Source organism: Autumnicola musiva (assembly GCF_031846585.1).
Taxonomy (GTDB): Bacteria; Bacteroidota; Bacteroidia; order Flavobacteriales; family Flavobacteriaceae; genus Autumnicola; species Autumnicola musiva.
The window spans coordinates 1-44,557 of record NZ_JAVRHK010000022.1; the positions used below are offsets into that span (position 1 = coordinate 1).

42 protein-coding genes and 1 pseudogene are annotated in these 44,557 nt (G+C 38.0%); 26 read left to right on the forward strand and 17 right to left on the reverse strand.

Annotated features, from left to right (window positions below):
* Together ccoS and RM539_RS17830 are read right to left on the reverse strand one after the other, a co-directional pair.
* Nucleotides 1–105, reverse strand: a 105-nt coding sequence (gene ccoS, locus RM539_RS17825) for a cbb3-type cytochrome oxidase assembly protein CcoS (RefSeq protein ID WP_311504819.1), incomplete at its 3' end; no start/stop codon positions are given.
* Nucleotides 106–194: 89 nt separating this feature from the next.
* On the reverse strand, nt 195–2,579 hold the full coding sequence (locus RM539_RS17830; RefSeq protein ID WP_311504780.1) for a heavy metal translocating P-type ATPase: 2,385 nt from the start codon (nt 2,577–2,579) through the stop codon (nt 195–197).
* Between the two features lie 262 nt (nt 2,580–2,841).
* Here RM539_RS17830 and RM539_RS17835 point away from each other — a divergent pair, with 262 nt between their 5' ends.
* From RM539_RS17835 to RM539_RS17860, 6 genes and pseudogenes are all read left to right on the forward strand, one after another.
* Complete coding sequence (locus tag RM539_RS17835; protein ID WP_311504781.1) at nt 2,842–3,432, forward strand: YceI family protein; 591 nt, start codon at nt 2,842–2,844, stop codon at nt 3,430–3,432.
* Nucleotides 3,433–3,459: 27 nt separating this feature from the next.
* A complete protein-coding gene (locus RM539_RS17840) occupies nt 3,460–4,767 on the forward strand; it encodes a hypothetical protein (RefSeq protein WP_311504782.1) in 1,308 nt (435 codons plus the stop codon).
* A gap of 143 nt (nt 4,768–4,910) precedes the next feature.
* Nucleotides 4,911–5,489 (forward strand): YceI family protein, encoded by a 579-nt coding sequence (locus RM539_RS17845; RefSeq protein ID WP_311504783.1) that lies wholly within the window; start codon nt 4,911–4,913, stop codon nt 5,487–5,489.
* The gene (locus tag RM539_RS17850; RefSeq protein ID WP_311504784.1) at nt 5,490–6,770 is read left to right on the forward strand and encodes an acetyl-CoA hydrolase/transferase family protein; all 1,281 of its coding nucleotides are present in this window, start codon (nt 5,490–5,492) and stop codon (nt 6,768–6,770) included.
* Between the two features lie 90 nt (nt 6,771–6,860).
* Nucleotides 6,861–7,161, forward strand: a pseudogene (trxA, locus tag RM539_RS17855) (thioredoxin).
* A gap of 153 nt (nt 7,162–7,314) precedes the next feature.
* Nucleotides 7,315–7,503 (forward strand): globin family protein, encoded by a 189-nt coding sequence (locus RM539_RS17860; protein WP_311504785.1) that lies wholly within the window; start codon nt 7,315–7,317, stop codon nt 7,501–7,503.
* Between the two features lie 32 nt (nt 7,504–7,535).
* Here RM539_RS17860 and RM539_RS17865 read toward each other — a convergent pair whose 3' ends face one another.
* From RM539_RS17865 to hemN, 5 genes are all read right to left on the reverse strand, one after another.
* On the reverse strand, nt 7,536–8,330 hold the full coding sequence (locus RM539_RS17865) for a universal stress protein (protein ID WP_311504786.1): 795 nt from the start codon (nt 8,328–8,330) through the stop codon (nt 7,536–7,538).
* Nucleotides 8,331–8,414: 84 nt separating this feature from the next.
* A complete protein-coding gene (locus tag RM539_RS17870) occupies nt 8,415–9,461 on the reverse strand; it encodes a response regulator (RefSeq protein WP_311504787.1) in 1,047 nt (348 codons plus the stop codon).
* Nucleotides 9,462–9,495: 34 nt separating this feature from the next.
* Entirely contained in the window at nt 9,496–10,746 is a 1,251-nt protein-coding gene (locus RM539_RS17875) for a PAS domain-containing sensor histidine kinase (protein ID WP_311504788.1), read from the reverse strand.
* A 98-nt stretch (nt 10,747–10,844) separates the two neighbouring features.
* Nucleotides 10,845–11,060: a hypothetical protein gene (locus RM539_RS17880; RefSeq protein ID WP_311504789.1), complete on the reverse strand. Its 216-nt coding sequence runs from the start codon at nt 11,058–11,060 to the stop codon at nt 10,845–10,847.
* A 144-nt stretch (nt 11,061–11,204) separates the two neighbouring features.
* Nucleotides 11,205–12,569 (reverse strand): oxygen-independent coproporphyrinogen III oxidase, encoded by a 1,365-nt coding sequence (gene hemN / locus RM539_RS17885; RefSeq protein WP_311504790.1) that lies wholly within the window; start codon nt 12,567–12,569, stop codon nt 11,205–11,207.
* Nucleotides 12,570–12,822: 253 nt separating this feature from the next.
* On the opposite strand from hemN, the gene RM539_RS17890 reads away from it, so the two are divergent.
* The 14 genes from RM539_RS17890 (at nt 12,823) to RM539_RS17955 (ending at nt 27,511) form a co-directional block, all read left to right on the forward strand.
* Nucleotides 12,823–13,326 carry a c-type cytochrome gene (locus tag RM539_RS17890; protein WP_311504791.1) on the forward strand — a complete coding sequence of 168 codons (504 nt, stop codon included), beginning with the start codon at nt 12,823–12,825 and terminating at the stop codon, nt 13,324–13,326.
* A gap of 19 nt (nt 13,327–13,345) precedes the next feature.
* Nucleotides 13,346–15,307 carry a Sec-dependent nitrous-oxide reductase gene (gene nosZ / locus RM539_RS17895; RefSeq protein WP_311504792.1) on the forward strand — a complete coding sequence of 654 codons (1,962 nt, stop codon included), beginning with the start codon at nt 13,346–13,348 and terminating at the stop codon, nt 15,305–15,307.
* Between the two features lie 151 nt (nt 15,308–15,458).
* Nucleotides 15,459–16,082, forward strand: a complete 624-nt coding sequence (locus RM539_RS17900) for a hypothetical protein (protein WP_311504793.1) — start codon at nt 15,459–15,461, stop codon at nt 16,080–16,082.
* On the forward strand, nt 16,079–16,507 hold the full coding sequence (locus tag RM539_RS17905) for a nitrous oxide reductase accessory protein NosL (RefSeq protein ID WP_311504794.1): 429 nt from the start codon (nt 16,079–16,081) through the stop codon (nt 16,505–16,507). The genes RM539_RS17900 and RM539_RS17905 overlap by 4 nt, the downstream gene beginning before the upstream one ends.
* Before the next feature lie 226 nt (nt 16,508–16,733).
* On the forward strand, nt 16,734–17,972 hold the full coding sequence (locus tag RM539_RS17910; RefSeq protein ID WP_432264641.1) for a nitrous oxide reductase family maturation protein NosD: 1,239 nt from the start codon (nt 16,734–16,736) through the stop codon (nt 17,970–17,972).
* Nucleotides 17,959–18,669 (forward strand): ABC transporter ATP-binding protein, encoded by a 711-nt coding sequence (locus RM539_RS17915; protein WP_311504795.1) that lies wholly within the window; start codon nt 17,959–17,961, stop codon nt 18,667–18,669. The genes RM539_RS17910 and RM539_RS17915 overlap by 14 nt, the downstream gene beginning before the upstream one ends.
* The gene (locus RM539_RS17920) at nt 18,662–19,444 is read left to right on the forward strand and encodes an ABC transporter permease (protein ID WP_311504796.1); all 783 of its coding nucleotides are present in this window, start codon (nt 18,662–18,664) and stop codon (nt 19,442–19,444) included. Before RM539_RS17915 ends, RM539_RS17920 begins: the two co-directional genes overlap by 8 nt.
* Nucleotides 19,445–19,534: 90 nt before the next feature.
* Nucleotides 19,535–21,343: a hypothetical protein gene (locus RM539_RS17925; protein ID WP_311504797.1), complete on the forward strand. Its 1,809-nt coding sequence runs from the start codon at nt 19,535–19,537 to the stop codon at nt 21,341–21,343.
* Nucleotides 21,344–21,365: 22 nt separating this feature from the next.
* On the forward strand, nt 21,366–21,977 hold the full coding sequence (locus RM539_RS17930) for a thioredoxin family protein (RefSeq protein WP_311504798.1): 612 nt from the start codon (nt 21,366–21,368) through the stop codon (nt 21,975–21,977).
* Between the two features lie 77 nt (nt 21,978–22,054).
* Nucleotides 22,055–22,483 (forward strand): RrF2 family transcriptional regulator, encoded by a 429-nt coding sequence (locus RM539_RS17935; protein ID WP_311504799.1) that lies wholly within the window; start codon nt 22,055–22,057, stop codon nt 22,481–22,483.
* A gap of 9 nt (nt 22,484–22,492) precedes the next feature.
* The gene (locus RM539_RS17940) at nt 22,493–22,963 is read left to right on the forward strand and encodes a hemerythrin domain-containing protein (RefSeq protein WP_311504800.1); all 471 of its coding nucleotides are present in this window, start codon (nt 22,493–22,495) and stop codon (nt 22,961–22,963) included.
* Nucleotides 22,964–23,083: 120 nt separating this feature from the next.
* Nucleotides 23,084–23,806, forward strand: coding sequence for an iron-sulfur cluster repair di-iron protein (ric, locus tag RM539_RS17945; protein ID WP_311504801.1), 723 nt, complete (start codon nt 23,084–23,086; stop codon nt 23,804–23,806).
* Between the two features lie 118 nt (nt 23,807–23,924).
* Nucleotides 23,925–26,192 (forward strand): nitric-oxide reductase large subunit, encoded by a 2,268-nt coding sequence (locus tag RM539_RS17950; protein ID WP_311504802.1) that lies wholly within the window; start codon nt 23,925–23,927, stop codon nt 26,190–26,192.
* 95 nt (nt 26,193–26,287) lie between these two features.
* Nucleotides 26,288–27,511 (forward strand): hypothetical protein, encoded by a 1,224-nt coding sequence (locus RM539_RS17955; RefSeq protein ID WP_311504803.1) that lies wholly within the window; start codon nt 26,288–26,290, stop codon nt 27,509–27,511.
* 1,137 nt (nt 27,512–28,648) lie between these two features.
* Here the strand turns inward: RM539_RS17955 and RM539_RS17960 are convergent.
* Together RM539_RS17960 and RM539_RS17965 are read right to left on the reverse strand one after the other, a co-directional pair.
* On the reverse strand, nt 28,649–29,098 hold the full coding sequence (locus tag RM539_RS17960; RefSeq protein WP_311504804.1) for a JAB domain-containing protein: 450 nt from the start codon (nt 29,096–29,098) through the stop codon (nt 28,649–28,651).
* A gap of 75 nt (nt 29,099–29,173) precedes the next feature.
* Nucleotides 29,174–29,530: a single-stranded DNA-binding protein gene (locus RM539_RS17965; RefSeq protein WP_311504805.1), complete on the reverse strand. Its 357-nt coding sequence runs from the start codon at nt 29,528–29,530 to the stop codon at nt 29,174–29,176.
* A gap of 828 nt (nt 29,531–30,358) precedes the next feature.
* Here RM539_RS17965 and RM539_RS17970 point away from each other — a divergent pair.
* Both RM539_RS17970 and RM539_RS17975 read left to right on the forward strand, forming a co-directional pair.
* Nucleotides 30,359–30,643 carry a hypothetical protein gene (locus RM539_RS17970; RefSeq protein ID WP_311504806.1) on the forward strand — a complete coding sequence of 95 codons (285 nt, stop codon included), beginning with the start codon at nt 30,359–30,361 and terminating at the stop codon, nt 30,641–30,643.
* 279 nt (nt 30,644–30,922) lie between these two features.
* A complete protein-coding gene (locus RM539_RS17975; RefSeq protein WP_311504807.1) occupies nt 30,923–31,228 on the forward strand; it encodes a hypothetical protein in 306 nt (101 codons plus the stop codon).
* Nucleotides 31,229–31,297: 69 nt separating this feature from the next.
* Here the strand turns inward: RM539_RS17975 and RM539_RS20155 are convergent, their stop codons facing one another.
* A complete protein-coding gene (locus RM539_RS20155) occupies nt 31,298–31,552 on the reverse strand; it encodes a transporter substrate-binding domain-containing protein (RefSeq protein WP_432264642.1) in 255 nt (84 codons plus the stop codon).
* A gap of 463 nt (nt 31,553–32,015) precedes the next feature.
* On the opposite strand from RM539_RS20155, the gene RM539_RS17980 reads away from it, so the two are divergent.
* A complete protein-coding gene (locus RM539_RS17980) occupies nt 32,016–33,527 on the forward strand; it encodes an ATP-binding protein (protein ID WP_311504808.1) in 1,512 nt (503 codons plus the stop codon).
* 61 nt (nt 33,528–33,588) lie between these two features.
* Complete coding sequence (locus RM539_RS17985) at nt 33,589–33,810, forward strand: hypothetical protein (protein ID WP_311504809.1); 222 nt, start codon at nt 33,589–33,591, stop codon at nt 33,808–33,810.
* A gap of 14 nt (nt 33,811–33,824) precedes the next feature.
* Here the strand turns inward: RM539_RS17985 and RM539_RS17990 are convergent, their stop codons facing one another.
* Entirely contained in the window at nt 33,825–34,034 is a 210-nt protein-coding gene (locus RM539_RS17990) for a hypothetical protein (RefSeq protein WP_311504810.1), read from the reverse strand.
* 380 nt (nt 34,035–34,414) lie between these two features.
* Here RM539_RS17990 and RM539_RS17995 point away from each other — a divergent pair, with 380 nt between their 5' ends.
* A complete protein-coding gene (locus tag RM539_RS17995; RefSeq protein ID WP_311504811.1) occupies nt 34,415–35,308 on the forward strand; it encodes an IS1595 family transposase in 894 nt (297 codons plus the stop codon).
* An 18-nt stretch (nt 35,309–35,326) separates the two neighbouring features.
* Here RM539_RS17995 and RM539_RS18000 read toward each other — a convergent pair whose 3' ends face one another.
* A complete protein-coding gene (locus RM539_RS18000; RefSeq protein WP_311504812.1) occupies nt 35,327–35,611 on the reverse strand; it encodes a hypothetical protein in 285 nt (94 codons plus the stop codon).
* 444 nt (nt 35,612–36,055) lie between these two features.
* Nucleotides 36,056–36,718, reverse strand: coding sequence for a DUF6904 family protein (locus RM539_RS18005; RefSeq protein WP_311504813.1), 663 nt, complete (start codon nt 36,716–36,718; stop codon nt 36,056–36,058).
* A gap of 98 nt (nt 36,719–36,816) precedes the next feature.
* Here RM539_RS18005 and RM539_RS18010 point away from each other — a divergent pair, with 98 nt between their 5' ends.
* Nucleotides 36,817–37,104: a hypothetical protein gene (locus RM539_RS18010; RefSeq protein WP_311504814.1), complete on the forward strand. Its 288-nt coding sequence runs from the start codon at nt 36,817–36,819 to the stop codon at nt 37,102–37,104.
* A 93-nt stretch (nt 37,105–37,197) separates the two neighbouring features.
* Here RM539_RS18010 and RM539_RS18015 read toward each other — a convergent pair whose 3' ends face one another.
* The 4 genes from RM539_RS18015 to RM539_RS18030 form a co-directional block, all read right to left on the reverse strand.
* Complete coding sequence (locus RM539_RS18015; RefSeq protein WP_311504815.1) at nt 37,198–40,356, reverse strand: type I restriction endonuclease subunit R; 3,159 nt, start codon at nt 40,354–40,356, stop codon at nt 37,198–37,200.
* A gap of 11 nt (nt 40,357–40,367) precedes the next feature.
* Nucleotides 40,368–41,372, reverse strand: coding sequence for a PDDEXK nuclease domain-containing protein (locus RM539_RS18020; RefSeq protein ID WP_311504816.1), 1,005 nt, complete (start codon nt 41,370–41,372; stop codon nt 40,368–40,370).
* 155 nt (nt 41,373–41,527) lie between these two features.
* Nucleotides 41,528–43,903 carry an AAA family ATPase gene (locus RM539_RS18025; protein ID WP_311504817.1) on the reverse strand — a complete coding sequence of 792 codons (2,376 nt, stop codon included), beginning with the start codon at nt 43,901–43,903 and terminating at the stop codon, nt 41,528–41,530.
* Nucleotides 43,900–44,557, reverse strand: a 658-nt coding sequence (locus RM539_RS18030; RefSeq protein ID WP_311504818.1) for a restriction endonuclease subunit S, incomplete at its 5' end; no start/stop codon positions are given. The genes RM539_RS18025 and RM539_RS18030, both read right to left, overlap by 4 nt.

The window sequence follows — 44,557 nt, forward strand, 5'->3', positions numbered from 1 at the left end:
ATAAACATCGTCATATTGTCCATTTTTAACCGAAAGAATAAACGCGACAAAAAAAATAATGGCTACCACCACACTTATCCCCAGTAACATGTATATAATGTTCATAGTTTTTTGAATCTGGATGTAAAAGTATAATTGGAGTAAAGTCTAAAAAATGACGGTGATCAGGTTTTAGGTTTTTAGTTGCTTCTTGTTTAGTTCTTCAAACGTCTTCCCAACATATAGGTGCAAAAACTAGTAAAAAGAACAATGCTTATTGAGCTTAGGGGCATCAGAATTGCCGCCACGACCGGCATAAGATTTCCAGTAACCGCGAAACCAAGACCTATAAGATTGTAGAACAATGAAAAGAAAAAACTCCATCGAATAATTGATACTCCTTTTGCCGAAATCCTGAAGAAGGCCCCAATCTTTGAAAATACCGAAGCATCCAGAATTCCGTCGCAGGCCGGAGAAAACACATTGGTATTTTCTGAAATTACTATCCCAACATCGCTCTGGGCAAGTGCACCTGCATCATTCAACCCATCGCCAACCATCATCACTTTTTTTCCTTTTTCCTGAAGCTTTCTGATAAATTCGAGTTTATCTTTCGGCTTTTGATTAAAATACATTGCCGTGTCTTGTGGTAACAGCTGTTTCAATTTGTCCTTTTCCCCTTCATTATCCCCGGAAAGGATGATCAATTCTTTGTTTTGTGATAATTCTGAAAAAACCTTTTCAATTTTGTCCCGATAGGAATTATGAAAAGTAAAGCAACCTTTATATTGCTCGTTCGCACTTATATGAACGGAAGTTTTTTCTATGGTCTGTACCACATTTTCTTTACCTACGAAATTGGCCGAACCAATTTTCAAGAAATTGCCTTGATGTGAACTTTCAATTCCTTTACCTGCATGCTCCTGAAAGACTTCAGGAATTTTGATATCATTTTTATCCAGAATATTATAAAGTGCCCTGCTTAACGGATGATTGGATGCCATGAGACTTCCGCCAAGCATTTGCCTTTCTTCATCAGTAAGTTCTAGCCCGTTATAGCAAATAGTGTGTTGATTATTGGTAGTAATCGTACCGGTTTTGTCAAAAACCACCGTATCGATCTTCGCCATTTGTTCAATTATAGAAGCCTCCTTTAGGTACAATTTATTCTTTCCGAAGATTCTTAGCAGGTTTCCTAATGTAAAGGGAGCCGCAAGGGCAATCGCGCAGGGACAGGCGATGATAAGAACCGCCGTAAAGACATTCCAGGCCACGGATGATTCATAGAACATCCAGAAAACGGCAGCTATCACAGCCACACTTATAACGCCCAAAGTAAAACGTTTGCTTATTTGATTGGTCAGCGTTTTAAAAAGGGCGGCTTTGTCTTTTTGAAAGACTTCATCGCTCCATAATTCGGTTAAATAGCTTTGCTGAACTTCTTTTAAAGCCTCTACTTCAATGATACCGCCCTGCTGCCTACCGCCCGCATAGAGTTTTTCGCCACTTGTCTTCCTAACGGCTTCGGCTTCACCAGTTACAAAACTGTAATCGATGCGTGCCTCTCCTTTAATAAGAATGGCGTCCATAGGGATGAGTTCTTCATTTCTAAGGATGACTCTATCTCCTTTTTTGATTTTATAAACCTGGACCTGTTCTTCGGAAGTGATCCCGTTTTCAGTTTTTATTTTAGTGACGGCAATGGGGAAATATGATTTATAATCTCTTTCGAAAGAAAGAAACGCGTAGGTTTTCTGCTGAAAAAACTTTCCTAATAGTAGGAAAAAAATGAGTCCGCTAAGGCTGTCAAAAAATCCTGTTCCTGTATTCAGAGTAATTTCCGCAGTACTTCTTAAAAACAGTACAATAATCCCAAGTGCAATAGGTACATCTATATTGAGAATTTTAGATCGTAATCCTTTAAATGCAGAAATAAAATAATCACTCGCGGAATAAAATACCACCGGCAACGAAAAGCTGAACATGAGCCAGCGGAAAAAATATTTGAACTGGTCCAGCCAGAATTCATTTACTTCAAAATATTCAGGAAAGGATAAAAACATGATATTCCCAAAAGCGAAGCCTGCAACGCCGAGCTTATATATAAGGTTTCTATCTACTTTTGCTTTTTTATCATCGTAATTTTCCAGGGAAATATAAGGTTCATAGCCAATCCTGGCGAGCAAAACCACCAGATCTTTTAAAGATAAATTTGTTGCGGAGAAGCTGATGCGCACCTTCTTTTTTGGAAAATCTACCTGTGAACTTCTAATCCCCTTTTTCAGTTTATCCAGGTTTTCCAGTATCCAGATACAGGAACTGCAGTGAATGGACGGGATAAAAAATGAAACCACCTTTAGATTCTCCTCGTTAAACTCCAGTAGCTTTTCCGCTATTTCTTCATTATCCAGAAAATCATATTTGCTTTCACTGATCTTTGGTGAAATTCCGGGATTACTTTGGAGTTCGTAATAATAGGAAAGGTCGTTGTTTTCAAAAATTTCAAAAACGGTCTTGCAGCCTGAACAGCAAAATGACTTCTCCTTATATTCTATTATACCGTCCAGACAGTCATCTCCGCAATGAAAGCAATTCGTCATTATTTCTTACAAATTAGGGCTACAAAACTGAGGAATTGAGACTTACAAAAATATGACCGTGGTCAGGTATTATTAAAATTCTTCACTCCTAAGAGATGGGTTAATAAATATTTATAAGCCATTGGGTATGGGATTAGGAGGCAGCTTAACTATAACGTTTTCGGATACTTCAGCACATGGAAAATAATCCAATACCTGATTTTCATCATTATTTCCCTGCCATTTCTACCGCAACTTTGTATCAAATTAAAAACAACAAATCATGAATACCTTTAAAAATTTCGGACTGTTAATAGGAAGCTTCCTAATAATGATCATTTCTGTACAGTCATCTTTTGCGCAAACCTTCAGTGTAAAAAAAGCAGGATCCAACATGAAAATAGAAGGAACTTCTAATATCCACGACTGGGAGATAGAAGCAGAAGATTTTCAGGGAACGCTTTCTGCAGAATTTAAAGATGGCCAGCTCACAAAGATCAATTCTCTTGAATTCGCTGTTGTAGCGGAAAGTTTAAAAAGCGGAAAAGGAGCTATGGATAAAAATACTTACAAAGCTCTTGATACCGATAAGCACAAAAAAATCACATACAGTCTTACTAAAGTAAATAACATTGATTGTACTTCCAGCACAAAATGCATTATTACCACCAGCGGTTATTTAACTATAGCAGGAACGAAAAACCCGGTGAACATAACTTTTAACGCCCAGGCAAATGACAGTAAAATTGTGCTTTCTGGAAATGAAAGCATTAAAATGTCCCAATATAAAATAGACGCACCCACCGCAATGTTTGGTACAATAACTACCGGTGACGAGGTGAAAATCAACTTTCAAATAACTTTTTCCAAATAACAATTTCAACCTTAAAAATTAATCAAGATGAAAAATTCTTTCAAATACTTAAGCATTGCCCTAATTGCTTTCTTCGGAATACAAATGCAGGCCCAGGAGAATTCTTTATGGAATCGCGACTTCCCTAATTTCAGAAATCCTGATCAAAGTGGCATCAACGATTTTGAACCAAATAAAGATACCATCACAGATTTTAATGGTATTAATGTAAGAGTTGGAGGCGCTTTTGCCTTGCAATTCCAGGCCATAGACCATGAGAATTCAGGAAACGCCGCAACCCCCGTGCTACAGGAAATTGGAGATAACTTTAACCTTGCCACCGCAAACCTCGATTTTGATGTGATGTTGTATGATGGAGTGAGGTTACACCTTCGAACATATCTTTCTTCCCAACACCACAACGAAACTTATGTAAAAGGTGGTTACTTACAAATAGACAAACTGGACTTTATTCAGAAAGGCTTTTTAAGTGAAGTTATGGACAACGTGAGAATCAAGATTGGGCATATGGAAAATAACTACGGGGATGCCCACTTCAGAAGAACAGACAACGCAATGGCACTTTACAACCCGTTTGTTGGAAACTATTTGCTGGATGCATTTACAACTGAAGTTGGTGCCGAAGTTTACTACTTCAAAAATGGATGGCTGGGAATGGTAGGAGCTACCAACGGTAAATTAAACCAGGCGGTAACCAATCCTGAAATTACCAGCCCTTCTTTACTTGCAAAAGTAGGTTACGATAATTATTTATCTGAAGACCTCAGGTTCCGTTTAACAGGTTCTGTTTACCATACCAACCAAACCGGTAGCGCATACTTATACACCGGTGACCGCGCAGGCTCACGTTACTACAACCTCTTCCAGGGTTCTTATGTAAACGATTTGGGAGAAGTAGTTGCTGTAGGTGACGGTTTTAGAGCAGGAAGGGTTAACCCCGGAATTAAAAATGAAATGACCTCCATTATGATTAATCCCTTCATTAAATACGGCGGCCTGGAGTTCTTTGGAATATTTGAAACCATTTCAGGTAAAAATGCCAACGAAACTGAGGAAAGAAACTGGAACCAATATGCCGGAGAACTTATCTACCGCTTTGGAAATACTGAAAACCTTTATGTAAGCGGCCGTTATAACTATGTAGATGGAGAATTGGCAGAAGGACAGGATGTTAACATTAGCCGTTATAATCTTGGTGCCGGCTGGTTTATGACCAAAAACATCCTTGCAAAACTTGAATATGTTAACCAGGAGTATAATGACTATCCTGTGAGCGACATTCACAACGAAGGAAAATTTAATGGAGTTGTGTTTGAAGCAGTAATCAGCTTCTAAGATTACAATTTGAATTAGCCAGGTGGGGGAACAAATAGTTTCCCCCACTTTTTCAATCTCTCCCCGCCTATATGTTCATAATAAGCAAAAAATCATCTTCGTCATCAGCATTATTTATAAAATGACTTCTGAATTCTACAGCTATGAAAAGGCAGTTTCTATTTCTCGTTTTTATTTTCGCTACCTCAGCCAGCTTTTCACAACAGGTTTTCGAGCAACAAAACATCAGGATCCTTCCTGAAAGCAGCCTGAATATTACCGGAGATACCAACATAAGCAAATTCAATTGTGAATTTAATGCTTCTCTTCTTGAAGGGAAAAAGACCGTACAGCTTTCTAAATCCGGGAAAAACATCCATTTCAAAGATGCCGTCCTTGTTCTAAAAAATGAAGGGTTTTATTGTGGCAACCGGGCCATAAAAAAGGATTTCCACGCTTTAATGCAAACTGAAAAATATCCGTCTATAAAACTGGAACTGAAAAAGGCAATTATGAAGGATAATGGCGATGCCCTTGCCCAGGTAGTGATCCATATGGCCGGAAAAACAAAAACATATGAAGTGCCTGTGGAAATAATTAGTTGCCCAACCCCCAATTTTAAAGGATTACTGGAATTGAACATTAACGATTTTGGACTGGAACCTCCCAGGAAGCTTTTTGGATTGATTGTGATAAAAGAAGAAATTGAAATCAATTTTAACCTTGTGATCAAACCTATTTAAGTGAAAAACGAACCTCATATAGTTTCCGCTTCAGAAGCAGTTGCAGTGGTGAAAAGCGGCCAACGGATATTCATCCAGGGTGCCGCTATGACACCTAATATTCTAATAAATGCGTTATGCGAAAGATATACGGAGCTGCAGGATGTTGAAATTTTACATATCCATACCGAAGGCGAAGCAAAATATACGGAAGCTCCATATCACCAGGCTTTTAGATGCAATAGCTGCTTTGTAGGCAGTAATGTACGGCAGGCGGTAAATACCGGTTACGGGGATTACATCCCAATTTTCCTGAGTGAGGCCCACCTGCTTTTCAGAAAGAACATCCTTCCCCTGGACATTGCTTTTATCCAGGTATCGCCGCCCGACAGGCATGGCTATTGTTCGCTGGGTGTATCTGTAGATATTACCTTACCGGCCATACAAACCGCGAAAAAAGTAATTGCCCAGGTAAACCCGCTGGTTCCCAGAACACATGGGGACGGGATTATTCACGTAAGCAAAATAGATGCAGCAGTAGAAGTAAACACTCCCATGCACTCACCGGTTCCTTCAGCCCCAACCGAGATAGAGCTGAAAATTGGAAAAAATGTGGCCGCGCTGGTGGAAGATGGTGCCACGCTGCAAATGGGGATCGGCGGAATTCCTAACGTGGTGCTGGCAAACCTCAGCAATCATAAACGCCTTGGAATCCATACGGAAATGTTTTCTGACGGAATTTTGGCCCTGGTTAAAAACGGAGTGATTACCGGAGAAGACAAAATGGTAAAAACCGGCAAATTGGTGACCTGCTTTGCCGTGGGTTCTCCTGAACTGTACAACTTTATTGATGATAACCCGCTTATTCATTTTAAAGAAGCCGCTTACACCAATGATACGGCGATTATAAGGAGAAATCCAAAAGTAACCGCAATAAATTCGGCCATAGAAATAGACCTTACGGGGCAGGTTTGTGCCGATACCATTGGAAAATACCAATATTCGGGAGTTGGCGGCCAGATGGATTTTATTCGCGGTGCTTCCCTTTCGGAAGGGGGAAAAGCAATTATTGCCATGCCCTCGGTTACCACGAAAGGGGCTTCCAAGATAGTTGTAAACCTTAAAGAAGGTGCCGGCGTAACCACTACCCGCGCCCATGTACATTATATTGCCACAGAATATGGAATTGTGGATCTATATGGGAAAAACCTAAGGCAGCGGGCAAAAGCACTCATATCAATTGCACATCCCAGGCACAGGGAGCAGTTAGAAAAAGATGCTTTTGAATGCTTTAGATTATAAATTTTTGTAACTTAAGTAGAAGTGCTTTAAAACGCCGGAATAGTATAAAACTGTTCCGGCTTTTTTTCAGAAAATTTAAAAAATCAGGTTATGAAAAGTAGTTTTAGCGAGATAATAAAAGATGAAAAAACGGTATTGATAGATTTCTCTGCAGAATGGTGCGGGCCATGCAAAACCCTGGGGCCTATTTTACAGGATGTAAAAGCAAGCCTTGGGAACAGGGTGAAAATTATAAAAAGTAGATGTAGATAAAAATGAAGCACTCGCGGGGAAATATCAGGTAAGAGGTGTCCCAACCATGATATTGTTCAAAAACGGGCAACAACCCTGGCGGCAATCGGGTGTAGTGCCAAAAGATGAAATCGTGCGTATTATCCAGTCGAATTCCTGAGCAAAAAAAACTAACCCTCAAATTGGCAATTATCGAGAAATAGGTTACTTTTTCAATAACAACATTAGCGATTGGGATGCCCATATCTCCAAGCTGACTGATTTTTAGGAAAGTAATCTTTTTTTTGCAGGAAATTTCGAAGGAAATCCCGCAATGGCCCATGTGAAAGTCGATGCGGAGAACAATTATAAAATCACAAAATATCATTTTGGAATATGGCTGAATCTTTGGTTCCAGACCATAGATGAACTATTGGAAGGGGAAATGGCCCAGCGCCTAAAAAATAATGCCCGTAAAATGTCCACACATCTTTTTCTAAGAATTTACCAGAGTAGAAAATAGACTTATACAGTTTTGATTTGCGCTTGTATATATTAATTATGATAAACAAAAATGGGAAGCTGAAGATCGATACTTGCCGATAATCCGTATGTGGAATGTAAGAAACGATCACAAATACTGAGGTTCTTACCAATTATAAAGATGAGATTATAATCTTTTTGAATGGATCCAAACGAATTTTCATTAAACTCTTCCAGCGTTTGTTGGTTCAAACATTCAAATTCTGTACTTAAAGACGAATTTTCCTCCTTTACTAAAACTGCGCTGCTTCTACCTTCTTTCAGCTTTAAAATTGTAAATCTACTATTATAAAAAAATGGGTTTCTGGAGATAATATTTGGAATCTCTTCTTCAGGTTGAATAGCATGATCAATAGGAAAAATGACGTTTTTTGGAAAATAGTACTTGCAATTTGCCGGTATCGCCAGGATATTGCATCTTATTTTTCTAACCACATCATATGCGTGGTCACCCAAAATGGGATGATGATGAACCTTATGACTAATGGCTCCAATGAAGATCAGGTCGATCTTCTTTTCAACCACAGCCATTCTAACCGCACTTATTAGGTTTTCAGAAGAAAGAATGATGTTAAAATTATGCTGCGGATTCTGTTTATACATTTCCAGTTCCCGCGCACTTTTTTCTAATTTTTGAAGAATAGTGGTTAATTTTTTATCCAGAACCTTACTCGCAGATGGGTCAAAATCGAAATCCTGAATGTTTAAAAAAAAGAATTTTGCTGCAGAATGCTCAAGAAAATCTACAGCATATCTTGCGGCGTTATTCGAAACTTCGGAGAAATCGGTCAAAATCAATACATTCATTAGCTCATTCTTATAATAGCGAAATTACATGAATAGGCTATTGCTAAAAATGACGAAAATCAGTTCCTTGAAATTTTAAAAAGATCAGCTTATTTTTTTCAGGGCTTCAGAATCCATGATCTTGATATTTCGCCCTTCAATTTCAATAAGGCCTTCCTTTTTAAAATCAGACAAGGTTCTAATAAGACTTTCCGGAGCCATACCGGCAACACCTGCAAGATCTGAGCGGGAGATACGAATGCTTTTTAAAGGATGTTTTTCAATTCTTTCGGCAAAAAGAAGAATAGTATTTGCTGTTTTTCTGCGAACAGAACCATAGGCCATATCCATTAATTGCTGTTTTAATTCGGAAAGATTTTTATTGAGCACTTCTACCAGTTGTATGGGAATACGCGGATTATTAGCGAGGATCTTATGAATTTCTTCACGTGAAACAGTATAAAGCTGAGTGTTTTCCATGGCAGTAGCATAATCTTCATAGGCTGTCTGGGGATAATTTACAGGATTTCCGAAGAAATCATCCTGTTTGTATAGCTCGGTAATTAATTCCTTTCCATTATTATCCATGCGATGCGCCTTTACCACTCCGCGATGAACCAGATAGAAAAAGTTGGATTGCCTTCCTTTCTCGTAAATAGTCTCTCCTTTCCTGAATTCCTGCAACTGGTAATTCTGAAAAAGTTCCCGAAGTTCATCAAGGTTTTGAAGATCGTTAGTAGCTGGTTTTTCTACGATGTTTTTTTTCTGAAAAGACTGAAGAATAGCAACCTTCGCCAACCGGCTTTCAATAGCGCTCAGCAAATCTTCTTCTTCAAAAGGTTTGGTTAAATAATCATCGGCACCAAGATCCATGCCTCTGCGAATATCTTTATGTTCTGTTTTAGCCGAAAGAAAGATAAAGGGAATATTTGCGGTTTCAGGGTTTTTGCTTAAAGCTTTCAAAACCCCATACCCGTCGGTTTCAGGCATCATAATATCACAGATAATAATATCGGGATGTATTTCTCCTGCTCTTTGGATTCCGTGGCTACCGTTGGAAGCTGTTTGCACTTCATATTCAGAGAGCTCCAGTAACTCGGCTGTATTTTCTCTTACGGTTACATCATCTTCGATCAGCAAAATTTTTTTCATAGATGGGAATCTGAAATGAGATTTCTGTTTGATATCAAATCAGAGTTACAGGGACCTCAATTCTGAACCTGGTTCCTTTATTTTCTTTACTTTCAAAGGTAATACTTCCTCCAAGATTTTCTAAGTGGGTTTTTGCTATATTCAATCCTATACCCGTTCCCTGGTCCAGCAAGGCATTCTCTGCCCTGAAATAGCGTTCAAAAATATGTTTTTGGTCCTTCTCCGGAATTCCCCTTCCCTGGTCTTCCACTTCAAATATCATATATTCCCCTTCAAAACCTAATTCAAATTTTATAAGACTATTCTCGGGAGAATATTTAATGGCATTTCCCAAGAGATTGGAAAGAATTAGTTCAAGAATCTTTTCATCCTGATGTAGAGTCACATCTTCAATTTCTTTGGGATACATGATTTCCTGACCGTTCTTCAGCGTAATATTGGCATTATATACAACCTCATTAATTAAACGTTTGAGACTAAAATTGGTGTACTTGTATTGCCCCTTTCCAGAATCCAGCCGTTCGATGGAAAGAAAATCGTTTAATATATTGTTTAGATAGTGAACCTTATTGCGAATGGTCACCAGATGTTTTTCCCGCTTATCCTGCTGTTCTTCTTTTTTATATTTTTCAATTAACGTAGCTGAAGTCAAAATTCCACTAAGAGGGGTTTTAAATTCGTGAGAAACCAAGGATAAAAATTTTGTTTTCAGCTCATTGAGTTCTTTTTCTTTTTGCAACGCATCTTTAATTTTCCGCTCCGCCGCTTTTCTTTTGGCAATTTCATCCTCAAGGTCCAGATTTAGACGCTTCAACTCCCTTATACTTTCTTGAAGTTCACGGGTCCTGATTTCAATTTTATCTTCCAGCCGGGTATTAAGTTCCCTTATTTGCCGCTGTGTTTCCTTTCTAACACTTATATCGATAATCAGGGACATAACAAATCTCTCCTCTTTCATCTCGAAAGGATTTAGACCTGCCTCCACCGGAAACAATGAACCGTCTTTCTTTACACCGTAAAGATCACGGCCGTGGCCCATTTGACGTTTTTCGCTCTTTTCAATAAACTGGTCTACGTGGCTGTGATGGATTTTATGATAATCCCTTGGGATAAGAACATCCAGATCTTTTCCGGTAAGTTCACCTTTTTCATACCCAAACATAACGGCAGCTGCACTGTTGGAAGCTACGACAACCTGACTGGAGTTTACCACAATAATTCCTTCAGAAGCCGCTTCAAAAAGTATGTTTAAAATGTCTTTATTTTGTTGAAAATGTTCCTTCAATCTGCTATTCGTTTTCAATTTAAATATGCCTGCTTGAGTGGATTAAAGTTAAAAACATTTTTAAAAATAACCATTAGAGTAGGAACAAATTGAAGTATTTATTCTACAGAATGATCTTCGTAGAAATCATCAAAAGTCTTGGTGGTAGTATAACTATCAGTAAGGATGCGATAAACAGTATAAATAAGCAATCCCTGGCCAACAACTACGAGATAAAAAATGACCGGAAATGGAAAGTTGAAATATGAAAATACCGTCACTAAAACCAGAATCAGTGTTGTAATGTAAAGCCAGATAATAGGTTTGATCTTCATTTTTTATTTTTAATATAAATAATTTCAAACTCAGAATATCTTAAGGAAAGATTAAAAATCTTGTTTTTGGAAACAGTGAGGAATAGAAGAGGTTTTAGTTATTTCTGAATATAAATTTAAATATGAAGGAGACTTATATACCTTCTAAATTGTCATTGAAAATAATTGAGTTTCAGGTTTACTTCTTTGTAAGCGCATGTCAAATGCCATGCATATATTTCGTACAAAAGGTTTTCCTTTTTCGGTAATCTTAAGAAAATTTGTGTCCATTTCAACGAGTCCATCATTCTGCATTTCTTTTAACCGGATGAGCGTATCCGGTAATCCTTGAAAAAATTGATTTCCGGTGTACCAGGAAGTTTTCAATTTGCACATCAGGTTCAGAATATGTTTACGGATGATAAGATCTTCATCATTTAAAATATGCCCTCTATAAACTGGCAAGTTATTATTTGCTACCGAATTTTGGTATTCTTCCACACCTTTCACATTTTGGGCAAAACCATACCAGCTATCACTAATGGCCGAAACTCCCAACCCTATCATTGCCTGAGTTTTTGAGGAGGTGTAGCCCATAAAGTTACGGTGCAATGTCCTGTTCTCGATAGCTTCAAAAAGACTATCGGTTTTTAGGGCAAAATGATCCATTCCAATTTCTACATAACCGGCATCCAGCAACATTTGCTTTCCTGTTTCATATTGTTCCCTTTTTTGTTCGGCGGTGGGAAGATCTTCGTCTTTAAAGCCCCGCTGGCCATTACCTTTGACCCAGGGCACATGGGCGTAACTGTAAAAAGCAATACGATCTGGCATCAATGCTTTGGTTCTTTCTACAGTACGAATAATATGTTCTTTTGTTTGAAACGGAAGGCCAAAAATGATATCGTGCCCCACAGAATTGAACCCGGTTTCCCGGGCCGCTTCGGTCACTTTCTTTACATTTTCAAATGGCTGCACACGATGTATGGCTTTCTGTACCTTTTCATTATAATCCTGAACTCCATAGCTCACCCTGGAAAACCCAAAGGAGGAAAAAAGACGGAGGTGTTCAGAACTAGTATTATTGGGGTGGCCTTCAAAACTTAATTCGGCATCTGCGGCTTTTCTTGAATTTTCAAATATACCATTCAGCAGTAATTCTAAATTTCTAGCTGAAAAAAAGGTAGGTGTCCCCCCTCCTAAATGAAGTTCCTTTATAAATGGTTTTTCTGAAAAAAGTTTGCAATACATTTTCCATTCATTTAAAACAGATTCTAAATAAGGAATTTCTACGGAATGATTCTTAGTAACCCTTTTATTACAGCCACAAAAGGTACAAAGACTCTCACAAAAAGGTAGGTGAATATAGATACTAATACCTTCGGAATGGTTGCTTTCCCGGAAGCTTTTTTGAAGACCCTTTTGCCATTTTTTAAGCGTAAATCTGCTTTCGTCCCAATATGGCACCGTAGGATAACTGGTATAACGGGGGCCGGGCACATTATATTTAGAAATTAAATTCGATTCCATCATTATAAATTAAAAAATCAAAATTAATGGCTCGGATAGTTTTAAAATATGATGCTGATCAGTTTAATTCAATTTTTAATTAACGTGAATTATTGAATATAAATGAAATTATAATCGCCATTAATAAAGGCAGATTATCCATCTTCAAATAAACACAAGCTAAAAAAGGACAATTTTATCCGTAATATGATTTTTGTCATATTTTACGAAGCCCTTTACCTCTAATTTTGATTAACATTTAATCTCTATCATTATGAAATATTTATTAAAAAGCCTCTTTTTATTAGGATTGGCGCTACTTGTAAGTTGCGGCGGAAAAGAGGATAAAAAAGAAAAAGAAGAAATCCAATTGGGAAATTATGAAAAGAAAGTAGTGGTGAAACCAGATGCCAATCCGCCCGAAGCCGATCTTATTGATATGTCAAACAAAGGAATAGGCCCGGTGAAGAATCTGGAACTTTCCGATAATATAGACCAGGCAATGGCAGATAAGGGAAAGGCGGTTTTTGATTCTAAATGTATGGCATGCCACAAACCTCATAAGAAATTTATTGGCCCGGCACCAGCGGGGGTCTTAGACAGGAGATCACCAGAGTGGGTGATGAACATGATTTTAAATCCTAATGAAATGATCATGAAAGATCCAATTGCCAAGCAGTTGCTCATTGAACACAATGGTTCTCCAATGGCAAATCAAGGATTAACGGAAGAAGAAGCAAGACAGATTCTGGAATATTTCCGAACACTGGAAAAATAGCACAATAACACGAATTATCATGAAAAATTCAATAAAAGTTATAACATCTCTACTGCTGGCAACTGGTTTATTTAGTTGTAACGACAACGAGCAAAAAGAAGGAGATCGCGGGGCTCTGGCTTCCAATGCGGCCGAAAAAGTCTATGTGGCTCCCGGGGAGCATGATGAATTTTACGCTTTCCTTTCAGGCGGGTACAGCGGTAACCTCACTGTATATGGCTTGCCTTCTGGTAGGATGTTCAAGGAAATAGCTGTTTTCTCCCAATTTCCCACCAGTGGATATGGTTATTCTGAAGAAACAAAACCGATGCTCAATACTTCCCATGGTTTTATTCCCTGGGATGATTTGCACCATCCGGATATCTCCCAAACGAATGGAAAACTGGATGGGAGATGGATTTTCGTAAACGGGAACAATACCCCGCGGATTGCCAAAATTGACCTTAAAACATTTGAAACCACCGAGATAATCGAGGTGCCAAATTCTGCAGGGAACCATAGCTCATCCTTTGTCACCGAAAATACCGAATATGTAGTGGCGGGAACAAGATTTTCCGTGCCCATCCCTCAGGAAGACATTGCAATTAATGAATACAAAGGAAAATTTAAAGGTACTTTATCCTTTATAAGCGTAGATCCTGAAGAAGGCCACATGGATATTAAATTCCAGTTAATAATGCCCGGTTTTGATTATGACCTATCCCATCCGGGCCGCGGAAAATCACACGGCTGGTTCTTCTTCACTACATATAATACTGAAGAAGCAAACACATTATTGGAAGTGAATGCTTCCCAGAACGATAAGGATTTTATCGCCGCGGTAAACTGGAAAAAGATAGAAGAATATGTAAACAATGGCGGCGGCAAAATCATGCCTGCCAACTATGCGCACAATATGTATGACGATAAAAGCCATACTGCCACTTCTACTATGAAAAAAGAGGTACTGGTGGTAGATCCCCGGGAGGTATCGGAAGCTGTATTTTTCCTTCCAACTCCAAAATCGCCCCATGGGGTAGATGTGAATCCTAGTGGGGACTATATTATAGGAAATGGAAAACTTTCTGCCGACTTGACCGTACATTCGTTTGACAGGATGATCGATGCGATTGAAAACAAAGAGTATAGTGGCGAGGCCTATGGGATACCCATCCTGAATTTTGAGGATATTCTCGCCGGCACGGTCAAGCAAGCCGGGTTGGGTCCACTTCACACAGAATTTGATGATAAAGGAAACGCTTATACCACCTTCTTTATTTCTTCTGAACTGGTGAAATGGAATGTCGAAACCCGTGAAGTAATAGACCGCCAACCCAACTATTATTCCGTAGGGCATGTAATGGTGCCCGGTGGGAACTCCAGGGAACCATTTGGAAAATATGCCATAGCCCTGAACAAAATCACAAAAGATCGTTATTTGCCAACAGGGCCTGAATTGGAACATTCAGCACAATTATTTGATATTTCAGGCGAGAAAATGGAGCTTTTACTGGATTTCCCAACCCATGGTGAACCCCACTACGCCGCCGGTATTCCTGCGGAAATCCTCGAAGAAAATTCCCAAAAAATCTATAAGTTGGCAGAGAACGAGAATGAATACGCAACCCTTACCAATGGCGATGCCAGGGTAGAGCGTAACGGCAACGAGGTGCATGTTTATATGACCACGATCCGCAGCCACTTTACCCCAGATAATATCGAAGGGATTAAAGTAGGTGATAAAGTCTATTTCCACATAACTAATCACGAGCAGGATTTTGATGTGCCTCATGGATTTGCCATGATTGGGGCTAACAATGCCGAATTGCTTATTATGCCCGGCCAAACTAAAACTTTGGTTTGGGAGCCTAAACAAGTAGGTGTATGGCCATTTTATTGTACAGATTTCTGTTCAGCATTGCACCAGGAAATGCAGGGGTATGTACGAGTATCACCAAAAAACTCCAACATCGAAGTTAGTTGGTCGCTTGGAGAAGATTAATGTTTAATTAGTTAGAAATCCACAGGGAAATCCCAAGCTTTTCCTGTGGTCCTTAAAGGCGGGGGTCTTATTGATTATCCCCGTCTTATTTTAAGAAAAAATTCTTTTCAATTACAACCAACGTCCTACTGTTCAGAAAAAAATTTAACACATGAAAAAAGCAGGCATCATAATGATCATTGGTTCTTTACTGTTGTTGGGCCTTTTTAAATTTCCCCTTTGGAATATCATGTTGGGCGCACCGCAGTATCCCGATCCTATGGGAATGGATATTTATATCACAGGAATCAGGGGTGTAGAGGAATTTGACATTCAAAATATCGATGGACTCAATCATTATATTGGGATGCAAAAGATTCCAAAACCGGAAGCCATGTGGGAATTTGAAGTATTCCCGCTGGTAATAGGAGGAATGGCCGCTTTAGGAGTAGTCTTAGGAATTTTAGGATTCTTTGAAAAAATAAATTATAAATGGTTTTTGAACTGGCTTATTTTAATATCTGTTCTCGGGGTGCTGGGTATGTACGATTTCAACGCCTGGCTTGCCGATTATGGCACCAATCTGGATCCTAACGCGATCATGAAAATGACCGCGCCGGATGGTTCTCCCATGACCTATAAACCGCCACTCTTCGGTAACCAGAAAATGCTAAATTTTGACGTGGCTTCTTTTCCCGCTCTGGGGGCATACCTAATGTTTGCAGGAATGGCACTTACCCTGCTGGCATTTTTCCTGGGAAAAGATGAATGGACAAAAAAACACAATTACTCATGAAAACCTCAATTTTTTCAGTAATCATCGGGCTCATTTTTATTTCCTGCGAAGTGAATCCGCAACCTATTGACTACGGAAACGAAGCCTGCGAATATTGCAAAATGACCATCGTGGACAAACAGCATGCAAGTCAGTTGGTAAACACTAATGGCAAAGTTTACAATTTTGACGCGATAGAATGTATGATAAACTATTCCGAAGATAATAAAGGAACGGTTTACCAGCTTTATCTAATCAATGATTTTCAAAAACCGGGGACTTTAATAGATGCCAAAACCGCAAGCTTTTTAATTAGTCCTGAAGTATCAAGCCCCATGGGTGCCAGCCTTTCCGGGTTTGCTTCAAAAGAGGCAGCGAAAAAAGCCAAAAACCAGTATTCGGGTGAAGTTTATAACTGGACTTCAATTACAAATAAAATAAGATAACAATGTACAGTGTAGAAAAACCTATAGAACAACAATCTTGTTTTTCCCTATCCAAAGGGAATCAAGAGAATTTCTGCCGTCTCTCCCTTCAGGGCGGGGAAAAGGGCAGAATTTGCCGAATTTTAATAACGGGTGAATAATTTAATTAAAAGTTAGTAAAAGCTGTCCGTCGTCATAGGACTGAAATATAGCGGCTTGTAATTTGCACCATATTTTGAAACACTTCTTGTACATATTAACCTTTTTGCTGAAGCTTTCCTCTACTACAGTTTCCGCGCAAAAGCTGGAAGTCTGCGCTTCCTGTGAATTTATTTCCATCACGGAAGCCGTGGAAAAAGCCAAAGATTTCGATAGCATCCTTGTTAGAAACGGGATTTATAAAGAATATAATATTGGGATTGCCAAACCCCTCACGATTATTGGTGAGCATAATGCGGTAATAGACGGGGAAAACAAAGGCGAGATCATTAGCATTCAAGCCAATAATGTTACAATAGTCGGTCTTACACTTATAAACGTTGGAACAAGTTACACCACCGATTTTGCCGCCGTACGCGTAGTGAAAAGCGAAAATTTCGTGCTTCGCAACCTAAAATTGCAACGACTTTTTTTCGGGATATATCTTGAAAAAGCCAAAAATGGCAAAGTATTGGACAATACCATTATTGGCGATGCGGTGGATGAATTTAGCTCGGGGAACGGTATTCAGCTCTGGCATTGCAGGAATGTGGAAGTCCGTGGGAATAAAGTTCAGAATGTGAGGGACGGGATCTATCTGGAATTTTCAGATGAAATCAGCATTCGCAATAATATAAGTTCCGAAAACCTCCGCTATGGCCTGCACTTCATGTTTTCAAATAACGACACCTATGTAAACAACCTTTTTGAAAACAATGGTGCGGGCGTGGCGGTGATGTTCTCCAGGTTTATTAAAATGCAAGGCAACACTTTCAGAAAAAACTGGGGCACCGCTTCATTCGGTTTATTACTGAAAGAAATAAACGATTCTGAAATTCTGAACAACAATTTTGAAGAAAACACGGTGGGCATCAATGTTGAAGGTTCCAACCGTGTGAATTATTTCCATAACGATTTTAAAAATAACGGTTGGGCCCTAAAAGTGCGTGGTGCCTGTTACAATAATATTTTCAAGAAGAACAATTTCCTGTACAATTCGTTTGATGTATCCTATAACAGCAAGCTCAACGACAATAAATTCAACCGAAATTACTGGAGCAATTATACAGGTTACGATTTAGATAAAAATGGCATTGGGGATGTTCCTTACCGTCCGGTAAAACTATTCTCCTATATCGTGAACCGCACCCCCGAAGTTATCATCCTTTTACGTAGCTTGTTTATTGATATCATCGATTTTTCTGAAAAGGTCTCGCCTATTTTCACCCCGGATAACCTAATAGATGAACACCCGTTACTAAAACCCATAAATCATGGTAGAAATTAAGTATTTACATAAGAAATTTGGCACCAACCAGGTGCTGAAGGGTATTGACCTGCATATCGAAAAGGGCGGAATATTTGCCGTTTTAGGGCCAAATGGTTCCGGGAAAACCACCCTGATAAAAAGTGTATTGGGGATGGTACTCCCCGATTCCGGAAACATAAAAATTGGCGGTAATGCGGTGAGGAACCGTTGGAAATATCGAAATGAGATCAATTACCTCCCGCAAATTGCCAATTTCCCCGGAAATTTAAGGGTAAAGGAACTCATTAATATGATCAAGGATTTGCGTTCCGAAAAAAATGCCGAAGACGAACATTTAATCGAGCTGTTCCGTTTAGGGCCATTCATGGACAAAAAATTGAGCAAGCTTTCCGGGGGCACCAGGCAAAAGGTAAACCTGGTGCTTACCTTTATGTTCGATAGTCCGTTAATTATTCTGGACGAGCCTACCACAGGATTGGACCCTATCTCGCACCTGCGATTAAAAGAACTTATTAAAGCCGAAAAAGTAAAGGGAAAAACAATTCTTATCACTTCCCACATTATGGGTTTTGTGGAAGAAATCGCCGACGAGATCGTCTTCCTACTTGAAGGAAAAATCTATTTTAAAGGCAGTATTGCAGAGTTGAAGGCCAAAACCAATGAGCCCGACTTTGAACATGCCATCGCTTCCATTTTAACCATCAATCATGTTTAAAATTTTAAAATATAGTTTTTTTGACCTCATGCGCAGCCGCTGGAGTTACGTCTATTTTCTATTCTACTTGCTACTGGGTACCGTACTTTTATTTCTAAATAATGACCTTTCCAAAGCGGTAATTACTTTAATGAATGTAATTATCGTGCTGGTGCCGTTAATCGGGACCATTTTTGGCGTAATGTATTATTATAATTCCCGGGAATTTACCGAACTCCTCCTCGCCCAACCGGTGAAACGGAGTTCTATTTTTTTGGGGCAGTATTTTGGAGTGGCCTTTTCGCTGGCCATGAGTTTGGTGATTGGCCTTGGATTGCCTTTTGTGTTCTATGGAATTTTTAATAGCACCGCGATTTGGGACTTTTCGTTATTATTGATTACCGGGGCATTCCTCACGTTGATTTTTACCGCGCTGGCATTCGTAATCGCGTTGGCCAATGAAAATAAGATCAAAGGTTTTGGTTATGCTATTTTGCTCTGGTTGTTTATGGCAGTAATTTATGATGGCCTATTCTTAGTGTCCTTGATTTATTTTGAAGATTATCCCCTAGATAAATTTTCCCTGGCAGCCATTATGCTGAACCCCGTGGACCTTTCCCGGGTACTTATTTTATTAAAATTGGATATTTCGGCCTTGTTAGGATATACCGGGGCGGTTTTTCAGAAATTCTTCGGAACAAATTCCGGATTTATAATTTCTGCGCTTATGTTGGTACTGTGGGTGGTGATCCCAACGGGAATTATTTACAGGATGTCCATCAGGAAAGATTTTTAATGTTCAATCATCAGAAATCATGCAATATATGACCAGCGTCATATTATAAGCAGGAAAGGTTGAACACCTTTACCAATAAAATTATTTATAATGCAAATATCATCACCACATCATTTTCACATACCAGTTATGGGTCTGGCATATTCCATAGATTCCCCCATAAAGGTCGCCTGTTACGGTATAAATTCGGCTATTTCCATCATAGAAGACAATTTACTGGAAACGATGCGGAAACATTACTCCCAGAAAAATGGCGAAATTTATGTTCCCATAGGTATCAAAGAAAAAGATTATCGAGTTAAGCGCATCACCCAATACCTGAACCTAATGCAAAGCCTGGTAAATATTGAATTTGAGAAAATTAAAGCTTCAACTTTTAGGCTGGGTTCAGATCTTATGAAGTATTTTGAAATGCTTCCGGACAACGGAGAGCTCAAAAGGATATTTCAAAAGTTTCTGCTCACAGAAAATCCTTCAGAAAGAGAAAAGCTGGAAAACCTTCTTAAAGAAAAAATGAGGCCTGGTGCCATAGAAGTCAATATAATGACCAAGGTAGACAAGGATAATTTAGGCAAAGATGATCTCCCCATCCCAAATGCTTCAGATGCACTTACGGCTTTGAGGGCTTATGCTACCAGTGATTTAAAGAACTCTGCCCTTATTTTCTCTGCAGGCATGAATCCAAGGTTGTTCAATTATATGGAAGATTTCAGGGAATTTGACGCGATAGCCTGGGGGCATTTTCATAAAAAGGTGGTGATAAAAGTAAGCGATTATCGGTCTGCACTTATTCAGGGCAAATATTTGGCAAAAAAAGGGATTTGGGTAAGTGAATTCAGGATTGAATCCGGACTAAACTGTGGCGGTCACGTATTTGCCACACAGGGATTACTTATGGGCCCTATTTTAAATGAATTTAAAGAAAGAAAGGAAGAACTCCGGGAAAGCCTGTTCAGCTTATATAATCCTGCGATAATTTCAAAAGGGAAACAAGGCTTTTCCAGGCCTCACCCAATTAAAATTACCGTACAGGGCGGGATTGGTACCGCTGAGGAAGATAATTTTTTACACGATTATTATAAAGTGGATAGTACGGGCTGGGGAACGCCTTTTTTGCTCTGTCCCGAAGCAACTACGGTAGATAAGCGAACTCTTAAGCTGCTGCTAAATTCCAAGGAAAAAGATGTAATACGGAGCCAGTCTTCCCCTCTTGGTGTTGGTTTTAATTATTTAAAAGGCACCAGCGCAGAAACCGAAAGACTACAACGGATTGAGAAAGGTACTCCCGGAAGTCCCTGTACCGAAAAATTTTTGGTTTCCAATACTGAATTCACCAAAAAGCCAATCTGCACCGCTTCCCGTAAATATCAAAAATTAAAGCTAAAGCAGTTGGAAGAAAGTAATTTGTCTGAAACAGAATACCAGCAGCAAAAAGAAGATTTGCTTAGTAAAGAATGTCTTTGTGTAGGGCTTAGTAACGCCGCCCCATTGAATTATGAAGTACCATTCCTAAAAAAACAACAAGCGGTTACTGTATGTCCCGGTCCCAATATTGTGAATTTCTCAAAAATTTCCACCTTACGTGAAATGACCGATCATATTTACGGCCGTTGCAACCTTATGCAGCAAAAAAACAGGCCACACATGTTTATTAGGGAATTGGAACTTTATATAGATTTTCTTGAACACCAAATTTCCCGCACTCAAAATCTTGATAAACGAATGCTTAAAACCTGGGAAGGTTTTTGCAACAACCTTTTAGACGGGATAGAATATTACCGGAAAATGTTGAAAAAAAAGGTGTTGGGAAGAAATTCAATATCATTTGAAAAAGCTTTAAAAGTTGCCGAAAAAACAGTTTGTAGTATGAAAACCGCTTTATTTAAAACCAGTTTATAAGTATCATTTCAGTTTTATAAAAATGGAAGAATTAATAAAAATAGCTGTTGCCAAAGCAATGAGTTACACCGAATATAATCTGCTTTTTAAGCAATTGGCAGCCGAAGGAAGGACAACGGGAGAGCCCGGTCCGGAGAAAATAAACTACACCAAACTGAATTTAAGCAGGAGCAAGCGCCTGGACAAAACCATCAAGCTTTCAGAAGGACAAAAGGAATGTTTTCAAAGTATAAATAAAAAGCAAACCTGGCTGGTCGTTACCGAGCCTTGGTGTGGTGATGCCGCCCAAAGTCTTCCATTCTTTAATAAAATTTCGGAATGTTCAAAAAATATTGAATTAAAAATTATTTTGCGCGATGAAAACCCGGAACTGATGGACGCTTTTTTGACCAAGGGTTCACGTTCTATCCCAAAATTCATCATTCTTGATGAGAACCTGCAGGTAATCAATCATTGGGGCCCACGCTCCAAAGCAGCCACAAAAGTACTGAATGACTATATTCAGGAACATGGCCAGATGGACGAGCAGCTTAAGACGGAACTCCAGTTGTGGTATAACAAAAATAAAGGAGAAGCCATTTTAAACGAAATACAGGAGTTAGTCCTCTGTGAAAAGAATTCAGCAACTATATAGAAACATTCTTGGATTTTCTGTTTTTATTTAAAGGGTAAAATTATCCTAAATTTAATTTTATCTTATAAAAAAATAAAATGTTTTCAAAAGCCTGTGAATACGGAATTCGTGCGACTTTATATATTGCCCGGCAATCCCAAATTGGAATGCGTCCTAACCTTAGTGAAATTGCAGGGGCTGTTAATTCCCCGGAAGCTTTTACCGCCAAAATTATGCAAAAACTTGCCAAGAACAACGTGGTAGAGTCCAGGAAAGGTCCTTCCGGCGGTTTCTTTATCGACCCTTCCAGTAAGACAAAACTTATTGCGATTGTAGAAGCCATTGACGGAGATGTTATTTATAATGGCTGCGGACTGGGTTTGGCAGAATGTTCCGAAGCCCATCCCTGCCCTCTCCATGACGAGTTTGTATCCATACGCGGCGAATTAAAAGAAATGCTTAAAAATACTACAATTCATGGTCTGGCTGGAAAATTAGAATCAGAACACACATTTTTGAAGTTCTAAATTGAAATTATGGGAAGTAAAAAACCGCTAAGACGCCACGAGGCTTTGAAACCGCTTAGCCGCCAGCATCATTTTGGATTACTGTTCTCCTGGAAACTTCGCAAAGGCTTTGCAGAAAGTATTTCTATTGATCGGCTTAAGGCTTTTGCCGATTGGTTTTTCATACATGAAACCCAACCTCATTTTAAAATTGAAGAAGAATATATTTTTCCAATTTTAGGCACCGGGCATGCATTAATAATCCGTGCTTTAAAAGAACACCGCCGAATTGAACGCCTTTTTCGAGATATTGAAAACCCAAAAAATTCCCTCAGTCTCCTGGAAGAAGAGCTGGAGGCCCATATACGTTTTGAAGAAAGGCTATTGTTTACTGAAATTCAAAAAGCAGCCACTAAAGAAGAACTCCGGGAAATTGAGAAAATACATTTTGGAACAGGATCAAAGGAAGATTATCCCGATCCATTCTGGGGGAAAAATTAAGTATAAAATTTAAACCTATTTCGGACAAATTTATCCTTTTATGATAAAGATCATATTTTATAATCCTGATCTTGTTGAAATTTGAAATAATAATCCAAATTAAACTTAAAAAATTCTACTATGGAACTATTAAAGGATAGGACCGTTGCCAGCCTGGTAACCGAAAATATTAAAACCGCGCATGTTTTTAAAAAATATGGTATCGATTTTTGCTGTGGGGGAGGAATCACTGTAGAAAAGGCCTGTGAAAAGGTAAATATTAATTTTGAAGACCTAGAAAGGGACCTGCTGAATGTGGAGCATACCAACAGCCGTGCAACCAACTATAACAGCTGGGAACTCGATTTTCTTATCGATCATATCATTAATGTTCACCATGCTTATGTAGAGGAAAATATCCCGCTGCTTATTCAGTATGCCGCACGCGTCAATAAAGTACATGGCCACCACTATACAGAACTTGGGGAGATACAGCAGTTGTTTTCCTTAGTTGCCACTGAACTTAGCGGGCATTTGCGCAAAGAAGAATTGATCCTGTTCCCTTTTATCAAGCAACTTGTAAAAGCAAAACGAGAAGGAAACCCTCTGCCGCAGGCACATTTTGGAACTGTGGATAATCCTATTAAAATGATGGAGGCCGAACACGAAGAAGCCGGTGAAATCCTCAGGAAAATTGCCATCCTCAGCAACAATTATACCCCGCCTGAAGGTGCGTGTAATACCTACCGGGCTTTTTATGCAAAACTGGAAGAATTCGAACAGGATTTACACCAGCACGTTCACCTGGAAAATAACATTTTGTTTCCCAAGGCATTACACCTGGAAAAGGAACTGAAACAATAATATTCTTTTGGTGCAGCTTTTTAGACTTCTTTATATTTTTTGACTTTTGACTTTTGGCTGCAACTAATCAAAGAGGCAAAGTTGTAGTAGGTTTTGCCTCTTTTTAAAACCTGACAATATGAACAAAGAGAGAAAACTCTGGATCGCTTTTATAACGGTAGTTACTGTTTCTTTTGCTGTCCTCGGATACTACGGATTTGAAATTTACCAGCAGGCACCGCCCCTGCCTGAAAAAGTAGTTACCACAGATGGAACAGTAGTTTTTGAGGGCCAGGATATTAAAGATGGCCAGAATGTGTGGCAAAGCATAGGAGGCCAGGAAGTAGGTTCTATTTGGGGCCATGGTGCTTATACTGCACCCGATTGGACTGCGGACTGGCTGCACCGCGAAGCTTTGTTTTTCCTGAACCACTGGGCTCAGGAGGAGTACAACAAACCCTATGAAGAGCTGAGCAGTGAAAATCAGGCGGGCCTGGAAAGGCGGCTGCAAATTGAACTTCGGGAAAACACCTATAGCGAAGAAACCGGGAATATTACTATTAGCCCGCTTAGGGCCCAGGCCGCTCAATACCTGAGTGAGTACTATAAAGGCCTTTTCATGGCAAACCCGGAACTGGATGAGCTGCGTTCCAATTATGCCATTCCCAAGAATGCCATTAAAGATGAAGGCCGTATGCAGCAGATGTCCGCTTTCTTTTTCTGGGCGACATGGGCCACGGTTACCGAAAGGCCCAACAGCGATGTTTCCTATACCCATAACTGGCCTTCGGAAGAATTGGTAGGCAATAAAGCCACCGGGGATTTATTAATCTGGACCGGTTTCAGTATCATCCTGCTGTTGTTCGGGATAGGAGTAATGGTTTTCTACCACGCGAGAATGAAGGAAGAAGAAGAGCCCGAATTACCGGTGGAAGATCCGCTTATGCGGCAGACCATCACCCCTTCTATGCTGGCGGTAAAAAAATATATGTGGGTGGTGAGTCTTCTTATTTTAATACAGGTAACTTTTGGTGTGGTGACCGCTCATTATGGCGTGGAAGGTGACGCTTTCTACGGGTTCAATTTAGCAGATATTTTACCCTATTCCATCTCCAGAACCTGGCACGTGCAGCTGGGAATACTTTGGATCGCAACGGCCTGGCTGGCTACAGGATTATATATTGCGCCTGCGGTTTCGGGTAAAGACCCAAAATTCCAGAGACTGGGAGTAAATTTCCTCTTTATCTGCCTGTTAATTATTGTATTGGGTTCCATGGTTGGGCAATGGATGGGAATTATGCAAAAATTAGGCCTGACAGAGAATTTCTGGTTCGGTCATCAGGGATATGAATATGTAGATTTGGGCCGGTTTTGGCAAATCTTCCTGCTGGTTGGCCTTTTTGTATGGTTGGCTTTAATGGTGCGCCCGCTTATGCCGGTAATTAGAAGCAAAACTTCTGAAAAGAACCTGTTGATCATGTTCTTGGTTTCTTCCGCGGCAATCGCCCTTTTCTACGGAGCAGGATTAATGTGGGGGCGACAGACCAATCTTGCCATAGCCGAATACTGGCGCTGGTGGGTGGTTCACCTTTGGGTGGAAGGCTTCTTTGAAGTGTTTGCAACAGTGGTTTCCGCATTCCTGTTTGTTAGATTGGGATTATTACGAACCAAAACGGCCACTTTAAGTGTGCTGCTGGCTACTATAATTTTCCTTTCGGGAGGGATATTGGGAACTTTCCATCACCTCTATTTTAGCGGGACCCCAACTGCTATCATGGCTTTGGGAGCAACCTTTAGCGCCCTGGAAGTGGTGCCGCTGGTGCTAATTGGGTATGAAGTATATGAGAATTATAAATTAAGCCGTGTAACCGAATGGATCAAGGATTATAAATGGCCAATATACTGCCTTATTGCCGTTGCCTTCTGGAACTTTCTGGGGGCAGGTATTTTTGGGTTTATCATAAATCCGCCTGTAGCCCTTTATTATATGCAGGGGCTCAATACCACCGCTGTTCATGCGCACACCGCACTTTTCGGGGTCTACGGAATGTTGGGAATAGGCTTAATGCTGTTCGTATTGCGCAGCCTTTACCGCGTGCAGGTCTGGAACGAGAAATTGCTGAAGTTTTCTTTCTGGGCTATTAACATAGGGTTATTGTTAATGGTGGTGATAAGTATATTACCTGTAGGCCTGTTGCAGACTGTTGCCAGCGTAAACCACGGAATGTGGTATGCGAGGTCTGCCGAATTTATGCAGCAGCCGGGAATGAATACCCTTCGCTGGCTGCGGGTAGTTGGAGATACCATTTTTGCAGCAGGGCTCATCGCATTTGTGTGGTTTGTGTTTTCCTTAAACAGCAGCAAAAATGTGCCTTTGGAGGAGAAAACCCGTGGCGAAGCGGAATAAACACCTGTGATTGTATTAAAAGCTGTTCAGAAAAGCGAAACCTGCTTCTGAACAGCTTTTGGTATATTTCTAAAAATATATGATATTTTGCGCTGATGATTAACTTAAAACGGCATACCAATATTGCCCTGGGATATTTTTTGATCGTGGGCCTGCTGGGCGTTTTTCTCCGATTGTTTTTTGTTACGGCCATCCCGGCGAATTATCGTTTTATCGTGCACGCCCATTCGCATATCGCTTTGTTGGGTTGGGTATATATTGCGCTGGCTACGCTCATCTATAAAATTTATTTTGCTGAAGCCGGAAAACCTGCATTTTACAGACGTATTTTCTGGTTTACCAATATTTGCATTCTCGGCATGTTGTGCAGCTTCCCATTTCAGGGATATGCGCTCTTTTCAATCATCTTTTCAACTCTTTTTCTTATCGCTTCTTATTTCCTGGCGTGGTTTATCTTTAAAAACGTACCAGGGCATTTTAAAGAGCTAGCCTCTTATAAATGTATAAAAGCAGCGTTATGGTATATGGTTTTCTCCAGCATTGGCCCCTGGGCCATTGGTGGGGTAATGGCAACTTTGGGAAAAACCTCCATTTGGTATAAACTTTCCATTTATTTTTACCTGCATTTTCAATATAACGGCTGGTTTATCTTGGCCCTGATAGGCGTTTTGTTTTTCCTTTTTGAAAGGAATAAGATCCGCGTTCCGGAGCAGGAATTTAAACGCTTTTTCCGATTGATCAATGGCGGGATTATCTTGAGTTTTTTCCTTTCGGTATTATGGACAAATCCTCCCTTTGTATTTTATATCCTTGCCGCTGCCGGCGCAGTTTTACAGGTGCTGGCTTTTTTTAAATTCTTCAAAATCCTCCTGGCCAGCTGGAAAAGGCTGCAATTTAAGCTTCCTCCTTTTACCGATATGCTTTTAAAGATCTGCGGAATTTTACTTGTTGGAAAAGTGCTTTTACAGCTGCTCACTGCAATTCCATTTTTCGCAGATTTGTCTTTTCGGTATACCGATTTTGTGATTGGATACCTGCACTGGACGTTCCTGGGCGTTATAAGTATTGGATTGTTCGCTTTTCTGAAGTATTTTAAGCTGCTGAAGTTACCAAGACCCCTGTTCTGGATCTATTTTTGCGGTTTTGTGCTTTCTGAAGTCCTTATTTTTTACAAGGGTTTTTCTTTTTGGCAGCGATTGCCATTTTTAAGCCAGTATGCTTCAGTTTTAGTGGGAATAAGCGCTTTATTGCCGCTTTCCGTGGGAATAGTGCTTATTAATAACATCTTTTCAGCTGAAAAACGAAATTTTTCAGGTTAAATGCCTGGAAAATATTTGGAAAAATAAAGATTCCTCCTGCAGGTCGCAAATTGGCAATTTTCAGCCTGTAGTTTTTCCTTCCTTTTCAGGGCTGTTTGGTAGGAGCTTAAAGCCAGAATTCATCTTCCCATTCTTCTGAAATTTAGCTGGGAAAACTTACCTATAAGCAGGGAGAATAGGAATTCAATAAAGATTAAAGCAAAATCAATCTAACTTCATAAAAGATCGCGGTTGTTACAGGCGCCAGGTGGCCTTGGTGCTGCTATTTCTAAAGCCTTAGTAGAAAAAACGGGTTGGGACGAAATAAAAAACGTTCTTCCGATCGCGCCCAATTTTTCTCGTCGTGATATCTCGTTGTAGAAGAAGAAATCGAACATCGTGACTATACCTCAGTGTACAATTTGAAGTGTATTTTTGAAAATTGCCGGAAACGCCTGGCGGTTTCCTTTTTGAATCAAATGCGGATAAAAGTATCCATAATTCGTCAATTTGTCGCAAATTCTCCCTAATAATGGGCACTAAACCGGGTATTTGTAGGAAATTGTATAAATCCAAATAGTAACTTTATTTTTATCTATCTAAAAATCAAATTAATAAATCATAAAAGGAGTGTTTATCTATCGCGTGTTACCCTCTCTTGCTCCTCCTTTTCGTCCCGCCCGGCGGGACAAAAATTTCGTACAATTAGGCTTAAAAGCCAATTGCCATTTCAGGGAAAAGATTTTCCGTTATGTAATTTTTAGATGGGTACGGTTATCAGCGAAAGTCAAAATGGATAAACCCTACGTAAAATTGAATGCTTAATTTCAGCGAAAATAAAGATAGCAATTTTTTTACTTAAAATTCGCCCTAGAGTTAAACTGGCCCAAATTTTTCATATAATTAGAAAAAATGTTAACTTTACTGCATAGGTCATCCCTATATGATCTGTAATGAAGGGAAAATCCAGGTAACAGCGAATTTTCCCTTTTTTATAGTTAATAATTTAGTACAAAATATAAGCACCCCCGAAAATCCAGAGGTTGCTTATTGTTTCGATTTGAACAAGCTTAGATATTAAATACATAGGTATAACTTCTTCTTCATTCATTATATTGAAATTATGCAATGTTCCTTAGCAATACTTTTCGATATAACTTAGAGGATTCCATTATCTGCAAAACTGTAATAATCGCCATCAGGAGCAAGTATGAGATGATCTAAAATTTTAATGTCCAATAACTCTCCTGCCTTTTTTATCTTCTGAGTCAGTCTTTTATCGGCTTCACTGGGCCGTAAGGTTCCGCTTGGATGATTGTGCAGTAAAATTACCGCCGTCGTTAAGCTCTTTAACAGTACGGCAAATAAGATGCGGACATCCACTAAAGTTCCTGTTATACCTCCGTTGGAAACCTCATAAATTCCTTTTACTTTATTGGCATTGTTGAGTAGCATTATTTTAAAGGTTTCGTGCAGTTCAATATTATTTTTATTCCATTGGCTGTAGGCTAAATCTGCCGCGCTCTGGGAACAGGTTATTTTTGGAAGCGAATTTGCTTTTAAACTTCCGCTGTAACTTATGGCTATTTCATTAACTTTGGTTTTCATTATTGACTTGTTTAGAGGGTTAATAATTAAAAGAGGGCGCAATTTTTGTCGATGACGCCCTCTTTGCTTTTTAAATTACTCGGCTGAATTATTGCCATTCTTGGTGCCCAACAAAAGGATTTCGTTGGCTTCCACTTCTGTAGCGTAGTGCTTAACGCCGTCTTTATCCTCGTAGCTTCGGGGTTTTAATTTTCCAGTTACCCCTATTTCCTTGCCCTTTCCGGCATACTTCTCGATGATGTCTGCGGTTTTTCCCCAAGCTACAATAGTGTGCCAATCAGTAATTTGAATTCTTTCGCCCTGATCGTTTTTGTAAAACTCATTAGTGGCGAGTGAAAAACGGGCTACTTTCTTACCGCTTTCAAAATTTGTGATTTGTGGCTCCCCGCCAACATTTCCGCTAAACTGTACGTGATTTCTTAGAGTATTCATAATATTAGAATTAAAGATTAATATGCTGACTGAACCCTTCAGCCAGTTTATTTTTAAATGATTTACTTATTATATCCAGAGCGTTTTCCTTTTTTGTTTTTTTAGTCCCGCTTCCTTTTTGATGTTTTTGTAAGATTTCATAAGATTCGTTTTAGATTTACTTCCTATAGAGCCGTCCGCTGTTACCATTTTTTGTTGCTGATACATTTTCAAGATTTGGAATTAATAAGGAGTTATAAAAGGGAGGCACGACCGGTTATGCACTCTGTTTAATTTCCAAATGTTGGTATTTTGCTTACAAAAAAATGGGTGGGACAGTGGCGGCGCGGGAGTAGGTCTAAATAACTTTTGTGAAATACAAAAACATAGGAAGCGGGACTAAGTAATCAATGGAATTCCCCATGAATCGGACTCCGTTCACGATTTCGTAATGGAACGGAGTGCCCTTTCCCGTAGCTGTAACCATGAGAAATTAATAAAAGTCTTTTTTTTAAAATCAATACTATATGCACTTAATTCTATTAAATGAAAAGATGGATGGAGATTGCCAAGAGAGTAAAAGCATTACGGTTTGATAAAAATTATTCCCAATCTTTTGTAGCGAAAAAGTTTTTGTCTCTCAGGTTGGCTACTCCCTTTTGAAAAATGAACAAAATGGAATTAACTCAGATTATATTTTGAGATTATCTAAATTATATAATGTGACCGCCGATTTCCTCTTATCAGGCAATAACAAATCAATTGAGATAAATTACAAAATGGCTTTATTCCACTAATCAAAGTGCAAACACATGCCGGATTCTTGAAGAAATGTATAATGAGGATTTAATGGATGATTGCGAGTATAAAAGAATTCCCGGATTTAATCCCCCAAAAGACAGCATATTGGTCGAAAATGAAAGTAATTATAGAATCGGTGAAATTCTCGTTTGTCACTCCCACCCTAAACTGGACCATGTATCGGACGGCTCAATAGTTATTTTAGTTACCGAAAACGCCATTCTCCCCGAACGCATCTATAAACACGAGGATGAGAATTATTTTTGGATGGAGATTGATAATCCTAATGAAGAACCTAAGAAAGAAATCAAAAAAACCTTGAATGAAATTTAACAGATTAATATTCAAAATCATCTTCCTTTTCGAAGCCAAAATAGTAGTACTTCTCATCCCCTTAATTTAATCAAAACGTGAGAATTTCACATTCCTGTATATGACGACGATCATATTTTGAACCTTTTTATTCAGGTAATTTGCAGCCGGAACAAATAAAAAATTCATCATAATTACTAACCGGCAATCCAGAATTTTCAACCAGACCTTTATTCTTTACAAATTATTAAAAATCATTCCCTTAAAATCGGTTCTTTCATTCTTCAAAATCATTGAAATATGAGAATATTCTGGAAAACCTTAAGATCCTTACAACCAGATTTTATAGGAGAAGGTGTTCTTTTGAATTTCCTGCTCATTATTAAAATTGAAAGAGTGGCATTTTTAGTTTATGGAGTAGGAAGTATAGCAGTAGTAATTACAATTTACTTATGGATAAAAGTAATCCGGCAAAATAATTTGTATAAAGAAGAGATATCACAGGAGCTGGAAGAATTATGGTATCTCAAAAAAAAGAACAAAGATCAACAACGCGGGGGCAAGCCTAAGAAGTATCAGGAAGAACAAAGCCACAATAACACTTAAACAAAGCACACCTATTATAATAAGTTCAATGGTAAAATTATAAGGAATGACAGCAGGTTTTCATTCCTATCATATGAAGAATACTATTAAATAAAGATGAAAAAACCTTAATAGATAAAAATAAGATTTCAGGTTTAATTTTTCAAAGCCACCTATGATAAGATGAAGCTCGTATTTCTCCAGCTTTTTTATAAGCTCACTTTCTGATCCTTCTTCATAATTAATTAGAAGTCCATGTTTTGCGGCAAATCTCTCTATCAGTTCAATTTCAGTTCCTGTAAAGTTTCCCTCCGTTTTCTTTGTGAACGGAGGGTTTTCAACCACTCCTACTAAGAGCGAATCCTTTTGAGCTTCTATAAAGGAATTTTCCGGATCCTGTGGAAATTGGCAACTGCCGAAAACTGCAAAAGCAATATAAAGTAGTACTGAAATAATTTTACTATTTCTAAAACATTAACAATAATAGAATTTGTCCATTACAAAAATTTTTAGAACTCGTTTTTAAATTTAGAATAATAAAATAAAAATGACCTTTAAAAGGATTATTAAAACTTTTCCGAAAAAACTCAGGAGAAAGAACTGAAAGTATTATGCCCTCTAATTTATTATAAAAACTGGATGCGAAATACTCTTTCAATCACTCTCCATTTTTTAAAGAAAAACAGAGAATTTCAAAAAAAAATTAAAAACCATAGAAATAGTTTTTTAACTAATTTTAAGCTAAATTTAACAGTTTTTAAAACTTATTTAAATACTTCATCTTTCTCTCAAAAATTAGGAAAAAATCATGTCAAATAGTAAAAGAACTTATTCAGATAAGGAACTTCAGAAACTATCCCAGCTATATAAAAGCAGAAAGATTTTACGTACCGTATTTGACACCACTAACCAGGCCATAGCAGTTTTTGAAACCATCTATAATGCAGATTCCACTATCAAAGATTTTAAATTTATTGAAGTAAATAAAATATTGCTGGACATGTATTTGGATAATAACCCTTTGGGAAAAACCTTTCTGGAAACTTCTACATGGGGAGTTAAAATGGGAATATTCGGGGCCTTTAAAAATACTATGGAAATCGGACAGGTGTTAAATGAAGAATTCCAATTTGATAAGGATGGGAATAATAGATGGTTCTGTATAACTGCGAAACCTCAAGATAATCTTTTGATAGCTACTATAGAAGATATTAGTCTACGTAAAATCGAAGCTGAGAAATTGAAAGAGAATATTAGGTTTGAACAAAATTTGACAGAGGCATCACCGGAAACAATTGTAATTATTAATCTTAGCAGTTACTGCGTACGTTATATAAATAAACATATTTTTCCTGAAGCAGGAATGACCAAAGAGAGAATTCAAGGAACACCGCTTTTAGAAGTGCTTCCTTTCATTCATCCACAGGATCGGAATAAGATTGTCAATATGCATAAAAAATTAGTAAAAGCTGCTGACGATGAAGTTATAGAAATTGAATTACGACTAAAATTAAGGAATGCCTCTTGGGAATGGTTTAATATACGCGGCAAAATTTTTGAACGCCGAAGTGTTAATTGGGTGGAGGAATATATTCTCGTAGTTAGAAATATTACCGAATATAAAAGCACCCAAGAAGCTTTATTAAAAGCAGAAAGGCTTTCTATTCAGGGAGAAGTTGCTCGAGTCTTTGCTCATGAATTACGAAATCCTTTAGCCAGTATTCGAATGTCAACAGATATTTTAAATAAAAAACTAGATGTTGAGCAAAAGAAAGAAATCGAAAATTATTTAGAAATTCTCTCCAGAAGTACAAAAACAATAGATAATCTTATAGGTAATTTACTAAATGCTTCCAATTATTCCCCTGCAGTACTGGTAAAAGAAAATCTTGTGGAAATTTTAAACGATACTCTCAATAAGGCTTCCGATAGAATATATCTTGCTGGAATAAAAGTTGTTAAAGAGTATAAGGAACCTACATATATTCTTGCTGATAAAGAAAAACTTATTATCGCATTGCTGAATATAATAGTAAATGCGACTGAAGCCACGATACCCAATGAAGGGATATTAGAAATAAAAGTAAAGAAACATCTTACTGAAAGCATCCTAAGCATCCAGGACAACGGGTATGGATTACAGCCACCCGAAATAGATCGCTTATTTGATGCCTTTTATACCAATAAAGAAACCGGAGTGGGTGTAGGTTTAACCTCTGTAAAAAATATTCTTGAAGAACATGATGCACAAATAAAAGTAAAGAGCACTCCTAACGAAGGCACTTGTTTTGAAATATTTTTCCAGAATGATCTTTTATAAAAGTTAATTCTAAATTTCATTTAAATTTCACAATATTGCTGCAACCTTATTGGATGACACAGTGAAGATTGATTTGAGGATCTCACGTAAAAATGTGCTATTACTTAACCATGTAATTGAACGTGGCTTGGTAGTTAAGGATGATGAGAAAAATGAAGGGTTGTTATCCAATATTCCTAATGAAAATCTGGAAGAATTGAAAATCATTGCCGGTCAGTATCTCGAAAAAGCCGGACTGATTGAACTCAATGAAAAATTGAATGAGTTAGGAAAAGGGAAGTGATATATTCAGGCTGGTTATTCGGTTATCCAGCCTTCTTCTTTTCTGATATTCTGAACATTGTTTGCAATGAGCCAATCTTCAAATAAAGAATCGTCAATGGGAGTAAATTTTATAAATTCTCCTGATGATAGCATTAAGGTAAAATCTTTTGCTACGGTAATATATTTAAGGAGTTCTGAAGCTGAATACTGAAATCCGGGAAAATGCTTGGCGGCTGCTTTCATATCAATATGGATTAATACCGCCTGATTTAAAATAGCGCAGGCAGCAACTTACAGCACTGAGGTCTTAGGAAACCCAACAACAATAAGTGCGCCCACGCAATAGCATGAGCGTTCTTCACTTGTTGTCCTGCTGTTATAGAAAGTTCCTAAGTTTCAGTGCCGGACTCAAAGCAAAACGCTTCAAGAATATTTTTTACAAAGATAGTTTTTTGAGTCTTAGATGGAAATGAAAAAGTTTCTATTTAATTATGTAAGCTATTTGAAAATAAAAAATCTACTGAGAATAAGTGAAATAATGAAAATAAACTACCCTCTATTTTAACTTTTTAGAGGTCAGTATTTAAATTCATATCTTCAAAGTCAATAAAATTAGGAATAATATGAATATTTTCATGGGTCAAAATCTCCTGGAGTTCTCTGATCGGTTCAAAACTGATGAAGATTGTAAAGAATACCTGGCCGGGATTAAATGGAATGACGGTTTTGAGTGCCGTAAGTGTGGTCATAAAAAATCTCAAGTAAGAAAGGATTTCTCGAGAACCTGCAATATTTGTTCGCACCAGGAGTCCGCTACTTCCAATACACTTTTCCATAAAGTCAAGTTTGGCGTGCGCAAGGCTTTTTTTATCGTCTTCGAGATGGCTACCAGCACCAAAAGTCTTTCGGCGAGCTATGTTTCTGTAGGTTTCGGGGTGACAGAAAAGACAGCCCGCCTGTTTATGCACAAAGTTCGGGAAGCCATGGAAAGCAGTGGTAACCATCCTATGGATGGAACTGTCCACGTTGATGAATTTGTTTTAGGAGGACGAGAAAAAGAACAAATTGGCAGAAGTTATAAGGCCAGGAAAAAGAAAGCGATAACGGCTGTTGAGCTAACTGATGATGGGAAAGTGAAGAGGATGTATGCTATGAGGATTGATGATTTTTTGGCCAGATCCCTGCAATATATCTTTGTTGATCATATCAGCCGTGATGCGAAAATAACAACGGATAAGTGGAGAGGGTACCGACCAATCGCAAAGGCCTATGATATCACGCAGGTGGAGAGTAATGGTGGATTAAATTTTAAAGCATTGCATACGATGATCCATCAGATAAAATCCTGGATTAGGACGACTTATTCCTGGGTAAGCGATTTCAATATCAACAGATATTTTAATGAGTTTTGTTTTAGGATCAATCGCACACAAAGCAAAGCCACAATATTCAATAATCTAGTTACTAAAATGGTCAACAAGGACAAAGTGTATCATAAGCAAATTGTATACAATTAGTTACTGACCTCTATAACTTTAATTTAAACGATCCAGGATTTTTATCATTTCCAGAAGCGTACCTTTCGGCTCTATTTTCCCATCTTCCCAATTTTCGAGTTCCTCAATAAGACTACTACCCGAATATACTGTCTTGATTTCTCCACTAAACGAAAATTCCTTTTCTCCTTTTTTGTTAAACAGCATATTTAAAGTTTCAAAGCATCTGTCTGCGGTCTGCTGAGTATCAAAAATCAGGCTGGTCAAACGCTGCTTCTTGTAATAAATAGTCAATTCTGCCACCATTTTTTTATTTTCTTCCATCTTAATTTCTATTAAAATTTAACCTGATATTTTCAACATTAAGTTACTTCAATCTCATCTTCTTATTTCTCAAAACTGGAAATGTAAGAAAAAAGAACCACATCCCTTTGGAAGGCTCGATTTACTTATTACACTCAGGATATCTCCCGCACTACGTTAAATAACTACATGCGTTTGTTCACTTTAGAGGAACTTTTTCTTTCCCATACTAATTATTCCGAATTGCTTATTTTTAGTAAATTGTATAATATTTTAAGTCTTATATTCAGCCTAGGATGGCATTTCCCTGGTGATGGTATAAGACTTATTTTATAAGGCCTTAAATGCGACTTTAGATTGCAGTCTCCTTATGCGACGGTTTAAGGTTTTTAAAAGCAGCTTTAGATAGTTTTGTAGATTTTCAAAAATCAATTCTATCTGATGAGATGCTTTTTTATTTAACGATTACCAAACTATTTCAGGGTAATCATCATAATTTAATTCTTCTATATTACAGCCTAATTCCTTAGCCCTGCTTACCATATCAGATTTCCACATTTTATATGCTGGCGAATATTGGGAATAAGCCATTAACAAATCTGGTATTCCCCGAAATCTTCTTTTTCCCGGAGTCTTGCTAAAATATTCTATATTAATGGCCTGCAGCACTAAAAAAACCAGGTCATTATGTATATCAATTCCTTGACCTAGAAAATTTTGAATTTTTTGTGCGCCCTGGGCATCATAATCAAATAAGGCTTTTTTACAATTATATTCCAGGATATAGAGGTTTGCCTGATCCAGGGCATCCAACACTACATAACCTGCATTATAGCGAAGGACGGAAATTAAATAAAGGAAGTCTGTCCATAGGTATCTAAAGCCAAAGTATTCAACCTTATTCTCCGAATCAAAAACAAAATTTTCTTTCAACCTGGAATGCTGGAAAGCTTTACGAAGCTCATAAGCAAAGCCCATTATTATATCTGATTGCCCCTTCTCTTCCTTTTTATATTCATTTACCCTCTCCCCTATTTTGTGAATGGTTTCATACAGGCTTGTTAAGTCACCGTAATCACCCCATAATTCTATTCCTGCCCCTTTCCTGGTTGGATTACTTTGAAGCATAAATAAGCATTTTAATCATGTATTCTTTTTTTCAAATATCAGTATTTAAATCAATTTGGTATATTTTATATTTAGTAATCACCAAATTTTCAATAATTGTGGAAGAGCAGGGAGCATTTAAAGAAGTACAATTTCACGATGAATTCAGGAAAGAGGTCATTGACAAATTACTTGAATTACACCGTCAATTAGTTTTACTCGAATACCTTGAAAAGGGATCAAGAATGCCATTTTTGAGAAAGATAGCGATTCTTCGTGATTTTTTTTGGAATTCAGATATTGAAGAATATTTATACGATAATGAGGATATTGGCTACACATATAAAAACCTGGAGAGGTTAATGGAAAAACTTAAAATTTATGAGCCATTCCCTAAATGGTCTTAACGAAAGCCAAAATAATACAAATTCAAAAATTTTTTATAGCGAATTCTTACTATTTGAGCGGTTATTTACACCGTTAGTGCTAGGCTTTAAAATTTAAGGATTCCTCTGAGCAGGTCTATTCTTCTTAAAATTTTCCGCCTGTTCAAAGATTTCTTCATAGACCTCGTCTCGTTCTACCGGCGGATACCCGTGTTCATCGAGTAATAGTATAAGTCCGACTTTTAGTGCAGATTTAATGTCGTTTCTTTTGCTCCAGTCCGGAAATTTAGCTTGTTCATCTACTAAATCTTTAATTGATTTTGAAAGCTCGATGAGCTTATCTTCAGGATATTGAAAATCATACTTTATACAAAGCTCTTTTAAGATGTCATAGAAAGCTTTTTCCTCAAAATCAATTCCCAGCTTTTCCCCGGCCGAAAATTCTTTTTGTACCTGCCAGATAAGATCTGTTAGCTGTTCTGCCATCTCCTCATAAACTTCACTCCGTAACACATCTCCTTTCCGTTCATTGTACCGGGAAACAAGGCCTTCCATTTTTTTGGAAAAATCTACTCCTTTTACCTTGTTCACCTTTTTTATCTCGTCAATGGCCCTGGACAGTAATTGCTGTAGAAGTTTGATTTTTGTATTGGGCAGTTTGATCTTATCGATCTTTGCCAGATAATCCTCATCAAATATATCCTGCTGGCTATTGGTTTGGTCACCCATTTTAAAGATCTCCTCTACGCCTTCACTTGCCAAAGCATTTTTGATCATTTCCCTTACCTTGGCATTCATCTGGGCGGTGTCCGGTGCATTTCCCCTGGTGAGCTTAAAGACTATAGACTTTACAGCTAAGTAAAAATGAGTATAATCCCGTTCTTCCTGAGTTAATTTTTCACTTCCCGCACAAATATCATAGGCAGCTTTCAGGCGTTTCACCAAATTCATAAAGCGCGTTTCCAACTCTTTGGTTTGTTGTACGTATTCAACGGCTTTGTTAAGGTTGTTCAACTGGCTCAAAGGATCACCCCGGAAATAATCTGTACTATCGAATTTGTGAAAAATCCTGGCCAATAAATTCAGGTGGTCCCTTACTATTTTCAGGGACTTTTCAATATCTTCAAAATTTTGCCGCTCACCCTTATTGTATTTGGCAAGTGCTAAATTCATTTGTTTTTTAATACCAATATAATCTACTACCAGTCCTTTGTTTTTACCCTGGAACTTCCGGTTTACCCGGGAAATCGTTTGTATAAGGTTATGCTGCTGGATGGGCTTATCAATATAGATACTATCTAAAAACGGAACATCGAAACCGGTGAGCCACATATCGACTACAATGGCAATTTTAAAATTCGATTTCTCATTTTTAAACTGACGGTCCAGCTCTTTCCGGTACTCTTTTGTGCCTAATAGATCATACATTTGATTGGGATCGTCTTTCCCTCTTGTCATAATCATCTTTATCCGCTCCATAGGCTTAAGCTGCTTCCTGTCCTTTTCGGTCAATTCGGCCCCTTCTTCTGCTTTTCTGACCTCTGCCCATTCCGGTCTTAATTCGATGATATTTTTATAAAGTTCATAAGCTATCTCCCGGCTACTACTTACAAAAATTGCTTTTCCTTTTACGGTGGCACCTTCCTTCAGCCTTTTTTCATAATGTTGGACAAAATCTTCTGCTATGGCTTGCAAACGATCAGGATCACCAAGAATGGCGTTCATGTTGGCCGATTGCTTTTTACTCTCTTCCACCTGGTACTCATTGGCACCTTCTTCCTCAGCAACACGATAATAGTCCTCAATCTTTTGCAGTTCCCTATTTTCAAGGGCCACTCTGGCCGATCTTCCTTCATAGACAATGCGAACGGTAATCTCGTCTTTTACCGATTCCGTCATGGTGTATTCATCTACTACTTTTCCAAATACATCTAAAGTAGCATCTATTGGCGTTCCGGTAAAGCCTACAAAAGTGGCATTCGGTAGAGAATCGTGAAGGTACTTGGCAAAGCCGAAAGTTTTCTGTACCCCTTTTTCAGTGATTTTTATTTTTTGGTCAAGATTGGTCTGGCTCCGGTGAGCTTCATCAGATATACAAATCACATTGCTTCTATTGCTAAGCAATTCTGTGTCTTCTGTAAACTTGTGTATAGTGGTAAGGAACACACCGCCGCTTTCCCTTCCTCGTATTCGCTTGCGTAGATCTGTACGGCTTTCTACACTTGCGATAGCATCATCGCCAATAAAATTTTTCGCATTGGTAAACTGTCCTGCAAGCTGATCATCTAAATCGGTTCGATCTGTAATTAAAATTATAGTGGGGCTTATAAAGTGATCACTTTTCATTAAAAGGCGGGTCAGGAAAAGCATGGTAAAACTTTTACCGGAACCGGTGGCTCCAAAATAGGTACCTCCTTTCCCGTTTCCGGCTGGTTTTTGAGCTTTCTGAATATTTTCAAATAGAGCCCGTGCCGCATAGTATTGAGGATAGCGGCACACGATCTTTTCATCCTTTTTGGAGCTGTCTGGTATATAGATAAAGTTTTTAATAATGTCCCGCAGCCTATTTTGATGCAACATCCCCTGGATAAGGGTGAACATGCTGTCAATACCATCAACATCTTTTGCCAGTCCTGCAATTCTTCGCCAGGCATAGTAGAATTCATAAGGGGCAAAAAAAGATCCAGCTTTGGTATTTACCCCATCGCTGATCACACAAAATGCGTTATACTTGAAAAGTTCCGGTATGTCCCTTTCGTAACGGACGGTCAGCTGAACATAGGCGTCATAAATGCTGGTGTTTTCCTGAATCGCGGTTTTGAATTCGAAAACAACTACCGGAATTCCGTTAATATAAAGTATCCCGTCAGGAATACGTTTTTGGGTTCCGGTAATTTCCAGCTGATTGACAAATTTATAAGTGTTGCGGTTCTCTGCTGAATAATCAATGAAATAGATCCAGATATCTTTTTGGGAACGGTCCTCCCGCTTTAGCGAAAAACCATCCGAAAGCATTTGCATAAACTCTTTGTTGCTTTCATAGAGGTCTGAAGCAGGAAGGGTTTTGAGTTTAAGAATGATGGATTCCACTTCATTTTTGGTGATCCCGTTTTCCCGGTACCTTGTCAACAGAAATTCCCGAAGGTCACTTTCAATGAGCACTTCATCTTCCTTTCGGGATATGGTACCTCCTAATTGATGCTTATAACCTTCCAGTTCCAGCTGCGTGGCAAAAACGCTTTCCAGTTGTGCTTCGGTAAACTTTTTACTCATTCCTGCCTCGTTTATTGCAATTTTTTCTGTGCTATACGTTCCCGCGCTGCTACCAGGGCGTGATGTATTTTTTGTTCCAGTTCTTCTTTTGGTGGTAATTCTGTCCAGTATTCGGCAACCATGATCCCGTTTTTGTCCATTTCTAAAAGTTCTATTTGTTCTGAACTGGCTTCAGCACATAATATTAACCCGATGGGATATTCTTCCCCCTTTTGTTTTTCGTACTTATCAAGCCATTTAAGGTAAAGTTCCATTTGCCCTTTATAGGCCGCTTTAAATTTGCCTATTTTTAATTCGATGGCTACCAGACGTTTTAATTTTCGATGATAGAAAAGCAGGTCCAGATAAAAATCTTCCCCGTCTATAATCATTCGCTTTTGGCGTTCAATAAAGGCAAATCCTTTCCCCAGTTCCAGGATAAAATACTCCAGTTCTTTTAAAATGGCGGCTTCCAAATCATTTTCAAGATAGCCATCTTTTAAACCTAGGAAATCCAGGAAATAGGGGTCTTTAAAACTATGTTGCATAGCTGTGCCGGAACGTGATAACTGACTTTTGGCTATTTCTTTGCGCTCAAAAGCTTTCCGTTCTATTTGCTTCCGGGTTTCCCTTACACTCCAGCCTTCTTCTGCTATCTGGCGGGCATAAAAGTTTCTGGTTTCTTTACTTTTTATTGGAAATAATTCTACAAAATGTGACCAGCTTAATTGTCTTGAAAGGGAATCTACAATTTGAATATCGGGATAGATTTCGGCAAACTGCATCATTCTTCTTACATTTCGGGTTCCAAAGCTATTCCCGTAACGCTTTTTCAATTGTGACGACACCGTCGTCACAATATTTTTGCCGTAATCTGCCCGTTCATTCTGCAGTATTTCTTCATTTATGCGTTTACCTACTTCCCAAAACACCAAAGTCATGGTACTGTTTACCTGTACTGCGATTTGATGTTTTCCCTGTTCGATAAGCTGGCTTAGCTCCTCTACAAGGTTATGTTGTAGGCCATTTTTATTCATTTTGTATTTATCTTATTTTATAAAAAAGCGCTCAGCTTATCACTAGATTTTGTAGGCTTATTTTTTCATTTTATTCCTGATCTTATTTTTCCAAGCCTTCGGAAGGTTCAGGTTTATAATCTATACACTTGGTTTTAGGCATATTAATATCCATTCTATTGAACGCTTCTCATTAAAGCATCAAATTGCTCTTCATCTTTCTCTTTTAGTTTCTCGACAATTATTTCAGCTGCTTTTTTCATTTCAGGAACTTCTACCGGTTGTTGGCCTCTTTCAAAAATTCCAGCTAAATGCGAATATTCATTATTTATTCTGTCTGTTAAAACTGCCGGAATGTCTTCTTCACCAAAAAACTTTCTCAATTTTTCGTTGTCATTAGATGCATCAGGATATTTATAAAATAGATATATTTCAAAAAATTTTCTTGCATTATTTCCAAAATTATAAAACATCATGTAGTTATTATCCGTGATGCTCTCCAATTTGGAACACTCAATTATTTGTTTGAATAGATGGTTGAATTCTGTTACATTCTTCTTGATGTAATCAGGCATCTCACATATGACAGATGTTTTATCCTTTCTTTCAATAATAAAATGTCTGACCCTATCTTTCTTTTTGTCATTATGACTTGGTAGCCGTTGTAAATACTTAAAAAAGTTTAAGCTATGGGTCGAAATAAAAAGTTGTTCAAAATCTTTATTATCGTAGATTTTGGTTTTTAACAATGAGTAGATGAAAAAAATATGGTTCCCGTCCAAACTTGAAATTGGGTCGTCAATCCAAACGATAGGGTTTTTATCTTTGGTAGCAACATCTTCAAGTTTGGCTACAAAATAACAGAATGCTATTAGACTTTTCTCGCCTTCACTAAGATGGTAGGCTTTTTTCCCTTCTCTATGTGTCTCAAACCGATATATTTTATTACAGGTATCTTCATCTTCAAATTCGACTGCTTTAAGACTCAAAAAATCGTGACCAAAGTGGTCATTCAAGTATTCATTAACTTTATCTGCACCTTTAATTTCGTCTTCTAATTCCTTTTGTTTAGCAGAGATTTCCTCTAAAATATCATTAATCTCTATTTGTTTGCTATCTGTTTTATCTTTCTCAGATTCTTCCCTTTTCTTTAAGACATCTAAACTTGCTATTAGGTCAAAATAGTTTATATCGTTTATAAAGTCAAAGATCTCATTTAATCTTAGATTTTCTTTCGCTTTATTTTGATCGGCATTTAACTTATTCGAATAATCATTAGATTTTTCCCTTAAATCTGCCAGTTCTTTTTTTGCATTTTCAACCTCACTAGAAAAATCAATTACTTCTTTAAATACCTGCTGATTGAGAATATTTTTCTTTCTTTCCTCTAATTGGCTTTCGATTAATTCTAACGAGTTCTTATAGTTTTGAACCGCACTTTTAAAAGTTTGTTTTGCCAATGCGTAATTTGTATGATATTTCGAATAGACCTGTTCTATATTGAAGATTTTAAAATTTAAAAGAAGGTTCTTTTCATTTGTAATTTCAGAGAGCAAATTATTTATATCTCGTTCAAGTTTATCGGATTCTTCATCAAAATGTTTATCTAATTCATTCCATCTGCTCTCATTAATTGGACTATTACAAAAAGAACAAACATCCAATTTATCTTGATGTAATTTTCGCCCTTCTTTAACCCATCTGTTCAATACGGCATCTTTCACAAGCTCTTGAATTTTATTAGACCTTCCTATTTCACGGCTCACAGCCTCACTTGCTTTAATCTTACATTCAGGAAGCTTAAGGTTTAAACTGGCTAAGGCAGGGATTTCGTTTTTAGTTTGTTCCTTTAAAACACTATCAGCTTGTAGTTTTTCTTCATCTAAAAGAGGTTTGTAGGTGTTCTTTTTAACTGATTCTATATCAGCTTTAAGCCTATTTATGTTATAATTCACCTCTCCATACTTTGTTTCATATTTGATACCACTAGGTCTCCCAGTAGCTTTATTTGCAAACAGATTGTTAAGTTTGGTTTGTGCATCTGAATGAGATTTCTTTGCAGCTTGATATAAGGCATTTAAAGATTTTAAATCTTTATGTAAACCTGTTTCTTTATCAGATTCATTTGAACCTAATCTCTCTTTAAGACTGTTTATTTCTGCTTCAATTTCATTATTTCCCTCACCGAGAATGGCAAAAGGAACTACGTTTTCCTTAGGATTTACAATAAATTTTAAATTCTCCTTTATGAAATCTTCATTGAAAACTCTGATGGTTTTGTTGTGAGTCCTAAAGTTTAATTGCGAAACATCTGCATTGTCAGTAATGCAAATACAACATTCAGGATTTTCATATTTATCAGAAATTTGTCCTGTTTCTAGTGCCCTTACGATTCTTGACAGAGTGGTTTTTCCTGAATAATTACGTCCATAAAGAATGTTTAGCTTTTTAAACTCAATAGTGTTATTCCCTTTTTTAGCTCTTACTGAGGAATCCCAATCAAACTCTTTGAATACCGCAAGGTTCTTTATGGACTTAAACTTTGTTATCATAGTACCATATTCATTTTTGACAATTTATTTTCTTCAACTAGACTCATCTTACTCAACAACACCGCTTGGAGAACGGTTAATAGGTGAATCTCTTTTATATTATATTTAACCAACTCATATCCTGAAATGACTAATTTATTGAAATTTTGATGGATCAATGTTGTAGCTGTCAAAATTCGAATACTGTTCATATTATGTTGATTTATCTTGGGCTGAGCTGCACCAGTTACAATATCTGATACATTAATTTTTGATAGAGCATTGAATAAGAATTGTATACTTATTTCTTTAGTACCTTCTAAGATATGGGAATGATTGTTGAGCCAAAATTTTCCCGAAACATATTGTAGAGCAGGGTAACCATTCTCATCTATTATATTAGCTCCATCTTCTGAGAATAATAAATAATCACCATCATAGATATAATCATCAATATAATCGACTATTGACATTGCTCCATAATAAGGTACGGTACCTTGTCTCACGGCTCTTTCTTCCTTGGATAGTGGTTTTCTTCTGTTATCCAAGCAGTTCGATATATCTCCAAGATGCTTCACTACCCACCTCTCCGGAATTTCCTTATCCAGTTCCTCATTATAAACCATTTTTCCACCGGATGATTTATATGGCTCACCTTCGTCATTAGGGAATTCA

What these genes read in the sequence shown, in the direction of transcription:
- RM539_RS17830 (WP_311504780.1), bottom strand. Translation starts at nt 2,579, where the DNA reads ATGACGAATTGCTTTCATTGCGGAGATGACTGTCTGGACGGTATAATA.
- RM539_RS17835 (WP_311504781.1), top strand. Translation starts at nt 2,842, where the DNA reads ATGAATACCTTTAAAAATTTCGGACTGTTAATAGGAAGCTTCCTAATA.
- RM539_RS17840 (WP_311504782.1), top strand. Translation starts at nt 3,460, where the DNA reads ATGAAAAATTCTTTCAAATACTTAAGCATTGCCCTAATTGCTTTCTTC.
- RM539_RS17845 (WP_311504783.1), top strand. Translation starts at nt 4,911, where the DNA reads ATGAAAAGGCAGTTTCTATTTCTCGTTTTTATTTTCGCTACCTCAGCC.
- RM539_RS17860 (WP_311504785.1), top strand. Translation starts at nt 7,315, where the DNA reads ATGGCCCATGTGAAAGTCGATGCGGAGAACAATTATAAAATCACAAAA.
- RM539_RS17865 (WP_311504786.1), bottom strand. Translation starts at nt 8,330, where the DNA reads ATGAATGTATTGATTTTGACCGATTTCTCCGAAGTTTCGAATAACGCC.
- RM539_RS17870 (WP_311504787.1), bottom strand. Translation starts at nt 9,461, where the DNA reads ATGAAAAAAATTTTGCTGATCGAAGATGATGTAACCGTAAGAGAAAAT.
- RM539_RS17880 (WP_311504789.1), bottom strand. Translation starts at nt 11,060, where the DNA reads ATGAAGATCAAACCTATTATCTGGCTTTACATTACAACACTGATTCTG.
- hemN (WP_311504790.1), bottom strand. Translation starts at nt 12,569, where the DNA reads ATGGAATCGAATTTAATTTCTAAATATAATGTGCCCGGCCCCCGTTAT.
- RM539_RS17890 (WP_311504791.1), top strand. Translation starts at nt 12,823, where the DNA reads ATGAAATATTTATTAAAAAGCCTCTTTTTATTAGGATTGGCGCTACTT.
- nosZ (WP_311504792.1), top strand. Translation starts at nt 13,346, where the DNA reads ATGAAAAATTCAATAAAAGTTATAACATCTCTACTGCTGGCAACTGGT.
- RM539_RS17900 (WP_311504793.1), top strand. Translation starts at nt 15,459, where the DNA reads ATGAAAAAAGCAGGCATCATAATGATCATTGGTTCTTTACTGTTGTTG.
- RM539_RS17905 (WP_311504794.1), top strand. Translation starts at nt 16,079, where the DNA reads ATGAAAACCTCAATTTTTTCAGTAATCATCGGGCTCATTTTTATTTCC.
- RM539_RS17915 (WP_311504795.1), top strand. Translation starts at nt 17,959, where the DNA reads ATGGTAGAAATTAAGTATTTACATAAGAAATTTGGCACCAACCAGGTG.
- RM539_RS17920 (WP_311504796.1), top strand. Translation starts at nt 18,662, where the DNA reads ATGTTTAAAATTTTAAAATATAGTTTTTTTGACCTCATGCGCAGCCGC.
- RM539_RS17925 (WP_311504797.1), top strand. Translation starts at nt 19,535, where the DNA reads ATGCAAATATCATCACCACATCATTTTCACATACCAGTTATGGGTCTG.
- RM539_RS17930 (WP_311504798.1), top strand. Translation starts at nt 21,366, where the DNA reads ATGGAAGAATTAATAAAAATAGCTGTTGCCAAAGCAATGAGTTACACC.
- RM539_RS17935 (WP_311504799.1), top strand. Translation starts at nt 22,055, where the DNA reads ATGTTTTCAAAAGCCTGTGAATACGGAATTCGTGCGACTTTATATATT.
- RM539_RS17940 (WP_311504800.1), top strand. Translation starts at nt 22,493, where the DNA reads ATGGGAAGTAAAAAACCGCTAAGACGCCACGAGGCTTTGAAACCGCTT.
- ric (WP_311504801.1), top strand. Translation starts at nt 23,084, where the DNA reads ATGGAACTATTAAAGGATAGGACCGTTGCCAGCCTGGTAACCGAAAAT.
- RM539_RS17950 (WP_311504802.1), top strand. Translation starts at nt 23,925, where the DNA reads ATGAACAAAGAGAGAAAACTCTGGATCGCTTTTATAACGGTAGTTACT.
- RM539_RS17955 (WP_311504803.1), top strand. Translation starts at nt 26,288, where the DNA reads ATGATTAACTTAAAACGGCATACCAATATTGCCCTGGGATATTTTTTG.
- RM539_RS17960 (WP_311504804.1), bottom strand. Translation starts at nt 29,098, where the DNA reads ATGAAAACCAAAGTTAATGAAATAGCCATAAGTTACAGCGGAAGTTTA.
- RM539_RS17965 (WP_311504805.1), bottom strand. Translation starts at nt 29,530, where the DNA reads ATGAATACTCTAAGAAATCACGTACAGTTTAGCGGAAATGTTGGCGGG.
- RM539_RS17970 (WP_311504806.1), top strand. Translation starts at nt 30,359, where the DNA reads ATGGATGATTGCGAGTATAAAAGAATTCCCGGATTTAATCCCCCAAAA.
- RM539_RS17975 (WP_311504807.1), top strand. Translation starts at nt 30,923, where the DNA reads ATGAGAATATTCTGGAAAACCTTAAGATCCTTACAACCAGATTTTATA.
- RM539_RS17980 (WP_311504808.1), top strand. Translation starts at nt 32,016, where the DNA reads ATGTCAAATAGTAAAAGAACTTATTCAGATAAGGAACTTCAGAAACTA.
- RM539_RS17990 (WP_311504810.1), bottom strand. Translation starts at nt 34,034, where the DNA reads ATGAAAGCAGCCGCCAAGCATTTTCCCGGATTTCAGTATTCAGCTTCA.
- RM539_RS17995 (WP_311504811.1), top strand. Translation starts at nt 34,415, where the DNA reads ATGAATATTTTCATGGGTCAAAATCTCCTGGAGTTCTCTGATCGGTTC.
- RM539_RS18000 (WP_311504812.1), bottom strand. Translation starts at nt 35,611, where the DNA reads ATGGAAGAAAATAAAAAAATGGTGGCAGAATTGACTATTTATTACAAG.
- RM539_RS18005 (WP_311504813.1), bottom strand. Translation starts at nt 36,718, where the DNA reads ATGCTTCAAAGTAATCCAACCAGGAAAGGGGCAGGAATAGAATTATGG.
- RM539_RS18015 (WP_311504815.1), bottom strand. Translation starts at nt 40,356, where the DNA reads ATGAGTAAAAAGTTTACCGAAGCACAACTGGAAAGCGTTTTTGCCACG.
- RM539_RS18020 (WP_311504816.1), bottom strand. Translation starts at nt 41,372, where the DNA reads ATGAATAAAAATGGCCTACAACATAACCTTGTAGAGGAGCTAAGCCAG.
- RM539_RS18025 (WP_311504817.1), bottom strand. Translation starts at nt 43,903, where the DNA reads ATGATAACAAAGTTTAAGTCCATAAAGAACCTTGCGGTATTCAAAGAG.